This window comes from Nocardia cyriacigeorgica (assembly GCF_010858045.1).
GTDB lineage: Bacteria > Actinomycetota > Actinomycetes > Mycobacteriales > Mycobacteriaceae > Nocardia > Nocardia cyriacigeorgica_E.
In genome coordinates this window covers 55,281-112,951 of sequence record NZ_JAAGVC010000009.1, presented here as the reverse complement: position 1 = coordinate 112,951, position 57,671 = coordinate 55,281, and the positions used below count along the sequence as shown (strand labels likewise).

General features: G+C 68.2%; 52 protein-coding genes (2 of these 52 cut by a window edge). 21 read left to right on the top strand and 31 right to left on the bottom strand.

What is annotated here, in order from left to right; genetic code table 11:
* From GV790_RS11715 to GV790_RS11675, 9 genes are all read right to left on the bottom strand, one after another.
* Positions 1 to 600: the 5' portion of a hypothetical protein gene (locus GV790_RS11715; RefSeq protein ID WP_163813382.1), read on the bottom strand. Its footprint begins 318 nt before the window's first position; 600 of the gene's 918 nt are visible here — the first part of the coding sequence; the start codon lies at positions 598 to 600; its stop codon lies off the left edge, out of view.
* Positions 601 to 733: 133 nt separating this feature from the next.
* On the bottom strand, positions 734 to 1,894 hold the full coding sequence (locus GV790_RS11710) for an MlaD family protein (RefSeq protein WP_163813381.1): 1,161 nt from the start codon (positions 1,892 to 1,894) through the stop codon (positions 734 to 736).
* Positions 1,891 to 2,994, bottom strand: coding sequence for an MCE family protein (locus GV790_RS11705; RefSeq protein WP_256673222.1), 1,104 nt, complete (start codon positions 2,992 to 2,994; stop codon positions 1,891 to 1,893). The genes GV790_RS11710 and GV790_RS11705 overlap by 4 nt, the downstream gene beginning before the upstream one ends.
* A complete protein-coding gene (locus GV790_RS11700) occupies positions 2,991 to 4,070 on the bottom strand; it encodes an MCE family protein (protein WP_163813380.1) in 1,080 nt (359 codons plus the stop codon). The genes GV790_RS11705 and GV790_RS11700 overlap by 4 nt, the downstream gene beginning before the upstream one ends.
* On the bottom strand, positions 4,070 to 5,062 hold the full coding sequence (locus GV790_RS11695) for an MCE family protein (protein WP_163813379.1): 993 nt from the start codon (positions 5,060 to 5,062) through the stop codon (positions 4,070 to 4,072). Before GV790_RS11695 ends, GV790_RS11700 begins: the two co-directional genes overlap by 1 nt.
* Entirely contained in the window at positions 5,059 to 6,087 is a 1,029-nt protein-coding gene (locus GV790_RS11690) for an MCE family protein (protein WP_163813378.1), read from the bottom strand. The genes GV790_RS11695 and GV790_RS11690 overlap by 4 nt, the downstream gene beginning before the upstream one ends.
* Positions 6,084 to 7,631, bottom strand: a complete 1,548-nt coding sequence (locus tag GV790_RS11685) for an MlaD family protein (RefSeq protein ID WP_163813377.1) — start codon at positions 7,629 to 7,631, stop codon at positions 6,084 to 6,086. The genes GV790_RS11690 and GV790_RS11685 overlap by 4 nt, the downstream gene beginning before the upstream one ends.
* Before the next feature lie 3 nt (positions 7,632 to 7,634).
* Positions 7,635 to 8,498 carry an MlaE family ABC transporter permease gene (locus tag GV790_RS11680; RefSeq protein WP_249357801.1) on the bottom strand — a complete coding sequence of 288 codons (864 nt, stop codon included), beginning with the start codon at positions 8,496 to 8,498 and terminating at the stop codon, positions 7,635 to 7,637.
* Positions 8,499 to 8,501: 3 nt separating this feature from the next.
* On the bottom strand, positions 8,502 to 9,320 hold the full coding sequence (locus tag GV790_RS11675; protein ID WP_178127797.1) for an MlaE family ABC transporter permease: 819 nt from the start codon (positions 9,318 to 9,320) through the stop codon (positions 8,502 to 8,504).
* A gap of 550 nt (positions 9,321 to 9,870) precedes the next feature.
* On the opposite strand from GV790_RS11675, the gene GV790_RS11670 reads away from it, so the two are divergent.
* Complete coding sequence (locus GV790_RS11670; protein ID WP_163813375.1) at positions 9,871 to 10,545, top strand: S1 family peptidase; 675 nt, start codon at positions 9,871 to 9,873, stop codon at positions 10,543 to 10,545.
* Positions 10,546 to 10,593: 48 nt separating this feature from the next.
* On the opposite strand, the gene GV790_RS11665 is transcribed toward GV790_RS11670, so the two are convergent.
* Both GV790_RS11665 and lppU read right to left on the bottom strand, forming a co-directional pair.
* On the bottom strand, positions 10,594 to 12,075 hold the full coding sequence (locus GV790_RS11665; RefSeq protein ID WP_163813374.1) for an MFS transporter: 1,482 nt from the start codon (positions 12,073 to 12,075) through the stop codon (positions 10,594 to 10,596).
* Positions 12,076 to 12,096: 21 nt separating this feature from the next.
* Complete coding sequence (lppU, locus tag GV790_RS11660; protein ID WP_163813373.1) at positions 12,097 to 12,729, bottom strand: LppU family putative lipoprotein; 633 nt, start codon at positions 12,727 to 12,729, stop codon at positions 12,097 to 12,099.
* Between the two features lie 210 nt (positions 12,730 to 12,939).
* On the opposite strand from lppU, the gene GV790_RS11655 reads away from it, so the two are divergent.
* From GV790_RS11655 to GV790_RS11640, 4 genes are all read left to right on the top strand, one after another.
* Complete coding sequence (locus tag GV790_RS11655) at positions 12,940 to 13,458, top strand: DUF6764 family protein (RefSeq protein ID WP_163813372.1); 519 nt, start codon at positions 12,940 to 12,942, stop codon at positions 13,456 to 13,458.
* A 41-nt stretch (positions 13,459 to 13,499) separates the two neighbouring features.
* Complete coding sequence (locus GV790_RS11650; RefSeq protein ID WP_163813450.1) at positions 13,500 to 14,714, top strand: serine hydrolase domain-containing protein; 1,215 nt, start codon at positions 13,500 to 13,502, stop codon at positions 14,712 to 14,714.
* Between the two features lie 32 nt (positions 14,715 to 14,746).
* On the top strand, positions 14,747 to 16,159 hold the full coding sequence (locus GV790_RS11645) for a cytochrome P450 (RefSeq protein ID WP_163813371.1): 1,413 nt from the start codon (positions 14,747 to 14,749) through the stop codon (positions 16,157 to 16,159).
* 477 nt (positions 16,160 to 16,636) lie between these two features.
* The gene (locus GV790_RS11640; protein ID WP_375139384.1) at positions 16,637 to 17,524 is read left to right on the top strand and encodes a L,D-transpeptidase; all 888 of its coding nucleotides are present in this window, start codon (positions 16,637 to 16,639) and stop codon (positions 17,522 to 17,524) included.
* Between the two features lie 61 nt (positions 17,525 to 17,585).
* Here GV790_RS11640 and GV790_RS11635 read toward each other — a convergent pair whose 3' ends face one another.
* On the bottom strand, positions 17,586 to 19,598 hold the full coding sequence (locus GV790_RS11635; RefSeq protein WP_375139383.1) for a M13 family metallopeptidase: 2,013 nt from the start codon (positions 19,596 to 19,598) through the stop codon (positions 17,586 to 17,588).
* A gap of 106 nt (positions 19,599 to 19,704) precedes the next feature.
* Here GV790_RS11635 and GV790_RS11630 point away from each other — a divergent pair, with 106 nt between their 5' ends.
* A complete protein-coding gene (locus GV790_RS11630) occupies positions 19,705 to 20,289 on the top strand; it encodes a dihydrofolate reductase family protein (RefSeq protein WP_163813370.1) in 585 nt (194 codons plus the stop codon).
* A gap of 43 nt (positions 20,290 to 20,332) precedes the next feature.
* Here GV790_RS11630 and GV790_RS11625 read toward each other — a convergent pair whose 3' ends face one another.
* From GV790_RS11625 to GV790_RS11615, 3 genes are all read right to left on the bottom strand, one after another.
* Positions 20,333 to 21,334: an RNA polymerase subunit sigma-70 gene (locus tag GV790_RS11625; RefSeq protein WP_163813369.1), complete on the bottom strand. Its 1,002-nt coding sequence runs from the start codon at positions 21,332 to 21,334 to the stop codon at positions 20,333 to 20,335.
* Positions 21,335 to 21,472: 138 nt separating this feature from the next.
* On the bottom strand, positions 21,473 to 21,853 hold the full coding sequence (locus GV790_RS11620; protein ID WP_163813368.1) for a DUF397 domain-containing protein: 381 nt from the start codon (positions 21,851 to 21,853) through the stop codon (positions 21,473 to 21,475).
* A 10-nt stretch (positions 21,854 to 21,863) separates the two neighbouring features.
* On the bottom strand, positions 21,864 to 22,715 hold the full coding sequence (locus GV790_RS11615) for a helix-turn-helix domain-containing protein (protein ID WP_163813367.1): 852 nt from the start codon (positions 22,713 to 22,715) through the stop codon (positions 21,864 to 21,866).
* Between the two features lie 132 nt (positions 22,716 to 22,847).
* Here GV790_RS11615 and GV790_RS11610 point away from each other — a divergent pair, with 132 nt between their 5' ends.
* Positions 22,848 to 23,372: a hypothetical protein gene (locus GV790_RS11610; RefSeq protein ID WP_163813366.1), complete on the top strand. Its 525-nt coding sequence runs from the start codon at positions 22,848 to 22,850 to the stop codon at positions 23,370 to 23,372.
* Here GV790_RS11610 and GV790_RS11605 read toward each other — a convergent pair.
* Together GV790_RS11605 and GV790_RS11600 are read right to left on the bottom strand one after the other, a co-directional pair.
* A complete protein-coding gene (locus GV790_RS11605) occupies positions 23,350 to 23,820 on the bottom strand; it encodes a DUF4190 domain-containing protein (RefSeq protein WP_163813365.1) in 471 nt (156 codons plus the stop codon). The two genes, GV790_RS11610 and GV790_RS11605, sit on opposite strands and share 23 nt — an antisense overlap.
* 117 nt (positions 23,821 to 23,937) lie before the next feature.
* Positions 23,938 to 24,729, bottom strand: a complete 792-nt coding sequence (locus GV790_RS11600; protein WP_163813364.1) for a pirin family protein — start codon at positions 24,727 to 24,729, stop codon at positions 23,938 to 23,940.
* 224 nt (positions 24,730 to 24,953) lie between these two features.
* On the opposite strand from GV790_RS11600, the gene GV790_RS11595 reads away from it, so the two are divergent.
* Both GV790_RS11595 and GV790_RS11590 read left to right on the top strand, forming a co-directional pair.
* Positions 24,954 to 25,421 (top strand): NUDIX hydrolase, encoded by a 468-nt coding sequence (locus GV790_RS11595; protein ID WP_163813363.1) that lies wholly within the window; start codon positions 24,954 to 24,956, stop codon positions 25,419 to 25,421.
* Positions 25,422 to 25,571: 150 nt separating this feature from the next.
* Entirely contained in the window at positions 25,572 to 26,906 is a 1,335-nt protein-coding gene (locus GV790_RS11590) for an MFS transporter (protein ID WP_163813447.1), read from the top strand.
* A 143-nt stretch (positions 26,907 to 27,049) separates the two neighbouring features.
* Here GV790_RS11590 and GV790_RS31640 read toward each other — a convergent pair whose 3' ends face one another.
* A complete protein-coding gene (locus GV790_RS31640) occupies positions 27,050 to 27,748 on the bottom strand; it encodes a hypothetical protein (protein WP_163813362.1) in 699 nt (232 codons plus the stop codon).
* 200 nt (positions 27,749 to 27,948) lie between these two features.
* Here GV790_RS31640 and GV790_RS11580 point away from each other — a divergent pair, with 200 nt between their 5' ends.
* Entirely contained in the window at positions 27,949 to 29,574 is a 1,626-nt protein-coding gene (locus GV790_RS11580; RefSeq protein ID WP_163813361.1) for a DUF4185 domain-containing protein, read from the top strand.
* Here GV790_RS11580 and GV790_RS11575 read toward each other — a convergent pair whose 3' ends face one another.
* The 3 genes from GV790_RS11575 to GV790_RS11565 form a co-directional block, all read right to left on the bottom strand.
* Complete coding sequence (locus GV790_RS11575; protein WP_163813360.1) at positions 29,575 to 30,441, bottom strand: 5-oxoprolinase subunit C family protein; 867 nt, start codon at positions 30,439 to 30,441, stop codon at positions 29,575 to 29,577.
* 96 nt (positions 30,442 to 30,537) lie between these two features.
* Positions 30,538 to 31,242: a 5-oxoprolinase subunit B family protein gene (locus tag GV790_RS11570; protein ID WP_163813359.1), complete on the bottom strand. Its 705-nt coding sequence runs from the start codon at positions 31,240 to 31,242 to the stop codon at positions 30,538 to 30,540.
* 89 nt (positions 31,243 to 31,331) lie between these two features.
* Positions 31,332 to 32,087: a LamB/YcsF family protein gene (locus GV790_RS11565; RefSeq protein WP_163813358.1), complete on the bottom strand. Its 756-nt coding sequence runs from the start codon at positions 32,085 to 32,087 to the stop codon at positions 31,332 to 31,334.
* Positions 32,088 to 32,237: 150 nt separating this feature from the next.
* On the opposite strand from GV790_RS11565, the gene GV790_RS11560 reads away from it, so the two are divergent.
* Positions 32,238 to 33,053 (top strand): hypothetical protein, encoded by an 816-nt coding sequence (locus GV790_RS11560; RefSeq protein ID WP_163813357.1) that lies wholly within the window; start codon positions 32,238 to 32,240, stop codon positions 33,051 to 33,053.
* Positions 33,054 to 33,094: 41 nt separating this feature from the next.
* On the opposite strand, the gene GV790_RS11555 is transcribed toward GV790_RS11560, so the two are convergent.
* Positions 33,095 to 34,591 carry a CCA tRNA nucleotidyltransferase gene (locus GV790_RS11555; protein WP_280212495.1) on the bottom strand — a complete coding sequence of 499 codons (1,497 nt, stop codon included), beginning with the start codon at positions 34,589 to 34,591 and terminating at the stop codon, positions 33,095 to 33,097.
* 122 nt (positions 34,592 to 34,713) lie between these two features.
* Here GV790_RS11555 and GV790_RS11550 point away from each other — a divergent pair, with 122 nt between their 5' ends.
* The 8 genes from GV790_RS11550 to GV790_RS11515 all read left to right on the top strand — a co-directional run bounded on the left by GV790_RS11550 (position 34,714) and on the right by GV790_RS11515 (position 46,901).
* Positions 34,714 to 35,250 carry an NUDIX hydrolase gene (locus tag GV790_RS11550; protein WP_081597542.1) on the top strand — a complete coding sequence of 179 codons (537 nt, stop codon included), beginning with the start codon at positions 34,714 to 34,716 and terminating at the stop codon, positions 35,248 to 35,250.
* Positions 35,247 to 37,808 (top strand): DUF6049 family protein, encoded by a 2,562-nt coding sequence (locus tag GV790_RS11545; protein WP_163813356.1) that lies wholly within the window; start codon positions 35,247 to 35,249, stop codon positions 37,806 to 37,808. The genes GV790_RS11550 and GV790_RS11545 overlap by 4 nt, the downstream gene beginning before the upstream one ends.
* 799 nt (positions 37,809 to 38,607) lie before the next feature.
* Positions 38,608 to 42,336, top strand: coding sequence for a murein biosynthesis integral membrane protein MurJ (locus GV790_RS11540; protein WP_178127805.1), 3,729 nt, complete (start codon positions 38,608 to 38,610; stop codon positions 42,334 to 42,336).
* Between the two features lie 213 nt (positions 42,337 to 42,549).
* Positions 42,550 to 43,203 carry an RNA polymerase sigma factor SigM gene (gene sigM / locus GV790_RS11535; protein ID WP_228815196.1) on the top strand — a complete coding sequence of 218 codons (654 nt, stop codon included), beginning with the start codon at positions 42,550 to 42,552 and terminating at the stop codon, positions 43,201 to 43,203.
* A gap of 104 nt (positions 43,204 to 43,307) precedes the next feature.
* Positions 43,308 to 44,096: a hypothetical protein gene (locus tag GV790_RS11530; RefSeq protein WP_163813354.1), complete on the top strand. Its 789-nt coding sequence runs from the start codon at positions 43,308 to 43,310 to the stop codon at positions 44,094 to 44,096.
* A gap of 77 nt (positions 44,097 to 44,173) precedes the next feature.
* Complete coding sequence (gene trxB, locus GV790_RS11525) at positions 44,174 to 45,160, top strand: thioredoxin-disulfide reductase (protein ID WP_163813353.1); 987 nt, start codon at positions 44,174 to 44,176, stop codon at positions 45,158 to 45,160.
* Between the two features lie 41 nt (positions 45,161 to 45,201).
* Positions 45,202 to 45,528, top strand: coding sequence for a thioredoxin (gene trxA, locus GV790_RS11520; RefSeq protein WP_014353750.1), 327 nt, complete (start codon positions 45,202 to 45,204; stop codon positions 45,526 to 45,528).
* A 182-nt stretch (positions 45,529 to 45,710) separates the two neighbouring features.
* Positions 45,711 to 46,901, top strand: a complete 1,191-nt coding sequence (locus GV790_RS11515) for an N-acetylmuramoyl-L-alanine amidase (protein WP_163813352.1) — start codon at positions 45,711 to 45,713, stop codon at positions 46,899 to 46,901.
* Positions 46,902 to 46,975: 74 nt separating this feature from the next.
* Here GV790_RS11515 and GV790_RS11510 read toward each other — a convergent pair whose 3' ends face one another.
* The 9 genes from GV790_RS11510 to rpmH all read right to left on the bottom strand — a co-directional run bounded on the left by GV790_RS11510 (position 46,976) and on the right by rpmH (position 53,970).
* On the bottom strand, positions 46,976 to 47,713 hold the full coding sequence (locus GV790_RS11510; RefSeq protein WP_163813444.1) for a GNAT family N-acetyltransferase: 738 nt from the start codon (positions 47,711 to 47,713) through the stop codon (positions 46,976 to 46,978).
* A 207-nt stretch (positions 47,714 to 47,920) separates the two neighbouring features.
* Positions 47,921 to 48,937 carry a ParB/RepB/Spo0J family partition protein gene (locus GV790_RS11505; RefSeq protein ID WP_163813351.1) on the bottom strand — a complete coding sequence of 339 codons (1,017 nt, stop codon included), beginning with the start codon at positions 48,935 to 48,937 and terminating at the stop codon, positions 47,921 to 47,923.
* A gap of 49 nt (positions 48,938 to 48,986) precedes the next feature.
* Positions 48,987 to 49,943, bottom strand: a complete 957-nt coding sequence (locus GV790_RS11500) for a ParA family protein (RefSeq protein WP_228806198.1) — start codon at positions 49,941 to 49,943, stop codon at positions 48,987 to 48,989.
* A gap of 367 nt (positions 49,944 to 50,310) precedes the next feature.
* Positions 50,311 to 51,063, bottom strand: a complete 753-nt coding sequence (gene rsmG / locus GV790_RS11495) for a 16S rRNA (guanine(527)-N(7))-methyltransferase RsmG (protein WP_163813349.1) — start codon at positions 51,061 to 51,063, stop codon at positions 50,311 to 50,313.
* Positions 51,064 to 51,196: 133 nt separating this feature from the next.
* Positions 51,197 to 51,700, bottom strand: a complete 504-nt coding sequence (locus GV790_RS11490; protein WP_085996137.1) for a Jag family protein — start codon at positions 51,698 to 51,700, stop codon at positions 51,197 to 51,199.
* Between the two features lie 157 nt (positions 51,701 to 51,857).
* Positions 51,858 to 52,934 carry a membrane protein insertase YidC gene (gene yidC / locus GV790_RS11485; RefSeq protein WP_163813348.1) on the bottom strand — a complete coding sequence of 359 codons (1,077 nt, stop codon included), beginning with the start codon at positions 52,932 to 52,934 and terminating at the stop codon, positions 51,858 to 51,860.
* A 4-nt stretch (positions 52,935 to 52,938) separates the two neighbouring features.
* Complete coding sequence (yidD, locus tag GV790_RS11480) at positions 52,939 to 53,325, bottom strand: membrane protein insertion efficiency factor YidD (RefSeq protein WP_163813347.1); 387 nt, start codon at positions 53,323 to 53,325, stop codon at positions 52,939 to 52,941.
* Positions 53,322 to 53,738, bottom strand: coding sequence for a ribonuclease P protein component (gene rnpA, locus GV790_RS11475; protein ID WP_163813346.1), 417 nt, complete (start codon positions 53,736 to 53,738; stop codon positions 53,322 to 53,324). Before rnpA ends, yidD begins: the two co-directional genes overlap by 4 nt.
* 88 nt (positions 53,739 to 53,826) lie before the next feature.
* Positions 53,827 to 53,970, bottom strand: a complete 144-nt coding sequence (gene rpmH, locus GV790_RS11470) for a 50S ribosomal protein L34 (protein WP_006550910.1) — start codon at positions 53,968 to 53,970, stop codon at positions 53,827 to 53,829.
* Positions 53,971 to 54,502: 532 nt separating this feature from the next.
* Between rpmH and dnaA the strand changes: the two genes are divergently transcribed.
* Complete coding sequence (gene dnaA, locus GV790_RS11465) at positions 54,503 to 56,674, top strand: chromosomal replication initiator protein DnaA (RefSeq protein WP_163813345.1); 2,172 nt, start codon at positions 54,503 to 54,505, stop codon at positions 56,672 to 56,674.
* Positions 56,675 to 57,541: 867 nt separating this feature from the next.
* A protein-coding gene (dnaN, locus tag GV790_RS11460; RefSeq protein WP_163813344.1) for a DNA polymerase III subunit beta crosses the window boundary here: on the top strand, positions 57,542 to 57,671 show its beginning. 1,046 nt of this gene lie beyond the right edge of the window; the window shows 130 of its 1,176 coding nt (coding positions 1-130); its start codon is at positions 57,542 to 57,544; its stop codon lies beyond the right edge, outside the window.

Genomic DNA, 57,671 nt, shown 5'->3' with positions numbered 1-57,671 from the left:
GTCGCCGCTGTAGGTGGCGAACTGGTTGCCGAAATCGCAGGCCGCCTTGGTGGCGGCGGCGCGGGTGTCCAGCTCGTCCTGGCGGTTGCCGGACTGGAGGAAGAACACCACGCCCGCGATCGCGGCGGCGATCGCGAGGACCACGGCTGCGGCGGCTGCGATGAACAAGGGATTGCGGCGCTCGGCCCGCGCGGCTTCGGCGGCGGCCGGTGTGCGCACCTTGACGGTCTTGTCGTCGTCGGACTTGGTGGCCTTACCGGGCCTGCCGGCTTCAACGGCCTTGTCGACCTTGACGGTCTTGTCCGCGTCAGCGGCGGCCGTGGCCTTGACGGTCTCGTCGGGATCCGCGGCGGCATCGGCCGCATCGGAACCGGCCTTGTCCACCTCGGCGGCGTCGGTCGATCCGGCGGCCGCGCTCTCGGCCTTCACGGTCTTGTCCGCGTCCGCCGTGCTCGCCTTGCCGGCAGCGGCCTCGTCCGGCTCGGCCGCACCGGCGCCGACCTTACCGGTGTCGCGGTCGGCAGCGTCCGTGGACTCGGCGTCGCCGTCCGGGGCCGGTGTGGTCGCCTCGGCGTCGGAAGCGGCGTCATCTGTGGACATGAGTACTGTTCACACCTTCCCGGCACACATCGGGGTGTGCCGTGTATTTCGTCCGGCCACGCGCGCGCCGGGCCGCAGGCATTCATCTGCGAGTATGCCCCGGCGCACGCGCGACGCGTTCAGCCGGTCGGGGTTACCGCACCGGCGGCATGGTCCGTTCGTTCGGATCCACACCCGGCGGCATGTGCGAGCCGTTGTTCGGGATGTTCGGCCGCGGCGCGTTCACCGCACCTCGAATCTGCTGTCCCGGCGGCGGATTCTCGCAGTAGTTCCACTTCGGCATGGTCCCGTCGGAGACGACCTGCGGGCTGGCCGGGGTGGACTGGTACTGACAGAAAGGCCGCAACCAGATGTCGAGGATGGTGTGGAATTCGTTGTCGTGGGCGGGTACGCCCAGCGCCGCACCACCGAGTTCGAGCGCGGGGAACAGCGCCCGCATGGCCGGGGTGCGCAGCTGCGCCGCCTTGGTGATGGCGACGAAGTTGTTGACCAGGCCGGTGATCGGATCGGTGGTGGTGTCGAGCACCGCGCCGAGGCTGGCGAACTGGCCCGGGGCCTGCGACAGCACCGACTGCAATTCGGCGTTGGCGTTGTTGAACTGCTCGAACAGCACGCCCGAGTTGCGGGTCAGCGTCCCGAGGTCGGGCTGGGCCATGGACGTCGTCGACGCGATGGTGCGCAGGTTGGTGATCAGATTCGCGGTCTGCGGCAGCAGCGAATCCAGGCCGGCGGCCACCAGGCTGACGCCGTCGATGAGCGAACGCAGCTGATCCGGGCCACCGCTGAGCGCGATATCGAGCTCGTTGAGGATGACATCGAAATGCTTCGGATCGATCTGGGCGATCAACGCGCTGGTGTCGTCGAGCACCGCCCACACCGGGGTGGGCGTGCGCACGGTCTCCGGGTTGTATTCGATTACCGAGCCATCGGTCAGGAACGGGCCCTGATCGGTATCGGGCCGGAAGTCGATGTACTGCTCACCCGCGGCCGACAGGGCCTGCACCGCGACCACGGTGTCCACCGAGATGTCGTAGTCGTCATCGATCGAGGCCTTGGCCGCGATGGCGGCGCCGCCGTTGATGAGCTCGATCGAATCCACCTTGCCGACGCGGAAACCACGCAGCGTGACGTCGTTGCCCGGTTGCAGACCGCCGGAGCGGTCCAGCGTCACTGTGACGGTGTAGGTACCGCGCAGCGGATTGATCCGCATGACGTTCACCAGCAGATATGCCGCACCGATGATCAGCACCAGCACCAGGCCGATGGTGGAGTAGAGGATCTTGTGGCTTTTCACCGGTGGCCTCCCGTCACCCGGCCGTAGACGACCTGGAGCACCTGGATCAAGCTTCCCGCGAAGTCGTTCAGGTCGTTGACATCGAAGAACTTGCTGGTCCCGGGGGCGGTGAGCAGGGCGATATCGAGGTTGGTGACGTTGACCTGCGCGGCGAGGCTGTTACCGCGGAAGGTCGCGTTGACGCCAGGGCGGATCTCGCGGAGCGCGTCGAGCACCGCACCGAAGTTGTCGCCGGTGGCGGCCAGGGCGCCCATCAGCTGATCGAGGCTGTCGAGCAGCCCGGCCAGTTCACCGCCGGAGGTGTTGGCGTAATCGCCGAGCGCGACGCTGGCGGTGCCGATCTTGGCGAGCAGATCACCGATGGCCTTGTTGTTCTCCGCGACCGCGCCGATCATGTTCGGCAGGGTGTCGGCGACCTGGCCCAGATCGGAGCGCCTGGCCTCCAGCGTGGTGGCCAGCGCGCCGAATTCGGCGAGCACGCTGTCGATCCGGGCGGAATTGTCGTTCATGCTGGTGACGACGCCGGTCATCTCGTTGACCAGATGCACCACCTGATCGCTGCGACCGCCGACGATGGAGTCGAGTTCGGCGCCGAGCCTGGCCAGATGGGCGATGCCGCCGCCGTTGAACATCATCGAAACCGACAGCAACAGTTCCTCGACGGTGGCGCCCGCCGAGGTCTGCTCGAGCGGCAGGGTGTCGCCGTCCTCCATCATCTGGGTGCCGGGTTCGGCCGGCGGCATGGACAGCGCGACGAACACATCGCCCAGCGGGGTGGCCTGGCGCAGTTCGGCGGTGCTGCCGACCGGCAGCTGGATATCGGTACTGATATCCATGTCGACGATGGCCTGGAAGTTCGAGGTGGTGATATCGGTGACCACCCCGACGTCGGAGCCGCCGACCTTCACCTTCGCCTGATCGGGCAGGTTGAGCGCATTGTCGAACACCGCCTTCAGCGAATAGGTGTCGCCGGTGGCGCCCGGCTTGGGCAGCGGCAGCTTCTCCACGGTCAGACCGCAGCCGGAGGTCACCGACATCGCCCCGACGGCCGCGACCGCGACCATGCTGCGGCGGGCTCGTCTGCTGATTCGATTCATCATTTCGTCAGTCCAAGCAGTGCGGCGGTGAGTCCGAAGTCGGGACCGAAGTCCTCCATGCGACCGGTGCGGCAACCGTCGGCGCGCATCTGGATCCGTTCGCAGAACAGGCTGATCTGCTCACCGGCGAGGGTGGTGCCGACGATGCCGTGCAGCCGGATGTAGCCGAGTTCCTTGTTCATCGACTTGTCGATGCTCTCCAGCAGCATCGGCGCGACGTCGATGACCTCGGTGAGCCCGCGCGCGTTCTGGCGCAGCTGATCGGTGACCGCCGTCATCCTGGTCAGGGTGTCGCTGATCTGCGCCTGGTGATCGGCGAAGATCGAGCTGGTGTTGGTGAGGAAGCTGTTGAGCTGATCCAGCGTGGCCTGCAGACCGGGCGCCTGCTCGGCGAGCAGCGTGGTCATCTGGGTGGCCTGGTTGCTGAAATCGCGCACCGACTGGTCGTTTTCGGCCAGCATCGTGGTGAGCTCGTTGAGCTTGATGATGATGGTCGAGATCGCGTCCTTGTTGTCCAGGCCCACCTTGAGCGCGCTCGACAGCGCGTTGAGGGTGTCGCGGATCTTCTCACCGTTGCCGTCGAGCATCGGGTAGAGCACCCGGCCCGACAGCGGGCCGAGCCCTTCCTGACCCTCTTCCGGCTTGAGCGCCGCGGCGAACTGATCGATGGTCTTGATCATGGTGTCGAGTTCGACCGGGACATCGGTGCGTTCCAACGGCAGATGATCGCCGTCGGACAGCGTCTCGCCTTCGGTGAACGGCGGAGTGATCTCGATGTGCCGGTCGGTGACGATCGACGGCGAGATCACCACGGCCATGGCGTCCTTGGGGAACTTCACATCGCCGTCGAGGGTCATGTGCACCTCGACGAAGGTGCCGCGCGGCACGATCTTGTCGACCTTGCCGACGTCGATGCCGAGCACCTGGATGCTGTTGCCCTCGTACATACCCGCGATGTTCTCGAAGTCCGCGGTGATCTTGATGTCGTTGTTCAACGGGCCGGGCAGCAGCGAGCAGCTACCGACCAGCAGCGCGGTGGCTCCGACGAACAGCGATTGGGCGATCGTTTTGAGTCTCATCACGCGCACCCCTCGGCGACTTGGGCGAAGCACAACCAGTTGTCGGGGAACAGCCACGGGATGCCGACCTCGGCGTAGTTGCCGTTACCCCAGGCATTGGCCAGGTAACGCACCGCGGGCGGCATGATCGACAGCAGCCGGTCCAGGTTGTCCTTGTTCTTCTGCAGGCCCGAGGCCATGATGTTGAGCTGGTCGAGGGTGCCGGAGAACTGGTTGTCGTTCTGCGCGCCGATCTGCTGCAACTGCGCGGTCAGGGTGGCGACATTGTCGAGCAGCTGACGCAGCAGGTTCTGCCGTTCCATCACCCGGCTGGCGATCGCCTCACCCTGGGTCACCACCAGCAGCACGCTGTTGCGGTTGTCGGCCAGGATGGTCGTGACCCGGTCCAGATCCTTGAGCAGGGTGTCGACCTGGGTCTTGCGCGAGTCGATGGTCTTGGCCAGCGCACCGACGCTGTCGAGCGCCTGCGCGATCAGCTCCGGCGAACCACCGAGCTGCTGATTGAACAGGTTCAGCGATTCGGCCAGCTTGGCGGTGTCGAGTTCCTCGAACTTCGGGGTACCGCGCTGCACGACATCGGCCAGGTTGTAGGGAACCGTGGTGTTGGACTTGGGGATCCGCTTGTCCGGCAGGCCCGAGCCGTCACCGGGCTCGAGGTCGATGTAGCGGGCGCCCAGCAGCGTCGCCATCTTGATCGAGGCGTGCGCGTCGGGGCCGAGCTTCACATCGTCGTTGACCTGCAGGGTGATCACCACGTGATCGCCCTCGAGTTCGGCGCTGGAGACCCGGCCGACCGGGACGCCGGCGACGTCGACCTTGTCGCCGACCTTGATGCCCGCGGCCTGAACGAACTCGGCCTCGATCGACTGCTCGCCGATGCCGAGGCTCTGGAAGCCGGAGGAGGCGATCACCAGCAGCGCCACCAGCGCGGCGCCGATGATGCCGAGACCGAAGTAGCGGTTGGCGTTGAACCAGGTTTTGATCTTGGTCATGGGCGGCACACCGCCGACTGTCCGTTGCCACCGATCTGCGAGAAGATCCCGCGCGGGAACAGGATCCCGTAGAGCGAGACGTCGAGGCGGCAGATGTAGGCGTTGGCGTAGGTGCCCTCGGAGGTGAACCGGCCCACGTCGGCGAGCACCGACGGCAGGTCGATCGCGGCCTGGTCGAGCTTGGCGCCGTTGGCCAGCAGCAGCGTCAGCGCATCGCGGGTCGAGTTCTGCGCTGCGTCCAGCTTGGGCTGGATATTGCCGACCATGTCGACCAGTGCGGTGGTGGCGTCGGCGATCTGCACGGTGGACTGCTGCAAGGACTGGCCCTGTTCATAGAGCCCGCCGATCAGCGCCCTGGTCTGGGTTACCAGCGTCTCCAATTCGTCCCCTCGTTTTGCCAACCCCGACATGATGCCGCTGAGGTTGGTGATCACATCGCTGAGAATCGCGTCCCTGCGCTCGAAATCGGTGGCCAGCGTGGCGGCCTGGGTGATGAACGAGCTCAGCGAGATCCGGTCGCCCTGCAATGCCAGCACGAACGTCTCCGACAGGCGATTGACCTGCTCGGGCTCGAGCGCCTGGAACAGCGGCTGGAAACCGTTGAGCAGCGCCGAGATGTCGAACGACGGCTCGGTGCGCTCGAGCGGGATGGTCGCGTTGTTCTCCAGCGGGGTGGCATCCCCGCCGGTGCCCGGCGCCAGCGCGATATAGCGCTGGCCGATCAGGTTCTGATAGCGCACCAGCGCCTTGGTGTTGCCGTAGAGGGTCTGCTCGTCCTGGACGATGAACGACACGTGGGCGTCGTTGTTGTCGTCGAGTTCGATCTTCTCGACCTTGCCGACGCGCACGCCCGCCATGCGGACATCGTCACCTTCGCGCAGACCCAGCACGTCGGTGAAGGTGGCCGAGTAGGTCTTGGTGTCGCCGTCGACGGTGCGGGCCAGCGTGTTCCAGATGACCACGGTGACCAGGATCGATACGACTGCGAAGAGGCTGAAGCCGATCAGCGGTTTGCGGATGCTCATCGGCCGGCCCCCTCTGCGGTGACCTGCACAGTGCCGCCTTCCAGAGCCGTGCTCAACATCATGTACTCGAGGGTGGAGGCCCGCCGGCCCAGCAGCGCCGTCAGCGCCGGATCATCGGTGTAGGCGATGGGCCGGGCAGCAGGCTTCACGCCGGGGCGCTCGGTGTTCGCCGCGGGCGCGGCCGCACCCGACTCGGACCGATCGGTGCCAGGCTGGGTGGCCGGCGCCGGGGTCCCCGGCTGCGGCGCGGCCGGAGCGGGAGCACCGGGCACCAGATTCGGGAACAGGCCCTCGAGCGGGGTACCGGCGAACGGGTTGGGCAACGCCGCGGTGGGTGCCGGCGCCGCGGGCGCGGTGACCTGGGTGGTCACGCCCGGGATGGCGGGCATACCCGGCATCGGCGGCAGCACCGGCAGGCCCTCGGCCGACTTCAACCGGCCCGGCCGCATGGATTCCGGCAGCACACCGGGATCGGCGACCGCTGGGGCGGTGGCACAGCTGGGACCGGCAAGGTCGCCGTAGCGCGGGCAGTCCTTGACGGTGTTCGGCTGCCACGGGGTGAACGTGACGCCCGCGTTCCAGACCATCTGCCGCTGTGGCCCCCAGGTGAAGACGGTGTTCAGCTTGCGGGTGGAGCTGTTCAGGTTGGCGATCGCGTTGGTGATGGCGCTCGGGTCGGAGGCGAGCGCGCCGATGGTGGCGTTCAGGCCGGCGGTGACCTCTTTACCGGAGTTCGGGTTGATCGCGAACAGGTGGTTGATCTTGTCCGCGGTGACGCTCGCACCGCTGATCAGGGCGGCCAGCTCCGAGCGGCGGTCGGCGATGGTGCGCGCGGTGGTGACCGAGCTGGCCAGCACGTCCATCAGTTCCGGCGCGGATTCGTTCAGCGCGTGCGCCGAGGCGGAGAAATCGCCGAGCAGCACACCGAGATCCGGAATCGACTGGTCGACCGTGGTGAGCCAGCGGTCGAGGCGCTCGATGGTGGAACCGGGCACCCGGCCGCTGCCGTCGAGAGCGTAGGACAGGGTGCCGAGCACCCGCCCGAACTGCATCGGGTCGATCTGATCGAGGATGTTCTGCACCGTGGTGAGAGTGTCCTGCAAGGCGACGGTGCCCTTGCTGGTGTCCTCCTGGATGATCGAGCCCTCTTCCAGGTGCCCGTCGGACTGGCCGTTGTAGACCAGCTCGACCGAGGTCACGGCGAACAGGTTGCTCGGCACCACGCGCGCGGTGACGTTGTCCGGGATGCCGTCGACATACTCCGGCTTCAGCTCGATATGGACCTGCTGCAGTTCACCTTTCGCCGCCACCGACACGCTGTCGACGGCGCCGACCAGCACACCACGGAACTTCACGTCGGCGTCCTGCGGCAGGCCGTCACCGGTGGTGGTGAGGTTCGCGGTGACGTTCACCTTGGGCACGAAGTAGCCCTGATAGCGCGCCATCAGGAAACCGAGAATGACTGCGAAGACGACGAGCCCGCACACACCAGCGATGAGCAGCTGCCGCATGGTGGGCCCGCGCCCACTCGGATCGATGATCATTACCTACCCCGAGATCCGGATGCCGGGGTTGACACCCCAGATTGCCAAGGTCATGAACAGGTCGGCGAAGACGACGACGATGATGCACATCTTGATCGCGCGGCCCGCTGCCACACCGACACCCTCGGGTCCACCCGAGGCGAAAAAGCCGTAGTAGCACTGGATGAACGTGGTGATCGCGACGAACACGATCGCTTTGAGCAGCGAATACAGCACGTCGGTCGGTATCAGGAATTGGTAGAAGTAATGCATGTAGGTACCGCTGTCGGTGCCGCCGATCAGCTGCACGGTGACCGCACAGGAGATGTAGGCCATGGCAAGGCCGAGGCAGTACAGCGGGACGATGGTGATCATCGCGGCGATCATCCGGGTGCTGACCAGGTAGGGCAGCGGGCGGATGGCGACCGATTCGAGCGCGTCGATCTCCTCGGAGATGCGCATGGCGCCCAGTTGAGCGGTGAACCGGCAGCCGGCCTGCGCCGCGAACGCCAGCGCCGCCAGCAGCGGGCCGAGCTCACGGGTGGTCGCGAAGGCCGAGATGGCGCCGGTGATCGGGCTGAGGCCGAGCAGGTTCAGTGAGGTGTGGCCCTGGATGCCGACGGTCATACCGCCGAAGGCGGACAGGATCAGGATGACGCCGATGGTGCCGCCACCGACGACGAGATTGCCGTTGCCCCAGGTGACGTCGGACAGCAGCCGCCAGACTTCCTTCGGGTACTGCTTGAACGCCAGCGGCATCGAGCCGATGGAGCGCAGGAAGAAGAACACCTGGTGGCCGAGGCGGGCCAGCATGTCCTTGGGCGCGGTGGCCGCGCTGCGGAGCTTCTGGAAGGGCCGCAGCAGGGGCGGCACATAGGTCGCTGACACCGGCTACACCACCGTCGGGGGGAAGAGGGTGTTGTAGACCTGCGTGAAGATGACGTTCACGCCGAACAACATCACCGCGGACATCACGACGGCGGTGTTGACCGAGTTGGCCACACCACCGGGGCCGCCGCGGGTGTTGAGCCCGGTGTCGCAGGCGATGATCGCCGCGAGCAGGCCGAACAGCAGCGACTTGACCAGGGCTACCAGCAGATCCAAGGTCACCGCGAACGAGGAGAAGGTGGCGATGTAGGAGCCAGGGGTGCCGCCCTGGGCGAAGATGTTGAAGATGTAGCCGGTCAGGAAGCCGACGAAGACGACGAATCCGCACAGCAGCACGCTGACGATCATCGCCGCGCCGAGCCGGGGGGCGACCAGCCGCCGCATCGGGTCGACGCCCATCACCTTCATGGCGTCGATTTCCTCGCGGATGGTCCGGGAGCCGAGGTCGGCGCAGATGGCCGAACCGACGGCGCCCGCGATCATCAGCACGGTGACCAGTGGTGCGCCCTGCTGGATGATGCCGAGGCCGTTGGCCGCACCGATGAACGAGGTGGCGCCGACCTGACCGGCGACCGCACCGACCTGAATCGAGACGATGACGCCGATGGGGATGGCGACCAGCAGGGTGGGCGCGGCGGCGACGCTGGCCATGAAGGCGCACTGGCGGATGAACTCGTCGAACGGGAACCGCCGCCGGAAGATCGAGACGACGAGTTCGGTGACGGCCTGTGCGCCCATCGTCATCTGACGGCCGAGGGTTTCCAGCGACTTTTTGGGATGGTCGCGCCAGTAGTCCTTGGTCCACTCGACCGCATCGCTCAATCTCGAACCCGCTGGTGGACTCTTGGTCGACTGCACTGACTAACCCCTCTCGACGTCGGTTTACCTGCCCCGACGACTTGTTTGCTTGACGCACCTTACTACGGAGTAGCGCAGAACACACCATAGACATGTGATTGCGGTCATAGACCGTTGTCACTATGCACTGTGACCACTGAGTTATCGCCGCGGAGTTGGTATTGATCCCAATCTTTCGCGGAATAGAACTAGAACAAGTTACAGATCCCCAGCACGGAGGCGGGACCGGTCGGCGAGTCGGTTCCCAATAAATAGGGAAACCATTCATCGAAAATTGCGCGGATTCAATTCTGGACAGCCGACCATGACAAGACTCGCTTTGTAAACTTCGCCGACAATAATAGAGTCGGTGATAGCAAGGGGCTATTTCGCAGGAAAGAGACAGCACCGGCTAGATGTATGGAAACCGGCGTCGTGGCGGGCTCGCCCCGGCCGATGACGCGCCCGAGCACAAATACTGACACGATGGGTCTCGCAGATTGATATCGTGCGGGCTTCCGACGTCTGGAGGGACATGTTCAGCAAACTCGCCAAGGCGGCCAACGCCGTCCTCGCCGTCGCCATCGGAGCGGCGCTGCTCGGGACCGGCGCTGGCGCCGCCGGCGCCGCACCAGGCGCGCCGGTCATCGGCGGCGGATCCGGAATCGTCATCGACAATCAGTTCGAGTGCACGGTCACCACGGTCGGCCACGATGCGGCGGGACGACTGGTCGGACTCACCGCCGGACACTGCGGCGACGCGGGTGCGCAGGTGTACGCCGAGGTGAACCGCGGCTACGGACCGATCGGCAAGTTCGTCTTCTCCAACCACGAACTCGATTACGCCGTCATCCAGTTCGATCCGAACCGGATCACCCCGGTGAACCGGATCGGCAACGTCACCATCACCGGGATCGGCGCCGCGCCGCAGTTCCCGACCATCGTCTGTAAGGAAGGCCGGACCACCGGCAACACCTGCGGCGTCACGTGGGGCGATGTCTTCCAGACCAACTACGAGACCTGGGCCCAGATGTGCGTGGTCGAAGGCGACTCCGGCGCACCGGTGGTCGTCGGGTCCACCCTGGTCGGCATGGTGAATGCCTACCTGGCCATCGCCTGCTTCGGCCCCGAGGTCGGCACCAACCTGACCGCGATCATGGACGACGTCAACGCGCGCGGCGGGACGGGCTCGGGTTTCCGGCCCATCTGATCACCCCGGAACGCGAACGATACGAATGAGCGGGCGGATATCGCCCGCTCATTCGGCGTTTCCGGGGCGTTCCGGCCGGCTGTCGGCGCGTGCCGGAGCGAGCGCGGGCGCGGAGATGCCGCACTGCGGCATGCAGTCGACATCGTCCAGTGTGGGCGCGAGCCTGCGCGGTGCGCGCAACAGCACCGCCGCGAGCACCGCGCCGGTGAGCAGCAATCCGACGCAGATCCACATGGCGACCCCGAAGCCGGAGTCGAACGCCGCGGGATCGCCGAGCGCACCGGAGATTCCGGCCAGACCGGGCAGCGCGGCCACCGCCAGCAGCTGGGCCGTCCTGGCGACGGCGTTGTTGACCCCGGAGGCGATGCCCGCCTCACTCGGGTCGACGGCGCCGAGCACGGCGCCGGTGAGCGGGGCGACCAGGACCGCGAGCCCGAGGCCGAACAACAGCACCCCCGGCAGCACATCCACCGGGTAGGCGGCGCCGGGGCCGACGCCGAGCAGCAGCATGAGGCCGAACGCGGCCAGCACCGGCCCGGCCGTCATCGGCAGCCGCGGCCCGTGCCGCTGCGCCCACCGTCCGGCCGGGGCCGACAGCAGCAGCATCAGCACGGTGACCGGCACCGTCGCCATACCCGCCTGCAACGGCGAGTACCCCGCCACCACTTGCAGTTCGAGTACCAGCAGGAAGAACACCCCGCCCAGCGCCGCGTAGACGGCGAGCGTCACCAGGTTGGCGGCGGTGAACACCCGGGAGGCGAACAGCGACGGCGGCACCAGCGGATGGTCACTGCGCAATTCGATCACCACGAACACCCCGAGCAGCAGCACACCCGCGAGCACCAGCCACGGCATCGCGTCGATCAAGCCGAGGGTGAGCGCGGCGAGCGCCACCGCGACCACGAACGCACCGGGAACATCGAGGCGGGTATCGGCGTCCGGATCGCGGCTTTCCGGCACGTGCCGCATCGCCACCAGCACCACGATCAGCGTCAACGGGACGTTGAGGAAGAAGATCGACCGCCAACCGGCCAGCTCGATCAGCCAGCCGCCGAGCAGCGGGCCGATGGCGCCCGCCACCCCGCCGAAACCGGACCACAGCCCGATCGCCGCGCCCTGATCACGGGCGTCGATCGAGGACGAGATCAACGCCAGACTGCCGGGGGTGAGCAGCGCACCGGCCATGCCTTGCAGGATCCGCGCGACGATCAGCATCTCGATGTTGACCGCCGCACCGCACAGCACCGAGGCGAGCGCGAATCCGATCACGCCCCAGACGAATACCGTGCGCCTGCCGAGCCGGTCGCCCAGCGATCCACCGAGCAGGATGAACGAGGCCAGCGTCAGGGTGTAGCCGTTGAGCGTCCACTGCAGGCCTGCGACATCGGTGTCGAGTGCGGCGCCGATCTCCGGCAGCGCGATATTGACGACGGTCGCGTCGAGCGAGGCCACCGACGACCCGAGCACGGTGGCCAGCAGAATCCAGCGGCCGGTTCCCGAGCCTAGGCGCGGCAGCTGCGTGGTGCTCACCGCTCCCAAGATACGGCGGAGTTACAGCTCCTCGACGCACACGACGAAACGGCGCTCCGGATACACGTACCCGCTGCCGCCCGAGCCGCACGCGTCGGCGGAGTCGGCGTCCTGCTCGATCGAGAGCACCTTCACGCCGTCGACGGCCGGTTCGGTGCAGTCCACCCGCTTGGGATCCTCACCGCCGACATCCATACAGCCGCCGACCACCCAGTCGATATCCAGGCACAGCGCGCCCTGCTCGACTCCGTTGACGGTTTCGGCGTAGTAGCTGTCGGCGTCGCTGACGCATTCGGACCGCTTGGCCACCTTGCCGATGACCTTGTAGTTGGCCGCGCGGCTGCCACAGGAGGCCTGATCGATCTCGGCGTCGGTGGTGGTGCCGCCGAGGGTCACGCAGTCGCCGATCTCGGCGTCGAAGGAGGTGTTACCGCCGGTCGGCGCGGTGCTCGTGGTGGTGCGCGGTGCACGGGTGCTGGTCGGCTCGGAGCCCGAGGTCGATTCGGCACTGCTGGTGGGGGATATCGCGTTGTCGAGCGCGGGCTGCGCGGTACCGGTGACGGTGGTGCTGCACCCCGCCGCGAACGGCACGAGCGCCGCGGCGACGGCACAGGCCGCCAGCGCCCGATGGGCGAAGGTCGAACGACCAGACACGAAAAGTCCTCCCGAACTTACAACGCCGAACTCACACCCCCATACGAATCCGAAGTCCACAACAGTGCTTGGAATACCTCGAAATGAATACACCACCGCTTCGGTGCGGTCGAGTCGAGCGCCGCGCCGCGCGTCGCGCATGCGCCGGGAACCGCCCCCGCAGCAACGATCTCGCCTATGGTGGGGAGGCCGGTGCGAGAGGAGTCGGACATGAAGCTGATCAGCGCGATCGCCTGCGCCACCGCGACAGCCGGGGCCTGTTTCGCGGCACCGGCGGTGGCCTCGGCAAATACTGTGCAATGCGCCGCGGACAACGGAGCCGACGTGATGATCCTCGATGGCGACCACGGCTGCCGCGCGCGCTCGGGCCCGACCGGTAAGGCGCGCTCGGCCGGGGTGGACGGCATGGGTTACGCCATAGCATCGTCGGGCGCCACCGCGGTCGGGATCGGCGCGGCGGGCGGACTCGGCGCGAGCGAAGGCGTCGGTGGCGTGCCGATCGCCGTCGGGCTCGGACCCGATGCCGTGGCGTTGACCTCGCTGCTGCCGGTGGGCGGCGCACCGAGTTCCACCGCGGTGGCGGTATCGCTGGCGCTGGACGGCTCACGCGCCCAGGTGCTCTCCGGCGAAGACGCCGTGGTGTGCTTGGGCGTGGCGGCGTTCGCCTGGAATGCCGGTACCGGCGAGGCCTGCCTGGCGACACCGGTGGGCCGCTGGCAGCGGTCGTGAGCACGGCCGAGCCCGCGCGCCGGCTCTCGGCCCCGCGCGAGATGCTGGTCGACCCGCGGTTCATCCGGCTGGCCGACCATTTCTTCGGGATGTTCAGCCAGCCCAGCCGGGGTGGCGGCGCGCTGGCGATCTATCTGGACGGCGAACCGGTCGTCGACATCTGGGCCGGCTGGGCGGCCAAGGACAAGCGCTGGAACGGCGAGAACGTCGCGCTCACCTTCTCCACCGGCAAGGGCGTCGCCTCCACGGTGCTGCATCGGGTGGCCGAACGCGGGCTCATCGATTACGACACGCCCGTCGCCGAGTACTGGCCGGAGTTCGCCGCGCACGGCAAACAGGACATCACCGTGCGCGATGTGCTCTCCCACCGCGCGGGCCTGCATCGGGTGCGCGGGCTGGTGCCGGGCCGCGAGGGCATCCTCGACTACGACTCGGTGGTGCGGGCGCTGGCCGACAGCCCGCCCGACCCGCGGCGCATCCGCACCTCCGGCTACCACGCCATCACCTTCGGCTGGCTGGTCGCCGAGCTGGTCCAGCGGGTGACCGGCGACCCCTTCACCGACGTGCTGCGACGCGAGATCGCGATCCCGCTCGGCACCGACGAATTCTGGTTCCGGGTGCCCGAATCCGAGCGCTACCGGATCGCCAAGACGTTCCCGCATCTGGCTCCGCCCGGCATCCGGTGGAACACCGCGTCGTCGGTGCTGTCGTGGGTGCGGCCGATCCGCGGGCTGGCCGAGGCCGGAATGCCGGAGAGTTTCGACGAGCTGGTGCGCGATCCACGCGTGCACGATGCGGTGATGCCGGGCTGGAACGGCGTGTTCTCGGCGCGGGCGCTGGCCAGGATGTACGGGGCACTCGCCAATCACGGACAGGTCGCCGGCCTCGGCGCCGATCGCGGGCGCACGATCCGGTTCTTGAAGCCCGAGACCATCGAGAAGATCAATCAGGTACAGCCGACCGAGAGCCGCGACTATGTGCTCGGGTTCCCGCTGCGGTTCACCCTCGGCTATCACCGTCCGGTGCTGATGACCAAACAGCAGCCGCGAAAAGCGTTCGGGCACTACGGCGTCGGCGGGTCCGGCGCGTATGCCGATCCCTTGCTCGGCATGTCGGTCGCGTTCGTCACCAACCGCCTCGGCAATGCGGTCACCGCACTCGGTGATGCCCGGCTGGCCCGGTTGGCGGCACTTGCGCGCAATACCGTCCGCAAAGAACGTCCCGTCGACGATCTCGACCCCGTCCACGAGCACTGAACCGCCGCATACCGCCTGCCGTATCCAGCGGTATGGAACCGAGCACCCGCGCCGGGCAGGTGGTGCTGCGCCGGCCGCGCGCGGCGCTCGTGCATGCCGCCGCGGCGGGTGTGGACTTCCAGTGGTACTTCCGCAGGCGCCGCGCGCGCGACGGCGATCCGTTCCTCGTGCCGTTTCCGGGACTGGGCGAAGCGGTGTTCACCGGCACCCCCGAGGGCGCGCGCGAGGTGTTCCGCGCGCCGCTCGACGCCCTGGTGCCGCCGCGGCCGAATCCGATCGAACCGCTCGTCGGCACGGCCTCGCTCATCCTGACCGGCGGCGAACGGCATCGCCGCGACCGCGCGCTGCTGGCGCCGGCCCTGCACGGGTCGCGGGTGCGCGGCTACGGCGAACTCATCGCGGAATCGGTGCGGGCCGAGGTGGATCGGTGGCGTCCCGGCAGCGTCATCGATGCGGGTTCGGCGGCTACCGCGATCACGCTGCGGGTGATCCTGGAGGCGGTGTTCGGCGTCGGCGCCGAACACCGGCCCGCCTACATCGCCGCGATCGGCGCGTTCCTCGGCAGCTTCTCCGGCCCCCTGATGCTGGCGCCGGTACTGCGCCGCGGCCTGTTCGGACTGACACCGTGGGACCGGTTCGTCGCCGCGCGCGAGCGGCTGGACCACCTGTTGCTCGCCGATATCGCCGAGCGGCGCGACGGGTCGGCGCGCGTACGCCGCGACGGTTCGGCACGCCGACGACATAGCGGCGCAGCGGACGAACGGCGCGATGGCGCACCGGGCGAGGACATCGCATCGACCCTGCTCGGCACCCGCTACGACGACGGCAGCACGATCTCCGATCGCGACCTGTGCGATCAGCTGCGGACCCTGCTCGTCGCAGGTCATGAGACCACCGCCAACACGCTGGTCTGGGCACTGCTTCGAGTGCATCGCGAACCCGCCGTACTGCACCGGTTGCGCGAGGAACTGCGGGACGCGGGCCCGGATGCGGCACCGGAGGAACTGCTCCGGCTGCCCTACCTCGATGCCGTCTGCCAGGAAACCCTGCGCTTGCATCCGGCCGTGCCGATCGTGCTGCGCAGGCTGAGCACACCGTTCACCCTGCGTGGTGTACCGCTTGCCCCCGACGCCATCATGGGCGTCGCGGTTCCGCTGCTGCATTCGGATCCGGCGGCGTGGTCCGAGCCGGATCGGTTCCGCCCCGAACGGTTCCTGGACCGCCGCTACACCCCGTTCGAGTTCGCGCCCTTCGGCGGCGGTCATCGCCGCTGCGTGGGGGCCGCGCTCGCCGATGCCGAACTACGCATCGCCCTCGCGACGATCGTCGGTCGCACCCGGCTGCGGCTCGCGCCGCCGCTGGATCACGGCCGCTTGCCCCGCGCGCTGCCGCGCGGGATCGCCACCGGACCGAGCAGGCGGATCCGATTCACGGTGCGCGAGTGATTTAGCTCACCAACAGGTTTGAGTCCGTCCGATACCGGCCGGCCGGGTCGATCACCGCACCGCCTGCGACTCACCGGTGTGAGCGGCGCGTTTCGCCGCACCACCGGCCGCCGTCGCGGGCCATGCGCAAACGAACAACCGGTGGCGGTTGCCTATCACCGCCGCACCCGGCTGGAAACGTCGGCTCATCAACGGTAGGAATGGTCGGCGGAGCGGTAGGTGTAGCCGCCAGGGTCGCCGCCGCCATGGCAGCGGATCCGCGGATACCCGGTCGGGGCCGCTCCGGGCTCCACGACCCGTCGGTGCGCCGAGAACGATACGCACGCCGCGGGGGCCGCGCATGTTCGATGCCGAAGCCGTGGGGTGCTCCGCAGGTCCGGTGAGCAGTCACCGGGCCGCTCCGCAGGTCGCGCGCGAACGCGCCGTGCAATCCACGGCGAGCGGGTGCGGCCGAGAGATGGAATGGACGAAGAACATATGTATGCCGCCAAGACCACCGAGTCGATGACCACGCGCCGTCGCGGCGCGCACCGGCTCCGCCAGGGCGTCCTGTTGACCGCGGCGGTCGCCACCGCGGGCGCTTTGCTCGTCGCTCCTGCCCAGGCCGCGCCCCAGCTACCGTCGGGTTCGGCGGAAATGGCCACCGAACCGGTGCCGCCGCAGGCCAACTTCGCACCGCCGAGCCTCAACCCCGGCGAGGGCGAGGTGGTCGGCGTCGCGCAGCCGATCATCATCAACTTCAAGGAGCCGGTGGGCGACCGTGCCGCCGCCGAACGCGCCATCAAGATCACCTCGTCGAACCCGGCGGAGGGTCACTTCTACTGGTTCAGCGACAAGCAGGTGCGCTGGCGGCCCAACGAGTTCTGGCCGGCCGAAACCGACGTCGTGGTGGAGGCGGGCGGCAGCCGCAGCGCCTTCCGGGTCGGCGAGGCGCTGATCGCCACCGCCGACGACAACACCAAGACCATCACCGTCACCCGCAACGGTGAGGTGGTCAAGACCATGCCGACCTCGATGGGCAAGCCCGACCACGAGACCCCCAACGGCACCTACATCGTGGGCGAGAAGCGCCGCGAGATGGTGATGGATTCCTCCACCTACGGTGTGCCGATCGACGATCCGGAGGGCTACAAGCTCGACGTCGAGTACGCCACCCGCATCTCCAACAGCGGCATCTTCGTGCATGCCGCGCCGTGGTCGGTGGGCCAGCAGGGTGTGTCGAATGTCAGCCACGGCTGCCTCAATGTCAGCACCGAGGACGCCAAGTGGTTCTTCGAGAACGTCAAGAAGGGCGACGCGGTGGTCGTGCAGAACACCGCGGGCGGCACCCTCAACCAGCGTGACGGGCTGGGCGACTGGAACTGATCCACTGATACCGCAACGGCGGCGCGTCCCTTCCGGGCGCGCCGCCGTTGTCGTTCGCGGCCTACCAGATCTTGACGCGCTCTTCCGGCTCCAGGTACAGGGCGTCGCCGGGCTGGATGTCGAAGGCCTCGTGGAAGGCATCGATATTGCGCACCACGGCATTGCAGCGGAATTCCGGCGGCGAATGCGGGTCGGTGGCCAGCCTGCGGATGGCCTCTTCCGGCCGGATCTTGCTGCGCCACACCTGCGCCCAGCCGTAGAAGACCCGCTGCAATCCCGTCAGCCCGTCGATGACGGGCGGCTCGGCCCCGTTCAGTGAAATCCGGTACGCCTCCAGCGCGATCGACAGCCCGCCGAGATCGCCGATGTTCTCGCCGATGGTGAATTCACCGTTGACGGTGTGCTCATCGGGCAGGTCCGTGGGCGACAGCACGCCGTATTGATCGATCAATGCCTTTGTGCGCTTGGCGAATTCGCTGCGGTCGGCATCGGTCCACCAGTCGACCATATTGCCGTCGCCGTCGTACTTGGCGCCCTGATCGTCGAAACCGTGCCCGATCTCGTGCCCGATCACCGCCCCGATTCCGCCGTAGTTGGCGGCGTCGTCGGCGTTCATATCGAAGAACGGCGGCTGCAGAATCGCTGCGGGGAAAACGATTTCGTTCATGCCCGGGTTGTAATAGGCGTTGACGGTCTGCGGCGTCATATGCCATTCGTCGCGGTCCACCGGGCCGCCCAGCTTGTTCAGATCCCGGTCCACTTCGAAGGCGTAGCCGCGACGGTAATTGCCGACCAGATCGTCGGCGGCGATCTCCAGCGTCGAATAGTCGCGCCAGCGGTCGGGGTAACCGATCTTCGGAGTGAACTTCTCCAGCTTGGCCAGTGCAGCCTTCCTGGTATCGGGCCCCATCCATTCCAGCTCGGAGATATTGCGGCGGTAGGCCTCTCGCAGGTTCTCCACCAGCTCGACCATGCGTTCCTTGGCCGCCGGCGGAAAGTGCCGCTCCACATACAGTTTGCCGACGGCCTCGCCGAGCAGGTCCTGCACCAGCGACACCGCGCGCTTCCAGCGTTCGCGGTTCTCCTGGGCGCCGGTGAGCGTGCGGCCGTAGAAGTCGAAGTTCTCGTCGACCAGTTCCTCGGTCAGATAGGGTGCGCGAGCCCGGAGTACCCGCCACATCGTCCACGCCTGCCAATCCGACAGCGACTCCTGCGCCCAGGTGCGGGCGAAGACACCGAGATACTCGGGCTGGCGCACGACGAGTTCGGCGAACAGCTCGCCCGCCTCCTTGGACACGTTCTCCGACAGCGCCGAACCCCAGGCCTGCCAATCGAATTCGGGATGATCGGCGACCAGTTCGGCGAAAGTGCGCAGGTTGTAGCTCAACTCGGCTTCGCGGCGGCGCACCACATCCCAGTGCCCGGCGGCCAGCTTGCGTTCGAGTTCGAACACCCGGTCGCCCACCGGCTCCGCGGGCAGCAGCCCTGCCACCGCGTCGTCGGCGGCGGCCAGCGCGAACATCCGGTCGATATGGGCGATGTAGGCGGTGCGGATCGCCTCGAATTCGTCCTGGCGGTAGTAGGACTCATCGGGCAGGCCGATGCCGGACTGGGTGAGGTTCACCAGGTAACGCTGGGAATTCTTGTCGTCGGTGTCGACGTAGACCGCGAGCGCACCGCCGACGCCGGTGCGTTGCAGGCGGCCGAGCAGGGCAGCGAACGCGGCGCGGTCGCTCACCTCGGCGATGGCCGACAGCTCATCGGCGATCGGCGTGAGCCCGGCGGCGGCCACCCGCTCGGTGTCCATGAAGCTGGCATACAGGTCGGCGACCTTGCGGCCTTCGGTGCCCGGCGCACCGCCTGCCTGCTGGATGATGGCCTTGACGTCGAGTTCGGCCTGGTCGTAGAGCGTGCGGAAGGCGCCGTCGACGGCCCGGTCGGCGGGAATCTCATAGGACTGCAGCCAGGCGCCGTTGACATGCGCGAACAGGTCGTCCTGCACCCGAACGGCCGGGTCGAGGTAGGAAAGGTCGATACCGGAGGGACTGGTCAGTTCGGAGGTCACGACCACCAGTATGCCGGTGGCCGTGATGTCGGTGGGGTGCGGCGAAAGGTCACCGATCAGGTTTTGCCGCCCCGACCGTCAGTACTTGTGCCATCGACTCACAGGAGGCCGACGCATGCGGAAACTGACTTTTGCCATGAATGTGACCCTGGACGGCTACATCGCCGCCCGCGGCGACGACCTCGGCTGGAGCGGGGGTGAAGGCCCGGACTCGTCGCCTGGTCACGAGCTGTTCGAGTGGTGGTCCGACCGGGTGGCGGAGACCGGTCTGGCGCTGTACGGGCGCAAGCTGTGGGAGGCGATGAGTTCACACTGGCCGACCGCCGACCAGCAGGCGGGCGCCACGCCGGCGGAGATCGAGTTCTCCCGCCGCTGGCGGGACATGCCGAAGGTGGTGTTCTCGTCGACGATCGGCACGGCCGACTGGAATACCCGCGTCGTCACCGGCGACCCGGTGGCCGAGATCACCCGGCTGAAAGCCGAGGACGGCGGCCCGATCGACATCGGCGGCGCGAGGCTCGCCGGCGCGGCCATGCGGGCCGGGCTGATCGACGAATATCTGCTGGTCACCCACCCGGTCCTGGTGGGTGACGGTACACCGTTCTTCACCGCACTGGACAGCTGGGTGCGGGTGAACCTCGTGGAGACCCGGACCTTTCCCGGCGGCATCCTGCTGACCCGATACGAGACGAGGCGGTGAGCACGGGACGGGCGCTGGGCTCGTGAGTGAAGGGCGTTCCCGATCACAGCGTCGGGGGTAGATCCAGCCATGACTTGCCGGTGACGTCGAATCCGGTGAGCTCGGCGATCTTCCCGTCGACGATGTGCAGGACCGCGAGGGCGAATGGCCGGTACTCCTTGTCGCCCGGCTGACGCAGATACAGCGCGGCGGCAGGCATGCGGTTGACCGTCGTGACGAAACCGCGCCAGTCGTCGCGGCCGCGCTGGAACAGCCCGCCGGAGACCCAGCCGTCGACCGCGTCCTCGGCCGTCGTGACGACGGTGCCCATTTCGGGCAGCATCGCGAACCGCAGGTGGTCGCGTAACAGGGCGGTCAGCCCGTCGAGGTCGTTGTGCTCGTGAGCCGCGATGTAGGAGTTCACCACGGCTCGCTCGGCATTCGACAGCGCGTGGGTGGCGGGACCGCGCCAGTCGAGGCGGCGGCCGGGCAGCTGCTCGCGCACCGTCACCCGCGCCCGCTGCAGTGCGCTGGTCACCGATGCGACGGTCAACTCGAGCGCGTCGGCCGCCGTCGGCGCGGGCCAGCCGAGGACGTCCCGCAGGATGAACACCGCCCGCTGCCGCGGCGGCAGGTACTGCACGGCGACGATGAACGCCAGCTCGATCGTCTCGCGCGCCACCACCGAGTCCTGCGGGTCCTCGGGAAGCATCCGGTCCGGGTACGGCTGGAGATACAGCAGGTCGGCCTCCGACAGCTCGGACGGTAGCGGGGTGCGGTTGTTGCGCTTATCCAGAAAGTCGAGGCAGACGTTCGTCGCGATCCGGTACAGCCAGGTCCGCAACCCTGCCTCGCCCCTGAACGACTCGCGCTTGTTCCACGCACGCAGGAACGTCTCCTGCGTCATGTCCATGGCGTCTTCGTAATTCGCGAGCATCCGGTAGCAATGCACTTGCAGCTCACGCCGATGGCGCTCGGTGATGAGCGCGAACCGCGCCGCATCGCCCGAGCGAATCACCGCGATGAACGTGGCCTCGTCGGCGCCCGGCGATCCAGCGTCGGTCATGGTCGTCGATCCTGCCACCGGGGCGGTGGTCATCGGATCGGAACCGACGACACCGCACGGACCGGCACGCCTATCCTCGCCGACTCGAAACCTCCTGCCGCGGAAGCCGATCGGCGGGCGCGATTACTCGAGTGACGTTCAGGCCGGCAGGATGATGCGGTCGAACTCGCCGGCGATGGCGCCGTCGAGGAAGGCCTGCCACTCCTCAGGGGTGTAGGTGAGGGTGGTGGCGCGGTGGCCGAGACTGGTGTAGCCGTCCTCGGCGGTGTGCACGGTCAAGACGCTGGTGGCGGGCCCGCGCCCGGTGACGGTGGCGATGAATGCGGTCCATTCGCATGCGGTGACGGTGATGATGGGCTCTTCGTCGGGGCGGTTGGCCGGGTTGCGGCGGTATTTGCTGTCACGGATGAGCACCGCATCACCATCGAACCGAACCTCGACACATTGATTGCCATTGTTGGATCTGCTCGATGTGAACCAGCCGCGGGCATGCGGCCGATACTTCGCGGTGGTGGCCATGGGCCGCATTTTACCCGACCACGTACCGTCTGAGCAGGGATAATGAGTCATCTCGCGACAATGATTGTTCCAGTGCGCGCACGAAGGCGAAGCTCAGATCGCGCACCTGCTCCGGGTCGTCGACGGCACCGCCGAAGACCGCGCTCTCGGCCCAGCCGAAGGTGGGTAGCCGCTCGCTGGTGAAGTCGATCAGGTGGAAACTCGACCCGCCGAGCACCGCACCGGCCGACGCGGTGAACGGGATGACGCGCACCTCGACATTGCCGAGTTCGGTCATCAGGTCCACCAGGTGACGCAATTGCGCGGCCAGCACATCCGGCCCGCCGGTCTGCTGACGCAGCGTGCCCTCGCCGACCACCGCGGTCAACTCCACCGGATCTTGCCCGCGCAACCGCCGCTGGCGCTGCATCCGGATCGCCACCAGCTGCTCCACCTGCACCGGCCGGATCATGACATCGGCGCTGATCAACGCCCTGGCGTAGGCCTCGGTCTGCAGTAGGCCAGGCACCACGGAGCTGTCGTAGCTGCGGATGCTCTGTGCGCCGTACTCCATTCCGTAGAGCCGCTGCAGTTCCGAGCCGATCAGCGCCGACGATTTCGCCCACCAGCCGCGCTGTTTACTGGCCCGCAGCAGCTCGAGCAGTTCGGCGCGTTCTTCCGGTTCCACCTCGAGCTGATCGAGCACGGGGCCGATGGTGTTGGTGGTCAGCACCCGCCTGCCCTTTTCCACATGCGACCAGTTGGCCGGTGTGAAGCCGACCAGCTTGGCGAACCCGGCCGAGTCGTAGCCGCGCTGTTCGCGCAGCTCACGCAGCCGCAGCACCAATTCCCAGCGGGCAACTGTCGGTGAAACGGGTGCCATGGCAGCCGATGCTACGCCCGCCGAAGTCATCGGCGTGTGACTATTGTCAGCGCTGGTGGCCGGGTCTACTGTCGAGGTCAGCGGTCGATCCCACCTGTACGAGATCCACCAGCGCCGAGGGCGAGGTTCGTCATGAGTACGTCCCGCACCGATTCCGAGCCGGGCAGTTATCCCGCGTCCGATCCGCCTCACCACACCCGCGCAGACTCCGAAGCGATGGCCCGCTGTCACCGCTACCGCACCGAGCACGGCCTGTTCGCCGACGTCGATCGGACATTGGGCCGCATCGTGCTCGAGATCGGGGCGGTCGGCGCGGTGGCGATGCCTGCGGTGCTCGGCCGGCAGGTGCACGACCGGCTCGACAGCCGGGGGATGCGCAACGGCCCGATCATCGCGCATCCACGCTCCTCGCGCTGGACCTTCCTCACCGAACCGGTGGACGACTCCTACCTCGATACCGATCTGTTCGCGGATCTGTTCCGCGAATGCGCGTCGGTGGCGCTGCCCGGTAGCCAGATCGTGCTGCCCTCACCGGCCGACGAACGCAACGGCTACCGGATCTGGATCAACCCGCCGCAAGGCGATTACCGGCCCGAGTTCGGCCATGTGGTGGCCGCGACCAGAGCGGTCGCGGTCAGGGCGCGGGAGTCGGGGTGATGCCGACCTTGTCTTCGATGCGCTGGTTCCATTCCCGTTCGCACTGGTCGATCTTGGCCTGATCGCCGCCGGCGTTGCTCACGCAGTCGTAGAAGTCGGTGAAGCCGGTCTCCTCGGCGAACCCCCAGTAGACGATGCCGGCGATGACGGCACCGACGATCGCGAGCGCACCGAGGATCAGCCCGATCCACGCCATGACGGCACCACCGGCACGGCCCCGCGTCGCCTTGATCACCGCGATCACGCCGAAGATCACCGCGAACAGGCCGAACAGGACGCCGCCGACGACCGTCCAGAAGCTCAGTGCGGCCAGGATGCCGAGCACCAGCGCGGTGATCGCGAGACCCTTGCGCTGGGGCGATTCCTGCCAGTATTCGGGCTGACCCGGGTACCGGCCGGGCGGCGGGGATGGATAGTCGCCGGGAGGAGGAGGCGGATACTGCGACATGGTGTCCTCTCGGTCGGGCCGCCGGCTTGGGCATCGATGGATCGCGCCCGCCGGCCTTCGATGGTAATGGCGGACCGCGTGTGGACCGGTGCGTCGGCGTCCGTTCCGGCGTGCCGCCTATGGACCGCCGAGGCGCGCGTGCATCTCCCAGACCAGGACTTCCGAGGGCATCCGCGCGGTGATGCGCTGCCCACCCGAGCGCGTCATCCGCACCGCGTCGCCCTCGTAGAGCGGGCCGACGCCCTCCATATCGACCTCGCCGCGCGCGATGAACACGTGCAGATACAGCGCGTCGGGCAACTCGATGACCGAATCGGGACCGCCCGGCTCGGTGGCCGCGAGCCGGGCCACGTGCAACGCCGAATGGCTGCTGTTGATGGCGATGGCGGTGCGGTCGCGATAGCGGGGGAGCCCGGAGGCGACGGTGACCAGGCCGCCGCCGGCCAGCTGATCGTCGATCTCGAGCTGCTGGTAGCCGGGCTCGACGCCGGGCTCATCCGGCAGCACCCACATCTGCACGAAATGGACCGGCTCGTCGTGTTCGGGTCGATTCCCGTCCAGCCGCCAGGAATCGTTCTTCTCCGAATGCATAATTCCGGTGCCCGCGCTCATCCGCTGGGCCAGGCCCGGATAGATGATTCCGCTGTGGCCGAGGGAATCCTGATGGACAAGGCTGCCGCTGAGCACCCAGGTGACGATCTCCATATCCCGATGCGGATGGGTATCGAAGCCCTGACCTGGCAGAACTATATCCTCGTTATTCACGAGCAACAGCCCGTGATGGGTGTTATCGGGGTCGTAGTGCTGGCCGAACGAGAACGAGTGTTTCGAATCGAGCCACGAGATACGCGTTTTCATGCGGTCGCCGCCGCGATGGACATCAATATGCGGAGTCGTGAGTGTGGACATCGCGGTCCTCCTCTCGGGCCCTGGCACCATCGCCTTTCCGGTCGAAGTACCGCAGGCGCGACCGCGGGCGCGCGATACTCCCCATTCCTTGTAAATTGTCTGCACTCGGCATTTTACGCGAGCGACCAGCGGATGAACGGTAGGTGAGCAGTACCGGCCGATCTGCCGAATCGGTGCGGTGGCGTAACAGAATGTGCCCCAAGGGAACCGGAGGGATGGGCCGGATGCGACCGGAAACACTCGCCCGCGTCGAGCGGCAGCTCCGCACCGAGGCGCACCGCGACGGGATCACCGACTTCGTGGTCGGCGTCGCAGTATTCCGCGACCGGAAACTGCTGGTCGTGCGGCGGGTACCGGACGATTATCACGGCGGCATGTACGAACTGCCCGGCGGCGGTGTCGAAACGGGGGAAAGCTTCGCCGAGAGCGTGGCCAGGGAACTGCACGAGGAAACCGGTCTGCGGTTACGCGCGATCACCGATTTTCTGGGCAGCTTCGACTACGCCACCAGAACGAAGGCACGAGTCCGTAAATTCGCCTTCGTGGTAGAGGCCGAACCAGGTGAGGTCGAACTGGCACCCGGCGAACACGACGCCTACGCCTGGATCGATGCCGAGGGGCTGGCCGAGTTGCCGATGGCGCCGGATATGCGGCAAACAGTCATCGCACTGGTCAGCACCGGAATTCGCTGACCACTCCCGCACCGCGGCGACCACGGCCGGGCATGCTGGGAAATATGGACAGAACCTGCTCCGGGTAGCCTCACGGCCGTGTCCAGTGCTCGCCCCGACAACCGCCATGGGGCGGACGAGTCCGGCGAGCCTGCCGCCCCCGCACCGCCGATGAACGCGCTCGGCAAGGCCAGGGCTTTTCGCACCGCCCTGCGGGAGAGCCCCGGTGTGGCGCGGCTTGCGCTGGTCCGGTTCACCGGACAGTTCGGTGACGGCATGTTCCAGGCGGCGCTCTCGGGTGCCATCCTGTTCAATCCCGAACGCGAGACCGATCCACTGGCCATCGCGGCCGGGTTCGCGGTGCTGTTGCTCCCGTATTCCTTCATCGGACCGTACGCGGGCGCGCTGCTGGACCGATGGGATCGGCGCACGGTGCTGCTGGTGGCGAATGTGCTGCGGGCAGTGCTGATCGGTGTCGTGAGCCTCGGCCTGCTCGGCGGGATCGGCGAGACGCCGCTGCTGTTGCTCGCGCTCGCGGTGGTGGGGATCAGCAGGTTCGTGATGGCGGGGGTCTCGGCCGCGCTGCCACGGGTGCTGGCGCAGCGCTGGCTGGTGCCGACGAATTCGGTGCTCGCCACGGTGGCCTCCGGCTGTGCCGGGGTGGGGGCCGCGGCGTCGGTCGCGGTGATCGGGCTGATCGGCGCGGGGGATACCGGATCGGCGGTCGCGGTGGGCGCGAGCGCGACCGGTTCGGTGGCGGGTGCGCTGCTGGCGGCCGGATTCGCGGCTCGCGCGCTCGGCCCGGAAGCCGGGTCGGCCGCACGAACCGGCACGGTGCGCGCGGTCGCGACCGGACTGCGCACCGGCGCCCGCGCGGTCTGGGATTCGGTGCAGGTCACCACCGCGATGATCGGTATCGGCACGCACCGCATCGTGTTCGGGATGAACACGCTGATCATGGTGCTGGTGCTGCGGCAGGCGCCCTCGGACGGCTCGGGCGTGGACAGCGGCCTGATCGGCTTCGGTGTCGCGATCGCCGCGACGGCGAGCGGCATGCTGGTGGCCGCGGTGGTCGCGCCGGTGCTGATCCCACGGTTGGGCAGGCCGCGCACCGTGCTGGCGGGCTTGGTGACCGCGACGGCAGTGCAGCTGCTGCTGGTGACGCCGATCGCGGTGGCCGACACGGGTGACGCCGCGCATCGGGCCCACCAACTGCTGCTTGCCGGGGCCTTCCTGTTCGGTTTGGCCGGCCAGACCATCAAACTCACCGGTGACGCGGCCATGCAGATCGATGTCGACGACACCCGGCGCGGCCAGGTGTTCGCCCTCCAGGACACCGTGTTCAATGTGGCGTTCGTGCTGGCCATCGCGCTCACCGCGCTGGTCGTCCCCACCGACGGCCGGTCACTGCCGGTGGTGGCGGCCGGTGCGGCCATCTATTGCGCGGGCGTAGCCGCCATCGCCCTGAACTCCCGGCGTGCACGGGCGGCGAGGAGCACGCGCTGAGCCGGTAGCGTCAACGCGCTGTTCACGTCGAGTAGCCGATAAGCCCCGGGTGTCCAGGCGGATCGGCCAACCCCGCACATCGACCCCTCGAACGTCGGCGGAGTTCGTCGATCCTGCCCGGACCGGCTGGACGAGGAGGACGCTCAGCCCCGCTCGTCGGCTGTGGACCCGGCCACCGCCGGATCCACAGACAGTTCTTGCTGCCCGGGCAACGCATGCACCTGCATCTCCAGGTCGAACTGCACCACCAGGCCCGCTGGATTGCCCGGCTGCATATCCGGCCGCCCGAACGGATCCACCGGCGGAATCGGCTGCGGCGGCGCGGGCATCGGGCCGGGCCGACTCGCGAGAGGCGGCTGGTCGCCGTGCCCGCCGGAAGGACCCATCGACGGCGCCGGATGGGGCGGGGCGTGCTGCCCGGAAACCGACTCGGGCGCGGCCTGCCCCGCGCGCGGATCCTCCGCGGGGCCGGGGTGTGTGGCCGCGTACCCGGCGGGGGAGTCGTGACCGGCGGGGGCCGGCGGGGCATCGCCTCGGACGATCCAGTCCAGGGGCTCACTGGCCGCGTCGGCGCTGGTTCCGGTGATCTGGTGGTCCCAGACGCCCGTGCCGGACGGGTCGGTGAAGAAGGCATCGAGTACGCCGTCGTCGTTCAGGTCGAGGGCGGCGACGTCGGCGACGCCATCGCCCTGGGTGTCCCACATGGCGTCGTCGATCAGCCCGTCGCCGTCGAAGTCCAGCTGCACGGCGTCCGGCGATCCGGCCAGTTCCAGATTCGCCTGCGTCGACCAGACGTCGACGGCGCCGTCGCCGGTTCCGAAGGCGTACTCGATCTCGTTCATATCTGCTTGGACGCGGCGCGCGCCGATCCGGTTCCACCGCGAGCAACATTCGTCGATCGGGGGCTCCCATCCCTCGATTCGTGCTTCCCGCACGGTAAGTTGATCTTCGCTTGATCCGGCCGGGCCCCGGAGCCGGCTGCACCGGTGGGGCCACGGGATCAGGTACGCCCGTTCCGATCCGACCCGGGAGCCGCCGCGCCATGGGACTTCTGCCGAACCACCTCGGTATCCACTCCCGCGCCGCCGCCCCGCTCCGTCCCGCCCTGTTCGGCGTGCTGCTCACGGGTGTGCTCGCGGTGCCTGCGCCGGTGCAGGCGGCACCGTTTCCGTGGGCGCCGCCGCCGGTGAACAGTTGCGGCGAGGTGGGTTTCGATCCGCTCGCCCGTGAGCCGGACCCCGCTCAGCCGCCCGCGCCACCGCTGCCGCCGCAGATCGATATCCCGGTTCCGGTCCCGCAGCTCACCCCCGTGCCGGTGCCGGACCCGCCGCAGGACAACACCCGGATCGTGCCGGAGCCGCTGCCGAGCGATCCCTGCCGCAACCCGTGCCCCGATATCCGCGACAACGCGAAGCCGGAAGAATCGGCTCCCGCCCCGCAGTCGCCACCGGCGCCGCCGGGTTCGGGTTCGAGTAGTGGCTCGGGCCCTGGTTCCGGTTCCGGCAGCTCCTCCGGTTCCGCCGAGCCGATCAAACTGCCCAAGATCCAGATCAAACCCGAGATCGAACCCATCCCGGTCCCGGTACCCGGCGAGCCGGGCGACCCACCGCAACCCGCACCGCCCCACGTGGTGCACCCCGCCGAACCCGGACCGCTGAGCGCCGCGGTCGCGCCGGCCCGGGTGGAGTCGGTGCGGTTGGTCGAGCAGGTCACCGGCCCCGGCTCGGCGAACCGGACCGATGTGCGCTGGCAGGTCGACGGCACCGATCTCGGCCTGATGTGGGAGAACCGGCCCGGTGAGGTGGCCGTGGTGTTCGGCGACACCTTCGGCAAGGGCTGGAGTCCGGGCGGCGCGGGCGGCGCGGACGAGGACTGGCGCAGCAACGTCCTCGGTTACAGCACCGACCGCGACCTCGCCGACGGGCTGCGGATCGACACCATGGTGCAGGACAGCCGCTGCCACGCCGCCGAACTCCTCGGCAGCCGCAAGGTGAAGAACTGGGAGACCACCACCATCCCCACCTCCGGCTTCGCCCTCGGCGACCGCCAGTACCTGAGCTATATGTCGGTGAACCGCTGGAGCCGCATCCCCGGCCTGTGGTGGACCAATTACGGCGGGATCGCCTACTCCGACGACAACGGCAGCACCTGGGTCAAGGATCAGCATGCCAAGTGGGAGAACCTGTTCGGGCTCGGCCGGTTCCAGGTGGCGGCGATGGTCCCGCAGGGCGATTACGTCTACATGTTCGGCACACCCAACGGGCGCATCGGCGTGATCGGCCTGGCCAGGGTGCCAAAGGACGAGGTGCTCAACAAGTCGGCCTATCAGTACTGGGTGGGCGGCACCTGGGCGCCCGCGGCCGAAAACCTCGCGACCCCATTGGTTCCCGGGATCGCTTCGGAACTGTCGGTTCGCTACGACGCGGAATCGGACCGCTGGCAGATGGTGTATCTGGATTCGGCGCGCGGCGCGATCGTCCTGCGGACCGCGGCGTCACCGCAGGGTGCGTGGACCGAGGCGGTGCCGCTGGTGTCGACCACCGACTACCCCAAGTCCTACGGCGGCTTCATCCATCCGTGGTCGACGGCGAAGGATCTGTATTTCACCATCTCGGCCTGGGACAGTTACAACGTCTATCTCATGCACGCCCGCCTCGATCAGCCCTGATCAGCAGCGCCGGAACCGCACCGTCTGCCCGGGCCTGGCCTGCGCCATGAGGTCGATGTCGGCATCGGCCACCACCGCGATCACCGGATAGCCACCGGTGATCGGGTGATCGGCGAGAAACACCACCGGTTGCCCGGCCGGCGGCACCTGAATGGCGCCGAGCGCGACCCCCTCGGTCGGAAGTTCCTGTGTGCGAGATCGTTCCAGCGGCGGCCCGGATTCCCGGCGCAGCCGCGCACCGACCCGGTCGACGTCGGCGCTGACCGACCAGCTGCCTGCGAACAAGGCCGCCGGATCGGTGAACCAGTCGTCCCGTGGGCCGGGCATGGCTCGAATCTCCAGCACCACCGGCAGATTCGGCAGCGGCGCGAGGTCGAGGATCGGAAAGGTCCGTGGCGCAGGGCCGATGGGCACCTCATCACCCGCGCGCAGCGGTCGCGGCCCGATCCCGGACATGGTGTCGCGGCTGCGCGAGCCGAGTACCGGCGCGACGTCGACGCCGCCGCGCACGCCGATATAACTGCGCAACCCCGTCGACGCGAGGCCGAGCGAAACGACTTGGTCCGCTTCGAGTTCCAGCACGCTGGCATGCCCGACCGGACGGCCGTCGACCGTCACCGGCGCGGGCGCTCCCGTGATGGCGAGCGTGGTGTGGCGCATGGTCCGCACTCGCACACCGCCGAGCAACACCTCGATCCCGGCATGACCCTCCGGATTCCCGACCAGCCGATTGGCCAATCGGAGCGCCGCGCGATCGGCCGCTCCGGATACACCGACGCCCGAATCGAACCAACCGGCGCGGCCGAGATCCTGGATGGTCGCCAGCGGACCCACCCGTTCGACCAGGAGTTTCGCATCGTCGGTCATTCCTGCCTCCCCGGCGCTGCCACAGACCCGTCCGCTCTCATCGTCCCGTCGGCGCGGGCGCGCTGAGCTCATCCGCGCGTGCGCCGTAGCCCGGTCTCATCGGCTTGCCCGAGCATCGACGAAACGCACCGCGGTGCCCGCTCGGATCAGCGCGGGCGGATCGCGATCGACGTCCCACATGGTCAGCTCGGTACGTCCGATCAACTGCCACCCGCCCGGCGACTTACGCGGATAAACCGCCGAATATCCGCCCGCCAACGCGACGCTCCCGGCCGGGATCGCCGTCCGCGACTCGGCGCGGCGCGGCACGGTGAGGCGGTCGTCGGGGGAGCGCAGGTAGCCGAAGCCGGGCGCGAAACCGACGAAGGCGCAATGCCATACGGTTCCGGTGTGCGCGGCGATCACGCCCTCGACGCCGAGGCCGAGCGTCCGGGCGACCTCGTCCAGATCGGCGCCGTCGTAGTGCACGGGGATCACCACCGGCTCGCCCACGGGCGATGTTCCACGGGAAACGTCGCCGGAATCGGCGCGCTCGGACAGCTCCTCGAGGACGGTGCGCAACGCCCGCCGGACCGGCTCGGCGTCGCGGGTGGATCGCAGCGTGACCAGCACGGTTTCGGCGGCGGGTAGCACATCCTGCACCCCGTCGAGCCGCCGATCGCGCAGTGTCGCAGCCAATTCCGCTACCGCGTCCGCCGGATGCGGAGTGAGCAGAAAGGCGCGATCACCGGCCGGGCGAATGGCCTGCGCGGCGGCATCGGTACGCGCCCGGTGGGGCACCGAACCGGTCGATGTTGTCATCAGCGCCTCCCTCCAGGCCACCGATGGTACGGCCCCCGCGCGCGCACTATCGGCGATCGCGCGCACCCGGCCGGGGCGGGTCACCCCGTTCAGCTGAAGGGCGCGACCACCACGCCGACCTCATCCAGCGTCTCCCGGATCAGCCGGGCCATGTCCACCGCCTCGGGGGTATCGCCGTGCACGCAGATGCTCGTCGCGCGCACGGTGACCTCACCGGACCCGCCGACGGTGCGCGCGGTGCCGGACATGGCGATCGAGACCGCCTGGGCGACCGCCTCATTGGTATGCAGAATCGCCCCGGAGGTACCGCGCTCGGCGAGTCCACCGGACGGGGTGTAGCCGCGATCGGCGAACCCCTCGCCGATGAACCGCACCCCGATATGGCCGGCGGCGTGTTCGAGTTCGGTACCGGCCGGGCCGAGCAGCGCGAGCTCGGGATCATATTCGGCGACCGCGGCCAGCACCGCGTCGGCGATCTTCCGATCCCGTGCGGCCGCGTGATAGAGCGCGCCGTGCGGCTTCACATACCGCACCCGGTCGCCCTCGGCGCGGGCGAAACCATCCAGGCCGCCGATCTGGTACAGCACCTCGTCGCGCAGTTCGGCGGGCGCCACCGCGATCGCGCGCCGGCCGAATCCGGCCAGATCGCGGTAGCCGACGTGGGCACCGATCCGGACGCCCTTCTCCACCGCCGACGCGCAGGTGCGGCGCATGATCGTCGGATCACCGGCGTGCCCGCCGCAGGCGATGTTGGCGCTGGTGACGATGTCGAGCATCGCCGCGTCATCGCCCATCGTCCACGGCCCGAAGCCTTCGCCGAGATCACTGTTCAGATCCAGCGCCATGCGCGTCCTTCCCGTCGTCACCATTGTCCCCGGGGTGTGATTCCGCAGACAAGGATCGCAGTCCTGGCCCGGTCGCGGGGTATCGGCCGCCGTCGAGGGCAGATTCGGCGATGGTCGTCGCCGGGCCGGGCCAGTACGCTCGGAGCAATCATGGCCACGTATTTCGACCCGAAGTCCTGGTCACCGCTGTGGGCAGTGGACTTCGGCAAGCGGCTGTTCGAGCAGTCCTCGCTGGAGCAGTGGATTTCCTACACCACGGCCTGGGTGGATCCGGTGGCCGATCTGGGTGCGGGCACGGTGACCGCGCTCATGCCCGATGTGCTGCTCACCGTGCTCAGTGAGGGCATCCTGAGCCGATTCGGCGGCCAGGAAGTCACCGCGACCCTGCTCGGCCATGATCTGACCGCGACCCTCGAGGTATTGAAGGTGCGCCGCCGCGGCGCGCACTTCCAGACCAAGACGGTGCTCACCGACCTGCAGTGGGATCGGCACCCGATCCGCGAGATGACGGTGATCGCGCACGGCGTGCGGCTCATCCCCGGTGTGCCCACCAAAGTGCGCACCGCACAACTCGATGTCGAGGGCACCGTGACCACCGCCGCCCTGGTCGACTGGCTCAACGAGCAACAGCTGGATTGGAAACTCTCCCTCGCGCCGGACGGCCTGGTCCGCGCCGTACACCGGCAGCGCCGGATCACCGCGGTCGCCGACGCCTGGGTGCGCGACAACCTGCTCACCCTCGACGTGCGCCGGGCCGGCTGGTTCGGTGTGCCGATACCGCGACGGATGCGTACCGTTCGCCCGATCCGCCTGCCCGAACTGCCCAACGACGCGCGCGTCGTGCACGCCGCCCGCGAGGGGGAACTTGTGCGGTTCCGGATCGAGTTGCCGGAGGTCAGCGGTTCGATCGACCTGGCGCAGATGCGCGCGGCGATCGTCGCGGGGACGACGCTGATCGTGTTCTAGACCGGCCGCGCCGGTCCGGCCGGATCAGCCGAGCAGCCGCCTCACTGCTGGCTCTTCCACCACTCCAGGAGTGCCGCCTCGGCCTCGTCCCTGGTCAGCGGGCCACGATCGAGCCGGAGTTCCTTCAGGTACTTCCAGGCCTTGCCGACCTCGGGCCCCGGTTTCAGGCCGAGGAGTTCCATGATCGCGTTGCCGTCGAGGTCCGGCCGCACCCGATCGAGGTCCTCCTGCTCCTGCAGCCGCGCGATCCGGTGCTCCAGATCGTCATAGGTGGCGCGCAGGGCCGCGGCACGGCGCTTATTGCGGGTGGTGCAGTCGGCGCGCACCAGTTTGTGCAGCCGGGGCAGCAGATCACCCGCATCGGTGACGTAGCGGCGCACCGCGGAATCGGTCCACTGGCCCTTGCCGTAGCCATGGAACCGCAGGTGCAGGAACACCAGCCTGGCCACGTCCTCGGTGAACTGCTTCGGGTATTTCAGCGCCCGCATCCGCTTGCGCACCATCTTCGCGCCCACCACCTCGTGATGGTGGAAGCTCACCCCGCCGCCGGGCTCATTGCGTTTGGTGTCCGGCTTGCCGATGTCGTGCAGCAGCGCCGCCCAGCGCAGCACCAGGTCGGGATCACCCTCTTCCTGGTCGATGGCCTGTTCGAGCACGGTCAGCGAATGCCAGTACACGTCCTTGTGCTGGTGGTGCTCGTCGATCTCCAGCTTCATCGCGGGCACCTCGGGCAGCACGATCTGAGCCAACCCGGTCTCGCACATGATGTTGATGCCGTCGATGGGATGCGCGCCCGCGATGAGCTTGTCCAGTTCGGTGCGCACCCGCTCGGCGGTGATGCGTTCGATCTCACCGGCCATCTCGGTGATCGCCTCCTGCACCCGCGGATGCAGCGTGAAACCGAGCTGGGAGACGAAGCGGGCGGCGCGCAGCATCCGCAACGGATCGTCGCCGAAGGATTCCTGCGGCGGCGACGGGGTGTCGAGCATGCCCGCGAGCAGGGCGTCCATGCCGCCGAGCGGATCGACGAACTCCAATGCACCGTCCGCGCCGATCTTCACCGCCATCGCGTTGACGGTGAAATCGCGCCGCACCAGATCACCCTCGAGGCTGTCGCCGAAGGTGACCTCCGGATTGCGGGAGACCCGGTCGTAGGCGTCGCTGCGGAAGGTGGTGATCTCGAGCTGCTGATCGTCCTTGGCCGCGCTGACGGTGCCGAAGGCCAGGCCGCCGGTATCCCACAGATGGTCGGCCCAGCCGCGCAGCAGCTGCTGCACCTGCTCGGGCCTGGCATCGGTGGTGAAATCGAGATCGGTGCCGAGGCGCCCGAGCACCGCGTCGCGGACACTGCCGCCGACCAGATACAGCTGGAATCCGCGCGCGGCGAAGAGTTCGCCGAGCGGGGTGAGCACATCGCCGAGGCTGCCGAGGGTCACCGCCGCTGCGGCGAGCAGCCTGGTGCGGCGCTCATCGGGCGCGAGCTGCGCGTGATCGGTCTGCGCTGGCAGCTGGGCGGGGTCGGGGCCGGTCGAAACCACGAACGTGAACCTTACCCAGGCGCAGGTTGTCCCGGACACCACCATCTCCGCGGGCCGGGAACGGCGCCGCCATACGCCGGACTATGGACGGCCGGGGCGTCGCCGTCGATTAGGATTGCTTGGTGTCCCCGGCCGATCGCGCGAACAGTCGACGCCGCCAGCCCCGGCGCCGAGGTTCGGCCGGAAACGCGGCGAGACCACGCATGCGCACGGTCAAGGAGACTTCCGCGGGTGGCCTCGTCGTCGACGGTCTCGATGGGCCACGTGAACAGCGCAGCGCCGCCCTGATCGGGCGCACCGACCGGCGCGGGCGGCTGCTGTGGTCGCTACCAAAGGGCCATATCGAAGAAGGCGAGACCTCCGAGCAGACCGCCATCCGTGAGGTCGCCGAGGAAACCGGCATCCAGGGTGTGGTGGTCGCCGAACTCGGCAGCATCGATTACTGGTTCGTCACCGACGGCCGCCGGGTACACAAAACGGTGCACCATTTCCTTTTACGCTCGGTCGGTGGTGAACTGTCCGACGCGGACATCGAAGTCACCCAGGTGGCGTGGGTTCCGTTGAGTGAACTCGACTCCCGGCTCGCCTATGCCGACGAACGGCGCCTGGCCGAGGTGGCGAACCGGCTGATCGACCGGATGGAGACCGGCAAGCAATGACGCGTGGACTGCGGATCATCGTGGCGGTCCTGACGATTCTCGGCGCGGTGGCGACGCTGCCGGTGCTGAGCGAACCGCCCGCGGGCGCGCAGCCGAGCGAGTCAGGTGAGGCGTCGTCGCCGAAGTTCCTCAAGCTCTCGCTGGATTCGGTGACCCCGACCACGGTGACCACCACCAGCGATCCGCTGCTGACCGTGTCGGGCACCGTCACCAATATCGGCGATCGGGTGGTCGACGACGTCAGCGTCCGGGTGCAGCGCGCCCGCGCGATCGCCGAACCCAGCGGGCTACGCACCGCACTGCGGCTGGACCAGGCCAACTACGAGGTGGCGGGCCCGTTCGAGGACGTCGCCGAACGGCTCAGCCCCGGCCAGCGCCGCCAGTTCACGCTGAGCATCGCGTTGCGCGCCGACGACACCGGCGCCTCGCTCGACATCACCGCGCCCGGGGTATATCCGCTGCTGCTCAACGTCAACGGGGAACCGGCCTACGGCAGCCAGGCCCGCCTCGACGACGCCCGCTTCCTGCTGCCGGTGCTCGGCCTGCCGCCCGCGTCGGCCGGCGATACCGAGGCGGTGCCGCCCGCCCCGGCGCCCCCGGTGGCCACCACGCTGGTGTGGCCGCTGGCGGATCGGCCACGGCTGGTGGCCGGGCGCGCGGGCACGGTGGACGAGCTGCCCGAACTGACCGATGACGAGCTGGCGTCGTCGCTGGCCAAGGGCGGCCGGCTGGAACAGCTGCTGGACGCGTTGGAGACCGTGCTCGGCAGTGATGCGGGCCGGGACAAGCGGCTCGCGTCCTCGGTGTGCGTGGCCGTCGACCCGGATCTGCTGCTCACCGTGGAGGCGATGACCGGCGACTACCGCGTGCTGGCCAGCCCGTCGGACCCGGGCGGTGCGACCAGGGCGGGCACCGGCTCCGAGCATGCCAAGGCCTGGCTGGACCGGTTGCGCACGCTGGCCTCATCGATGTGCACGGTGGCGCTGCCGTTCGCGCAGGTGGATCTGTCGGCGCTGGCCGCGGTGGACGATCCGCAACTCACCGCACGCGCGGTGAAGGCGCCCGCCGACGTGGTCGATTCGATCCTGGCCACCCGGTCGGTACGCGGCGTGAGCCTGCCCGATTCCGGCAGTATCGACACCAGCGCGGGAGTACTGCTGCGCAGCAACGGCTTCAAGACCGCGATTCTGGCCGATAATGCCGTCGCGCCGGCCGGCGATGCGGCGATCGCCTCGGCCCGCACCGGCGTCACCGGACGCACGGCCGCCACGCGCACCGCGCGCACCGAGCCGGAACCGGGCACGCCCGATATGGTCCGGCTGCCCGGCATCACCCCGCCCGCACCCGAAACGCCGGTCCCACCCGCAGCGACGCCGCCACCCGCCGCGGGGGCTCCGACGCCCCGCGTCCCCGAACCCGCCGACGATCCGGCCCTGCGCGCGGCCACCTTCGATATCTGGTCGGCGACGGCGCTGGCCGCGATGGGCTCCAACCCGCCGACGCCCTCGTTCACCCCCGACCGGGTCCGCTACGAGGTCACCAAGGACTCCAGGACCGCCCGCTTGCAGGACGCGCTCGGCGCACTGTCGTGGAGCGCGCTCAACCCGCGCCCGGACCGGCCGCGCTCGGCCCTGCTGGTGCCGCCGCAGCAGTGGGGCGCCAACCGCGATGAGGCCATCGCGGTCCTGCGGCAGGTCGATCTGCTGCTCCAGAACAATCTGGCCACCCCGCGCACCTTCGCCCAACTGCTCGACCAGCCCGCGGACATCGCGCCCTATCAGGTCGATTATCTCGCGCAGGCGAGTCAGGACGCGGCGCCCGGCCGGTTCGTCGCGCCGATCCGCGAACAGGGCCATCGGATCAGCGAACTGATGCGCGCGCTGGTCGAGGTGCCGCAGTCGGAGCCGACGCCGCAGGAGTTCCTCACCCCGCTGCGCGATGACCTGGTGCGCGCGCTGAGCCTGTCGGACCGCCGCGGTGAAACCGCGATGGCCGATACCTTCGCCCAGCGCCGGGTGGAGCAGACCACCACGGCACTGGACCGTATGTTCGGCTCGGTCACCGTGCTGCCGCCGGGCGGGGTGTACACCCTCGCCTCCGAGCAGAGCCCCTTGCTCTTGGTCGCCCGCAATGATCTGCCGGTCGCGGTGCGGATCCGGTTCCGGATCGACGCTCCGGCCGAGACGAAGATCACCGATATCGGTGAACAGCAGCTACCGCCGCGCGGCACCCGCTCGTTCCAGATCCCCACCGAGGTCAGCGACTCCCGTAACCTGGTCATTCCGATTTCGCTTACCACGCCGGAGGGGGTGCCGCTCGGCAACGCCACGTCGGTGTCGGTGCGTTCGAACGCGTACGGTCAAACGCTGGCGATAATTACCGCATGTGCCGGGATACTGCTGTTCCTGTTGGCCGGACGCCGCCTGTGGCGCCGGTTCCACGGAGAGCCGGATCCCGCCGACAAGGGCGTCGATCCGGGCATCCGGCGGCGGGTGAACAGGTACCGGCGGGCGCGTAAGCGCGCACTTCGGCAGCAAGGACAGCAACAGGAGGTGTAGATGAGCCAGGCCCGCCCGGCGCGCTTCGGCGCGGCGCAGCTCATCGTCACCGTCCGGTTCCGCTGCCCGGCGATGCACAGGAGGCATGATGGGCGACGATGATCAATTCGCTCATCAGCGACCCGAGGACCGCCCCGACGGACCACCGGCCCGGCGGGCCCCCGCGGCGCCCTGGGAACGAGGACCGCACCCGGAGCCGACGATGAGCGGCGACGGCGCAGGCCCTGGAGTGCCCCGCATCAGCCGCCCCGGCGAACCGCCCGCCCCGGGCCGTCGGATGCCGCCGCCGCAGCGTCCGGCGCCGCCGGTGCATCCCGGTCAGCAGAGTTATCCGGCCGAACCCCGGCCACCACGGCCCGGCCCACCCCCGCCAGGGCACCCGGGACGTCCGGGGCCGCTACCGCCACCGCAGCGCATCCCGCCGCGCGGCATGCCGCCACAGGGCGGAGGCAATCCACGCAGCGGTGAGCTACCGCGGCAACGCCCGGTACGTCCGGGACCGCCGCAGCAGGGCAGGCCGCAGCGGCCGCTTCCGCCGCAGGATCAGGGTCGTCCGGTTCCTGGGCAACCGGGGCATCCACAGCGTCCCGGCGGCCCGGCGCAGCACGGCCGCCCGCCCGGCCGGCCACCGCATGGCCAACCGGCGCCGGGACAGCGTCCGCCGCAAGGCAGGCCCGCCCCGCGCGAGGAACAACCGCCGCACCGTCCGCCCACGCAGCCGCAGCCGCAGGTGCGACGGCCCGCGCCGCCCGAACGGGTGGCGCCCCGCACCGAGTCCGGCAGACCGAGCACCAAGGGCATGCCGGTCGTGGTGGCCGAGAAACCCGGCCCACGCGAATCGAAGGAAAGCGCCAACGCCCGGCTGCTGCGCGACTCCGGTTCCATCGCCTTCGCCACCCTGATCAGCCGCATCACCGGCTTCGGTAAGCAGCTGTTGCTGCTCACCGTGCTCGGCCCGGCCATCGCCAGTGCCTTCACCTCGGCCAGCCTGATCCCGAACATGATCGCGGAACTGGTGCTCGGCGCCGTGCTGACCGCGATCGTGGTACCGACGCTGGTGCGCGCCGAACAAGAGGACGCCGACGGTGGCGCCGCATTCGTGCGCAGGCTCGTCACCGCCGCCTTCGTGGTGTTGGCGACGGCGGCATTGCTGGCCACCGCGTCCGCGCCGATCCTCGCCACCCATCTGTTCGTCGCCGCCGACGGCGAGGTGAACACCGACCTCACCACCGCGCTGACGTTCCTGCTGGTTCCGGCGATCCTGTTCTACGGCATGTCGGCGCTGTTCACCGCCATCCTGAACACCAGGCAGAACTTCAAACCCGGCGCCTGGGCTCCGGTGTTCAACAACATCGTCGTGCTGGTGACGCTCGGCCTGTACGCGGTGACCCCCGGCGAGATCTCGCTGGACCCGGTGCGGATGGGCGATTCGAAGCTGCTGATCCTCGGCGTCGGCGTCACGCTCGGCGTCGTCACCCAGGCGATGGTGCTGATCCCCGCCATCCGCCGCGAGGGCATCGACCTGCGCCCGCTGTGGGGAGTCGACGAGCGGCTCAAGCAGTTCGGCACCATGGGTGCCGCGATCATCCTCTACGTGCTGATCAGCCAGATCGGCACGATCTTCGCCAACCACATCTCCTCGCAGGCCGACGCGGCCGGTCCGGCGATCTACAACAACGCCTGGGCGCTGCTCCAGCTGCCCTACGGCGTGCTCGGCGTCACCCTGCTCACCGCGATCATGCCGCGGTTGAGCCGCAACGCCGCCAATGACGACACCCCGGCGGTGGTCGACGACCTCTCGGCCGCGACCAGGCTGACGATGATCGCGCTGATCCCCATCGTCGTGTTCCTGACGCTGGCGGGCCCGCAGGTCGGTGACGCGCTGTTCGGCTATGCCCGGTTCGCCGAGGACGCCGAACGCCTCGGCCAGGCGGTCAGCTGGTCGGCCTTCACGCTGATCCCGTACGCGCTGGTGTTGATCCATCTGCGGGTGTTCTACGCCAGGGAGCAGGCCTGGACACCGACCTGGATCATTCTCGGCATCGTCACCGTCAAGATCATCGGCTCCGCACTGGCCCCGGTGCTGGCCAGCAACGGCGATCAGGTGGTGATGGTGCTCGGCGCGGCCACCGGTGTCGGCTTCACCGCGGGCGCCTTCATCGGCGGGTATCTGCTGCACCGCAGCCTCGGCGATCTGCGCATGGCCAACGTCGGGCACACCATCACCAGGGTCGTGCTGTCGTCGGCCGCGGGCGGCGCGGTGATGCTGATCGTGGACAAGGTGCTCGGCCTGCACCGGCTCTCGGACGCGCTGCACGGTCCCGGCTCGTTCATCCGGGTCGCCATCACCTCGCTGGTGATGTTCGGGGTGGCCTTCGGGCTCATGCGCCTGGCGGGCATCCCGGAGATCGTCGCCATCACCGTGGCGATCTCGCGCAAACTCGGCATCACCCCGCCCGCACCCGATCTGGGCCTGGACGAACCGGTCGAGGACGAATACGCCACCCAGATCCTGCGCAGGCCGGATCCGTACCTGGCCTACTCCCACTACGACCCCATGGACGCACAGACCATGGTGCTGCCCGTTATCCGCTCGAATGCTGTTGACATCACCGGGGTCGGCGAGTTCCCGTACCCTGTTCGGCAGAGAAGCACAAGTGGCGAATTCGCCGGGGTTGCGAAACATCAGGGCGAAGGAGGACCGAGGGTGAGCGACGACGCGGTGGGCGGCGTCCCAGCCGCCGAATCAGCTGCGAACACGGCGGGCGGGCTCTCCACCGACGTTCCGCTCGCCGCGGGGGAGCAGCCCGATTCCGCATCGGCGCACCAGCCGGAGCAGGCCGATCCGCACGAGGTGGATCCGTCCGCCGACGCCGAGCACGCAGACGACCGCACCGAGCGCCATGCGCCGCCACGCGATCCGATGTACGACACCGGCATGCTGCCGGTCATGCCGCCGGTCGGCGGCGGTGACGGCGGCGGCCCGCGGCGTACCCCGCGCGGGCCGAAGCTGATGCCCGGCGCCTCCGTCGCCGGCGGTCGTTACCGGCTGCTGGCCAGCCACGGCGGTGCGCGCGGCCTGAAGTTCTGGCAGGCGCTCGATATCAAGCTCGATCGTGAGGTCGCGCTGACCTTCGTCGACGCCGATCAGAAGGCCGCCGACAACTCCGGACACGATGGCCCGCAGGCGATCCTGTCGCGCACACTGCGCCTGGGCCGGATCAATTCGCCGGGCCTGGCACGCGTGCTCGATGTGGTGCGCGGCAGCTCCGGCGGCATCGTGGTGGCCGAATGGACTCCTGGCCGTTCGCTGCGCGAAATGGCCGATACGGTGCCCTCGCCGATCGGCGCGGCCCGGGCGATCCGGGCGCTGGCCTCGGCCGCCGAAATGGCCCACCGCGGTGGCGGTTCGCTGTCGATCGATCATCCGGATCGGGTGCGCATCAGCGCCTCCGGTGACGCGGTGCTCGCCTTCCCCGGCACGCTCGCCGATTCCGACGCCCAGTCCGATGTGCGTGGTCTCGGAGCCATGCTCTACGCACTGATCACCGCTCGGTGGCCGCTGCGGGCCGGTGGCGTCACCGGTAGTGCGGCCACCGTTGGTGGGCTGCGGCTGGCCGATTTCGGCCCCGATGGCACCCCGGTCGAACCGCGCCAGATCCGCCCGGAGGTGCCGTTCGAGATTTCCGCCGTCGCGGTCCGTTCGCTGGAGCCGAACAAGGGCGTGCGCACCGCCGCGACGGTGCAGCACGTGCTGGAGCAGGCCTCGGTGGTCGATCAGAAGACCGATTTCATTCCGGTGCTGCGGCTCGGCCAGCGTGCCACCGCGCCCGCCGACGAATCCCTCGCCGATCCGGAACTGCTTGCGGCCGAACGGGAGAAGTCGCAGCGGATGATGTGGATCATGGTGGGGCTCGGCATCCTCACCGCGCTCGTGGTCGGCATCATCATCTGGTGGATGGTGAGCATCTTCGCGCCGGGCGCCTCCGATGAGCCGCTCAACGAACAGCGCAATATCGGACTCACGACGGCCAATTCCGCTCCCGCCGAACCCGCCGCGACGCCCGGCGCGCCCGCACCGAAGGCCGGCGTGCCGGTCCCGGTGACGGGTGTGTCGGTGTTCTCGCCGGAGGGCACCCCCGACAACGTCAACGGCGTCAGCTCGGTGCTGGACAACAACGCCTCCTCGATGTGGCGCACCGACCAGTACTTCCAGCAGTTCCCGGCGCTGAAGAAGGGCGTGGGCCTGCTGGCGACCCTGCCGAGCCCGGCCAAGCTCACCAATGTCGCGATCAACTCGCCGAGCCCTGGCACCCGGGTGGAGATCCGTACCTCACCGACGACCTCGCCCACGCTGGATCAGACGCAGTTGATCGGCAGCGCGACCTTGGTCGACGGCGTCACCCAGATCCCGGTGCAGGCCGATCAAGCCGCCCGTTATGTGCTGGTCTGGATCACCGGCCTGGGTAACGCCGACGGCCAGTTCCAGACCTCCATCGCCGACATCCGCTTCGACGCCGCCCGCTGACGCGCGCCCGGAAACTGCTCTCACCAGGCAAAACGCCGCAACATCACGGGCTGGTCGCGGTGCGGGGCAGATCACGGTTCGGTTGCTACCGAATCGTTACCCACGTTATGATTCTGCTCGCGCTCTCAGCAGGGGAGCCTCTCGGGATCAGGCGTTTCGATCCCTGCATGCTGCGATTTCTTCGGTGCCCGGCCAGGCCGGCCGGTCACTCTGATGAGCGCGTCCAAGGGGTTGGCATTGTCGTCGGAATCGAACGCGGGCTTCCGCAGGGGGAGGCCACGAGCCTTCGCGCGGACCGGCTCGCTCATTCTGGGCGAAGCCACCGACGCAGAACTGCTCCGCGCGCACGCCGGCGGCGCACCGCACGCCTTCGCCGAACTGCTGCGCAGGCATAACGACCACCTCTGGCAGACCGCGCTGCGCACCTCCTACACCCGTGAGGACGCCGCCGACTCGCTGCAGGACGCGCTGCTGTCGGCGCACCGCACCGCGGGCTCGTTCCGCGCCGAATCCGAAGTACGCAGCTGGTTGCACGCCATCGTCGTCAACGCCTGCCTGGACCGGATCCGGCGCAACAAGACCAGGCGAGCGTTCTCGCTGACGCCGGAGAACATGCCCGAGCCCATCGAGGAACGCGACGATATCGCGCGGCTGGAAATGTCGATGGTGGTCGACCGTGCCCTGTTCTCGCTGCCGCCGGACCAGCGCACCGCGATCGTGGCCGTCGATCTGGAGGGGTATAGCGTGGCGGATGCGGCGGCGCTGCTCGGCGTTCCGGAAGGCACGATCAAGAGCCGCTGCGCCCGGGCCAGACAACGGCTCGGCGAACGCCTGGAATTTCTGCGGGATCCAGGGAACCGGATGTGACCCTGCTGCGTCAGTAATAGTGACGAACCACGAGACGATGTAACCGCCGCCTGGCATTCGCCCGGCTGCGTGCAAGGTCAAATGTAAGAACACTTGGAGGTGCGATGGCGACCCGATCCGTTCCGCAGCCTCCGTATTCGGCGGAGCTGCTCGCCGACCTGCACGCCGACAACCTCTCGCGCGAGCTGAGCGAACAGTTGTGGCCCGCGGTCCACGGCGATCCGGAGGCCCAGCGTTATCTACGGTCACTCGACGAGGTGAGCGCCCAGCTGCGCGCCCTCGGCCGCGACGACCACATCATCCATCCGATGCCCGACGACGTGTCCGCACGCTTGCGGCAGTGGGCCGAGGAACTGGGCCAGGCCGAAACGGACCAGGAACCGACCGCACGGATATCCGAACCGCCGACCGCCGCCCCGCGCGACGAATACGAATCTACCGGCGCGCCAACGACTTCGGTGGTCTCGCTGCATGAGCGCCGCCGACGGCGGATGCGCGTGCTCACCGCAGCCGCGGCAGCCGTCGCGGTGCTCGCCTGTGCGGCGATCGCGATCACCGCCGTGCGCCAGGACAGCACGGTGAGCCCCACCGCGGCACCGACCACCGCCGACGTGGCACCGGGTGAGGATCTCGATTCCACCGTCGCCCTCGGCGCGCTCGGCCGCCACGACGTACGCGGCCCGCTCGCCGACTCCACCGAACTCGCCGGATGCGTCGCGGCCGCCGGATACGACCGCAAGGTTCTCGGCTCCTCCGATATCACCTACCGCGGCACGGACGCGGTGCTGATCCTGCTCGCGGGCACCACGCCGGGCCGGATCACCGCCCTCGTCGTCGAGCCCGGCTGCACCGCGAACGAGCCGAGAGTGTTCACCGTCACCGACATCGGATAGCCCGCTCACCCGGGGAACAAGTGCGTTTACCCTGTTGTTGACCGACACGTCCCCTTGATGTCTTTCGGAAGGGCCCCATGAGCACGCCAGTTCGCGACCTGATCATCGTCGGCTCCGGCCCCGCCGGCTACACCGCCGCCGTCTACGCGGCCCGCGCGGAACTACAGCCGCTGCTGTTCGAGGGAACGCAATTCGGCGGCGCCCTGATGACCACCACCGAGGTCGAGAACTTCCCCGGGTTCCGCGACGGCATCATGGGCCCGGATCTGATGGAGCAGATGCGCGATCAGGCCAAGCGTTTCGGCGCCGACATCCGCACCGAAGACGTCGACGCCATCGACCTGAGCGGACCTGTGAAGAAGGTCACCGTCGGCGATGAGACCTTCGAGGCCTACGCCGTCATCCTCGCGATGGGCTCGGCCGCCCGCTACCTCGGCGTCCCCGGTGAGCAGGAACTGCTCGGCCGCGGCGTGAGCGCGTGCGCCACCTGCGACGGCTTCTTCTTCAAGGGCCAGGACATCGTCGTGGTCGGCGGCGGCGATTCGGCCATGGAGGAAGCGACCTTCCTCACCAAGTTCGCCTCCAGCGTCACCGTCGTACATCGGCGCGATGAGTTCCGGGCCTCGCGCATCATGCTCGAGCGCGCCAAGGCCAACGAGAAGATTCGCTTCGTCACCAATGCCGAGGTCGTGAAGGTCAACGGCGACACCAGCGTGACCAGCCTCACCCTGCGCGACACCCGCACCGGCGAAACCTCCGAGCTCGCCGCCACCGGCATGTTCGTCGCGATCGGTCACGACCCGCGCAGCGAACTGGTGCGTGGCCAGGTCGAACTCGACGACGAGGGCTATGTGAAGGTGGCCGATCCGTCCACCGCCACCGCGGTGCCCGGCGTCTTCGCCGCGGGCGACCTGGTCGACCACACCTACCGGCAGGCGATCACCGCCGCGGGCACCGGCTGCCGCGCCGCGATCGACGCCGAACGCTGGCTCGCCGAACAGGGCGATATCACCGCCAACACTCTCGACCACGCCGGACGCCCGGTCGCGGTCTCCGCCAACTGATCCGGCGCACCGCGCATTTCACCTGCTAGAGGAGAACACCCATGTCCGAATCCACCATCACCGTCACCGACGCCACCTTCGCCGATGACGTCCTGCTCAGCGAGAAGCCGGTTCTGGTCGACTTCTGGGCGGACTGGTGCGGCCCGTGCAAGATGGTCGCGCCGGTGCTGGAGGAGATCGCGGGCACCCATGCCGATAAACTGACCGTCGCCAAGCTGGACGTGGACGCCAACCCGGTCACCGCCAAGGATTATCAGATCCTGTCGCTGCCCACTATGATGCTGTTCGCCGGTGGCAAGCCGGTCAAGCAGATCGTCGGGGCCAAGGGCAAAGCCGCCCTGCTGCGCGAACTCGACGGCGTCATCTGAGATCGCGGCGAACTCCGCCGTAAGGCAACGCACACCGGCGACGCGCCGTAGTATGCCCAGACCCGGAATTGCCGAAATCCGGTCCGGGTCTGAGACAATCGACCGATGCTCCGGTTGTGCGAGGGTGTAACCCATCGCATGAGTGGGTACCCGGGCTGACGGAAGGGAAAGGGCTCTCACGCATGCACCGACTTCGTCACGGCGATACCGGTCCAGCCGTCGCAGAGGTTCGGAGCACCCTGGCAAGTCTGGGCTTCCTGCACGAGCACAACGCCGATGGCGATGGTACGCCCGAGTACTGGAAAGACACCGATGCCACCTTCGATCACCAGCTCGACTCCGCGGTGCGCGCCTTCCAGCAGCATCGCGGACTGCTGGTGGACGGGGTGGTCGGTCCGGCGACGTACCGGGCGCTGAAAGAGGCCTCCTACCGGCTCGGCGCGCGCACGCTGATCTACCAGCTGTCGGCGCCGCTCTACGGCGACGATGTGGCGACGCTGCAGCGCAGGCTGCAAGACCTCGGCTTCTACGTGCACCGGGTGGACGGCTATTTCGGCCCGCACACCCATGACGGTCTGACCGCGTTCCAGCGCGAGATCGGCCTGTCGGCCGACGGCATCTGCGGCCCGGACACGCTGCGTTCGCTGGATCTGCTCGGCGCCAGGGTCACCGGTGGCAATCCGCACCGCATCGCCGAAGAAGAGGTGGTGCACCGCGCGGGCCCGCAGCTGACGGGCAAGCGGATCGTCATCGATCCTGGCCTCGGCGGACCGGACAAGGGCCAGGCCGTGCCGACCGAATTCGGCGACGTCTACGAGTCGGAGATCCTCTGGGATCTGGCCAGCCGGCTGGAGGGCCGGATGGCCGCCACCGGCATGGAGACCTTCCTGTCGCGTCCGTGGGGTGCCAACCCCTCCGACGCGGAACGGGCCGAGACCTCCAACGCCTTCGATGCCGACCTGATGATCTCGCTGCGTTGCGCGAACAACCCGAGCTCCTCGGCCAACGGTGTCGCGGGCTTCTATTTCGGCAATTCGCACGGCTCGGTCTCGATGATCGGGCAGGTGCTGGCCGGCTTCATCCAGCGTGAGGTGGTGGCGCGGACCTCGCTGCAGGACTGCCGTACCCATCAGCGCACCTGGGATCTGCTGCGGCTCACCAAAATGCCGACCGTTCAGGTCGATATCGGGTACCTGACAAACGAATACGACGCCTCGGTGCTCACCAATCCGCGCATGCGCGACGTCATCGCCGAGGCCATCCTGGTGTCGGTGAAGCGGCTCTACCTGCTCGGCCAGGACGACCAGCCGACCGGTACCTACACCTTCGCCGAACTACTCGCCGAAGAGCTCGCCGCGGCCGACCGCGGATAGTCTGCCCAGCTACGAATCTGCCCCGCCGGACCTGTTGCCGGCGGGGCAGATTCGTTATGGCGCTACGGCTCGTGTCAGAGGCTGAGGATGCGCGTCGGCACCGTCATCGACGCGGCCGCGAGCAGCTGATCCAGCGCCCGCTCCACGTCTTCCTTCCAGCCGTGATCGGAGTCGAGTTCCAACCGAAGCCGGGGAAACCGATGATGCGGAGCGACGACCTCGAAGCCGGCCTCCTCCAGGAAGTCGGCGTCGATCATGCAGGTTTCCGGTGCGCAGCGCGCGGTGGCGCGGCCGGAGGGGCGCAGCCGATCGCGCACCGGGGTCGCGATGCGTTCCATCAGGGTCATCGACCCCATGGTCCGATCCGAGAGCGCGGTGCTGGGCGGATCACCCCTGATACCGAAGACCTCGAGCGCACGGACACCACGACGCATCAGATCGGTCACCACGGCCTGAATCAGGCGGTAGCCGATATCGGAGTCCTGATGCGGCGGCTCGGCCCGCAGCGTCGTCAGCAGGATGGCATCCGGGCTCACGGGGGAGGTGGGGAACAGGGCCGCGCGCGGTACGGCGCTCGGTGGAGCGTAGAGCGCGCAACCGGCGGCGTTCCCGTCGACGGTGGCGATCTGGCCGCACGAGCCCCATTCCAGCATGACCGTCGACAGCCAGGCTTCCTTCTCGAAGACCGGATCACTGAATTCCTGGGAGTCGGCGGCCACGGCCGGATCGATCTCCCAGAACACACAGCGCCGAGCATGCGCGGGCAGTTGGTCCAGCCCGTCCAGGGTTAGTGCTGTGACGCTGGTCGACACCGCTCTGCTCAGCCTCCAGCTGTCCGATTCATCCACGCTCACGCCGCATCACTGTCTTCTCGCCAGCAAGAATATGCGATCAAGCGAACCCGCCTCATTCCACGTCACTGTGCTGCTCGGTCCGGGGCTCTGTGCGATTTTCCGGCACCGTCACAGTGACGTTTCGGTGCCAGGTCGAGGGTTACGGGTGCACAGGCTCTATTTTTCTTATGTTGCGATGTTGTTCTGCTGCATCAGGCCGACGATGCGCTCGAGATCGTCGACCGAGCCGAACTCGACGACGATCTTCCCCTTGCGCTTGCCCAGACTCACCGTCACCCGGGTGTCGAACGACTCCGAGAGCCGCTCGGCCACATCCTGTAAACCCGGCGCGTGCATCGGCTTGCGGCGCGGGGCGGGGGGCGCGGCGTTCTCCGGTTCCCGGTTCGCCAGCGTTACCGCTTCCTCGGTCGCACGCACCGACATGCCCTCGGCGACGATCCGGGCCGCGAGCACCTCTTGCGCGTCGGCGCCGCCTTCCAAACCGAGCAGCGCCCGAGCGTGACCCGCGGACAACACACCGGCGGCCACCCGCCGCTGCACCGGCACCGGCAGCTTGAGCAGCCGGATCATATTCGTCACCGCGGAACGGGAGCGGCCGATGCGGTCGGCAAGTTCCTCGTGCGTGACGTCGAACTCCTCGAGCAGCTGCTGATAGGCGGCCGCCTCTTCGAGGGGATTGAGCTGCACGCGATGGATGTTCTCCAGCAGTGCGTCACGCAGCATCGAGCCGTCATCGGTCTCGCGGACAATGGCCGGAATGGCGGTCAGGCCGGCTTCCTGGCAGGCGCGCCAGCGGCGCTCACCCATGACGAGCTGATAGCGCTCGGGGTCGGATTCCAGGCGGCGCACCACGATCGGCTGCATGAGCCCGAACTCGCGAATCGAATGCACGAGCTCGGCCAGCGCGTCTTCCTGGAAGACCTGACGCGGCTGCTTCGGGTTCGGCTCGATGGCGTCCGGCGGGATCTCCCGATAGACGGCGTCACCGGGGGAGTCGAGTTCCGAGGCGGCCGCGGGGGAGTCGGGCACCCGATGCAGGTAGGCGGTGGCGGGCTGGAGCGGGCCGGGATCGACCCCGATGACCACACTCGCGGCCGCATCGCCGAGACCGGTCGACGCCGGTCCGGTCGGGATCAACGCGGCGAGACCGCGCCCCAGACCACCCTTCTTAGCCTGACTCATCGGGCCTACCCCTTTCTCGTTCCACCGCCACAGGTCCGCTCGGCCTGCGTCACTGGGCACCTTCGGTGACCGCCGCGCGTTTCGCCGCCGCGCGTGCCGCCATTTCCCGACCGGCATCAAGGTAGCTCATCGCCCCTCGCGAACCGGGATCGTAATCCAGCACCGTCATGCCGTAGCCGGGCGCCTCCGAGACCTTCACGCTGCGCGGGATGACCGACCGCAGCACCACATCGCCGAAGTGGCCGCGAACCTCCTCGGCGACCTGGTCGGCGAGTTTGGTGCGACCGTCGTACATCGTGAGGATCACGGTAGAGACGTGCAGTTCGGGATTGAGGTGCGACTGGACGAGCCCGATATTGCGGATCAGCTGACCGACACCCTCGAGTGCGTAGTACTCGCACTGGATGGGGATCAACACTTCCTTGGCCGCGACCATCGCGTTGACCGTCAGCAGACCCAGCGACGGCGGGCAGTCGATCATCACGTAGTCGATGTCGTAGCCGGAGATATTGGCTTCCTGGATGGCGGCCTTCAGCCTGCCCTCGCGCGCAACCATGGACACCAATTCGATCTCGGCGCCGGCGAGGTCGATGGTGGCCGGAATGCAGAGCAGCCGTTCACTGTGCGGGCTCTGCTGAATCGCGTCTTTGACCGAGATCTCGCCGATGAGCAGTTCGTAGCTCGACGGCACACCCGAGTGGTGTTCGACCCCGAGCGCAGTGCTGGCATTGCCCTGCGGGTCGAGATCGATCACGAGCACCTTCATCCCCTGATGCGCCAGGGCGGCCGCCAGATTGACCGCGGTGGTCGTCTTGCCGACGCCGCCCTTCTGGTTAGCGATCGTGATGATCCGTTGCTCATGCGGTTTCGGCACTGTCACCTTTCCTGGATGCAGTATCTGACTCGCGCGGTGCGCCTCCGCCGCGATCGGGGTCTCACTGGGGGAGATGTGCCCGAACGGTGTGCTTCCGAAAGTTTCCGGACCGGCATTGCTGGAATCCAGCATGCCCGGAACTCGCGATGTTTCCCGTGAAACATTCGCTGAACCGCTCGACATAGACAGCTCCTAACGCGAGAACTCCAGATCACGTGCCCCGAGAAAACGTCGGCGCCGTGTCTTCAAACAAGCCGTGTCGGATCGAACTTGATGCTCAACCGGGACCGCGGCGCCCGATCGACCGAGCGGAGCTTCTGCCGCTGTGACATCCACATCCCTCCGTGGCACCAACGCTCACGCCCGACGCCCATTAGCTTGCCAGCACCGAGCGGGATAAGAAAGCTGAATCGCGGTGACGCGCGCACGACACGCGGATCCGTGACCATTCGCGTGCGCGGGACCATGTTTCCCGTGAAACATCGACGTCCGGAAACGGTCAGTTGGCCTTCCGGGCGGCCCGCGCCGCCCGACGCGCAGACTTCTCCGGACGCGACTTCGCCGGTCGCTCGGAACGGGGGAGGCGCTCGGCACTGATGACGAGTGTCGGCGTTTCGACGATGCCCACGCCGCACTCCAGCACCTCTGCCTTACCCGCGCCGGCCCGAGCGAGCGCGTCGGCATCGCGGGCGAGTTCCTCGGCCGCGCTGACACCTTTGAGCGCGAGCATGCGCCCGTGCTCGTGCACGAGGGGGAGGGACCATTGCGCCAGTTTCGCCAGCGGGGCCACCGCACGCGAAGTGACCACGTCCGCTCCGCCGGCCTCGTGGATCACACCGGACTGTTCTGCGCGGCCGCGGACGACGGCCACCTCCAGGCCCGCCTCCTCGATGAACTCACTCAGAAAGATCGTGCGGCGCAACAGCGGTTCCACCAAGGTGATGCGCAGATCAGGTCGGGCGATCGCCAGCGGAATGCCCGGCAGCCCGGCGCCGCTACCGATATCGACGACCGACGCGCCCTCAGCGATCAACTCTCCGATCACAGCGCAATTCAGAATGTGGCGGTCCCAGAGCCGGGGAACTTCACGCGGACCGATCAAGCCGCGCTCGACGCCGGCGGTCGCCAGGGCGGCACAGTAGCGGCGGGCGAGTTCGAGACGGTCACCGAAGACCGTGGCGGCCACCGCCGGCGGCTCCAGCTCGGCCGGCAACTCGGTCGCTCCGCCGAGATCTCGTTCCACGTGAAACATCCTTCCGAGCGTCATCGAAAATCGGTGCCGGGCACCGTCGGCCAGATATGGCGAAGGGCCCCGGTCCGAAGACCCGAGGCCCTATCCAACCATTGCCCGCCCCGTCAGCGCACGGGGCGGGCCGGTCTATCCGTCAAGCCGGAACGACAACCACGTGCCGGTTGGGTTCCACGCCTTCACTCTCGCTCGCCACACCATCGATGGCGGCGACGGCATCGTGCACGATCTTGCGCTCGAACGGCGTCATCGGAGCCAGCGACTCGGGGGCGCCGGTCTCCTGCACCCGCTTGGCGGCAGCGGTACCGAGCGCGCTCAGCTCCTCCCGACGCTTGGCCCGCCAACCCGCGACATCCAGCATGAGCCGGCTACGCACGCCGGTCGCCTGCTGCACGGCGAGGCGGGTCAGCTCCTGCAACGCGTCGAGCACCTCACCGTTGCGGCCGACGAGCTTCGACAGGTCGCGGCCGCCGTCGATACTCACGACCGCGCGGTCGCCCTCGACGTCCAGATCGATGTCGCCGTCGAAGTCGAGCACATCGAGCAACTGCTCCAGGTAGTCGCCCGCGATCTCACCCTCTTCGATGAGCGCTTCCTCGGCATCGGTCACGTCGGCCGCATCGGTGTCGGCATCAACCATCGTCGTTGCCACAGTGGCGTCCCCTCCGTCGCTCTCAACTGTCATCTGATTTCCTTCATCTGCTCGTCGCGGCCACCGGTGCCCGGATGCGCCGCGATCAAGGGGTTGCTCGGCGATCGTGGTCTCCCACGGATCGAATGGGCTCGGCTGAGCGGACTCAGCGGCGGCGTTTCTGGTTGGCCCGGCCGCGGTTGCCCGACTTCTTCTGCCCGCCCGGACGTTTCTGCCCGGGGGCCGGCTTGCTCGACGCCTTTGCCGCCGGCGCCGCCCCGTTGGTGGTGGCGGTGTCGTCGTCGGTCGTCGTCGCGGCCGGCTGCTTCTTCCGGGTATCGACCGGCTTGGCGCCGGGCTTCGGGGCATTCTGCGCGCGCTGCTCGAGCTTGGCCTGCTTCTTGGCTTCTTCTTCCTTGGCCATGCGCCCGAAGACCAGGTGCTGCTGCCCGTAGGTCCAGATGTTGTTGGAGACCCAGTACAGCAGGATGGCGATCGGCAGGAACGGACCACCGACGAGCACGCCGAGCGGGAACACCCACAGCGCCAGCTTGTTCATCAGCGCGGCCTGCGGGTTGGCCGCCGCCTCCGGGGTCTGACGCGCGACCGAAGCGCGGGCATTGAAGTGGGTGGCGACCGAGGCGATCACCATCAACGGGATCGCGACGGCAGCGATGGAGACCCGGCTCGGAATCCCACCCCAGTCCTCGAAGGCCAGCAGCTCATTGGCCGGGGTGGTGATGAACGCGGAGATCGGGGCACCGAAGATGCGGGCACTCAGGAACGACTGGACGTCGGCCGCGTTGAACACGTAGTTCGGCGTGTTCGCGTTGGTGACCGGATCCATGCCGAGCTGACCGAATCCGTGGCCGGTTCGGTTGAACGAGCGCAGCACGTGGAACAGACCGAGGAACACCGGCACCTGAGCCAGGATCGGCAGGCAGCCCATGAGGGGGTTGAAGCCGTTTTCCTTCTGGAGCTTCTGCATCTCCAGCGCCATCTTCTGGCGGTCGTTCTTGTACTTCTTCTGCAACTCCTTGATCTGGGGCTGCAGCTCCTGCATCTGCTTGGTGGTGCGCACCTGCTTCACGAATGGCTTGTAGAGCACCAACCGCAGCGTGAACACCAGGAACACCACGGCCAGCGCCCAGGTGAGTCCGTTGTCCGCGCCGAAGGCGAACCCGAAGACCCGGTGCCAGAACCAAAGGATCCAGGACACCGGGTAATAAATGAAGTCGAGCACGGCTCTATGCACTCCCGTCGTTCGTATCGCCGACCACCGCGGGCGGTGGTCCTGTACAAGCCTTGGCCTCCGGCTCCGAGTCGGCCGGCGGGGTCGATTCCCGTGACGATTCGGCGGTTGCCTCGTTCCCGTGCTCGGCGCGGCGTTTGCGCTCCGGAACGGGGTCCCACCCACCAGGGTGCCAGGGTGCGCATTTGGCCAGACGCACGACCGTCAGTCCGAGGCCGATGAACAGCCCTCGGGTGCGCAACGCGGTGACCGCGTACTCGCTACAGGTCGGGGTGAAGCGGCAGACCGGCATCCGGGTGGGGGACACATACGTCCGGTAGAGCTCGATCAGGAAGATCAGAATATTGGCCGGCAACCGGACCAGGACCGCGGGCGATCTCATGCCGGTGCACCCGGGTGGACGTCTGAGCGGACGGCCGGGCCGAGGCCGAGTTTGCGGGCCGCGCCGCGCAGCTGGCGCAGCAGCTCCGCCGAATCGGCGGTGGCGGCGCCGGGCAGAGCGCGGATGACGATGTCGGCCTCGACGGGAATCTCGGTGCGCATCTCGGCGCAGATATGACGCAGGCGGCGGGCCACCCGGTGACGAATCACCGCGTTGCCCACCGCCTTGCTGACGATCAATCCGAAGCGCGGACCGCCGACGCGAATCAGCACATCCTCGGCCGGTTCGGCGGCAGGATCCACGGCGTGCACGAACGCGTGCACCACCAGATCCCGCCTCCCGGTTCGCTGGCCGCGACGCACCGTCCTGGAGAAGTCGGCACGACGATGCAGCCGATTCGGCTCAGGCAGCACCCGAGAGTCCGGGGGCGAGTGAGCGATCAGGGACGAGGAGCGCAGCGTTCGGCGAAACGGGCATCCGACACCGAATCCGGGAGGTGGATCAGGCCGTCAGGCTGGCGCGGCCCTTACGGCGACGCGCGGAAACGATGGCGCGGCCCGCACGGGTCCGCATCCGGAGGCGGAAGCCGTGAACCCGCGCCCGACGACGGTTGTTCGGCTGGAACGTCCGCTTGCCCTTGGCCACGGTCAACACTCCTCGAGTTGGTGGGCGCCTGTCGCGCCCGAAGCTTTTCGGTGATTCGTTCGTCCTCGACGTGCGGCGATCCTGGCGAACAGTCAGCACAGGACAGCCACCGCACCGAGGGGTGACTGTACGAGGGTACTCAGCGGCTACGAGCGGGTCAAACTCGCCCATATCAGGGGTGTGCGGGCGTGAGCTCGTCCACACCCCTGATCGGCCCGCCCCGGTGACCACCGGGGGTGTAGCCGGACGATTGCCGGCTGCACCGCAGGTCGGGGCGTCGCGGCCGGTCAACGCTGCCGTACTCCCCAATCCCCAGGAGTTCTCCACATCTGTGGATAATTGTGTGGAAAGACCCCGTGAGTGGCATATTCGTTAAGCCGACGGTGCCGCGCCGCCATCCGGAATCCGCGAACGCGGGATGCGTGGCGAACCGGTCACGGATCTGCGCGGGATCGGATCGAACCACCACGGTAGACGTCTTGCGTACCCCGGCCGTCTGCTCCCATCGACCAATTTCCGGGGAGGACACTGCATGGACGACGAGCAGAACGTGTTGGCCACCGTCTGGCCGGAGGTGGTGGCCGAACTCACCACCGGCTCTCCCGATGGTGCCATCCCGTCGGTCTCGCGCGCACAGCAGGCGTGGTTGAAGCTCGTCAAGCCGCTGACCGTCGCGCAGGGATTCGCGCTGCTCTCGGTGCCGTCGTCGCTCGCCCAGGAGGCGATCGAGCGTGATCTGCGCGAGCCGATCCTGCGTTCGCTCGCCCGCAGGCTCGGTCCGCAGGTGGAGGGTCTCGGAGTGCGTATCGCCGCGCCGACCACACCGGGAGCCGAACGTCCGAGCGCCCCGCCCCGGCACGCCAGGATGACCAGCAGGCCGGAACGCCCGCGTGAGCCGGTCCGCAGGCCCGAGTACCCGGGCGCGGAGTCCGCGGGCCGCGGCGAGTTCAGTCCGCCGCGCTACGCCGCGGGCAACGAGTACGCCCCCGACTATCCGAGCGCCGACTACGCGGGCGGACGCAGCTACCCGCCGGGCCAGGATTATCCACAGGGTCAGGATTTCGACCGCTCCGATAGCTACGCCCGTGCCGACGGATTCGCCGAGGGCGGCGGCTACGGCGCCGACGATAGCTACGAGCAGCGTGACAACTTCGACCAGCGCGATGGTCGCGACAGCTACGGCAGGCCCGAGTTCGCCCGCGGACCGGAATTCGCCGAGTCCAGCGAACGCCGGTCCGAGCAGGATTACCGTCCCGCGCCCGACTATCGCGAGGGCGAGTACAACCCGCGCGGCGACTACCCGGCATCCGAGGCCGAACGCGAGGCCGAGGGCCGCGCCGACAATGCTCCGGCGCCGCGCCGCGACCCGGCCACACCGCGCCGCGAGTCGGTGCCGCCGGGACAAGAGTCCCTGTTCACGCCCGAGCCCGCGCCCCGGGCCCCGATCCAGGCCCGCGAGCCCGGCCCCACCGAGGAAACCGCGCCCGCCGCCGCGCGTGAGACGATCCGCGAGGCCGGACCCGATTCCGCTCGGGAGCCGCTGCGCGATTCGGTGCGCGAGCCCGCCGGTGACGGGACGCGCCCCGATCACGACGACGAACCCGTGGTCAATGTGCGCGATTCCTGGCCCACCTACTTCGCCAAATCGCAGGAGTCGCAGGCGCCGCAGTCCTCCTCGGCGAGCCTGAACGCCAAGTACACCTTCGAGACCTTCGTCATCGGCGCGTCCAACCGTTTCGCGCACGCCGCGGCGGTCGCCATCGCCGAGGCGCCGGCGCGCGCCTACAACCCGCTGTTCGTCTGGGGTGCCTCCGGCCTCGGCAAGACCCATCTGCTGCACGCGGCCGGGCACTACGCCCAGCGGCTGTTCCCCGGGATGCGGGTCAAGTACGTCTCCACCGAGGAATTCACCAACGACTTCATCAACAGCCTGCGCGACGACCGCAAGGTGGCGTTCAAGCGCCGCTACCGCGAGACCGACATCCTGTTGGTCGACGACATCCAGTTCATCGAGGGCAAGGAAGGTATCCAGGAGGAGTTCTTCCACACCTTCAACACCCTGCACAACGCCAACAAGCAGATCGTGGTGTCCTCGGATCGCCCGCCCAAGCAGCTCGCCACGCTGGAAGAACGGCTGCGGACCCGGTTCGAGTGGGGCCTGATCACCGATGTGCAGCCGCCGGAGCTGGAGACCCGGATCGCGATCCTGCGCAAGAAGGCCAGGATGGACCGGCTCGATGTGCCGCATGACGTGCTCGAACTCATCGCCAGCCGGGTCGAGCGCAATATCCGTGAGCTCGAGGGCGCGCTGATCCGGGTGACGGCCTTCGCCTCGCTCAACGGTCAACCGCTGGATCTGCCACTGGCCGAGGTGGTGCTGCGGGATCTGATGCCCGACACCGCCGCGCTGGAGATCACCGCGGCCACGATCATGGCCGTCACCGCGGAGTACTTCAACACCACGCTCGAGGAGCTGACCGGCCCCGGTAAGGCCCGCCCGCTCGCGCAGGCGCGCCAGATCGCGATGTATCTGTGCCGTGAGCTCACCGACCTGTCGTTGCCGAAGATCGGGCAGGCGTTCGGCCGCGATCACACCACGGTCATGTACGCGGAGAAGAAGGTCCGCAAGGAGATGACTGAACGGCGCCGGGTCTACGACCAGGTCCAAGAACTCACAGCCCGCATCAAACAGCGTTCGCGCTGATCGCCGTACACACCCTGTGAAAGTCCCTGACCTGGGTTGACGCATGCCCGAGGGCTGTGGATTCCTCGAGGAATTCCTGTGGAGTCCTCGAGGAATCCACCGTTTGTGCACCGTTTTACCCACAGGCAGCCGGGACGGGCGTCGCGGATCTACGCACAGGCAGTTGTCCACAGCGTCCACAGGGTGGTGCGTGCACAGGCGCTGAGCGGGCGATGTCCGAAGTTGTGCCTGTGGAATCCTCGAGGAAACCGTGTGGAGTCCTCGAGGATTCCACCGGTTGTCCACGCTGTGGTGCACATGTGTGAACAACCGGGTGAATCCGGTGGAACAACTCGAGGATCAGCGGTGGATGAACGTGGGACAGATTCCGTGCCTCCACAGATGCCCCACGTTCATCCTCGAGACACTCCACGCTCATCCCCATGCCACCACGCCCTGTGACCTGCGCAGACGGGCGATTTCCCCAGAATCCACAGGGCCTATTACTACTTCGGTTCTTCTTCAAATAGATCTCTCTTGAAAACAGGCTGTGTGGAAAGTCGGTTGGGCAGGCTCGGCTCGGCGATGGGGTCCCGGACAACAGGCAAGGAAGAGACGGGCGCACCGCGCGAACGGGATCGCGGAGGAACCGAGCCCGATCACCGATAGCCGAGCCGGAGCCGCGAGCGAGCGGGACGGGACCGGAGGGTCGGACCCGGGTGCCGGGTCGCACGCGGTACCGTTTGGTTGTCGGTCGTCTGTGCCACACTTTCGAAGGCGGCCGCGACAGCACGTCTTTCGAGAACCAACGCTGACCAGCCGTCAGGGGTCGGACGACACCGTTCGATCACTGCTAGACCACGGAACCGGGAGAGGACAGATCGGGCGATGGAGCTTTCGAGCATGAAGTTTCGGGTCGCCCGTGAGGATTTCGCGGAATCGGTCGCCTGGGTGGCACGCAGCCTTCCGTCCCGGCCCCCGGTGCCGGTGCTCGGTGGTGTGCTGCTGGTAGCCGACG

Coding starts and splice junctions, on each gene's coding strand:
- sigM (WP_228815196.1), top strand. CDS start 42,550: ATGAGCGCGTCCAAGGGGTTGGCATTGTCGTCGGAATCGAACGCGGGC.
- GV790_RS11630 (WP_163813370.1), top strand. CDS start 19,705: ATGCGGAAACTGACTTTTGCCATGAATGTGACCCTGGACGGCTACATC.
- GV790_RS11685 (WP_163813377.1), bottom strand. CDS start 7,631: ATGATCATCGATCCGAGTGGGCGCGGGCCCACCATGCGGCAGCTGCTC.
- GV790_RS11645 (WP_163813371.1), top strand. CDS start 14,747: ATGGAACCGAGCACCCGCGCCGGGCAGGTGGTGCTGCGCCGGCCGCGC.
- GV790_RS11700 (WP_163813380.1), bottom strand. CDS start 4,070: ATGAGACTCAAAACGATCGCCCAATCGCTGTTCGTCGGAGCCACCGCG.
- rsmG (WP_163813349.1), bottom strand. CDS start 51,063: ATGTTTCACGTGGAACGAGATCTCGGCGGAGCGACCGAGTTGCCGGCC.
- GV790_RS11625 (WP_163813369.1), bottom strand. CDS start 21,334: ATGACCGACGCTGGATCGCCGGGCGCCGACGAGGCCACGTTCATCGCG.
- dnaA (WP_163813345.1), top strand. CDS start 54,503: ATGGACGACGAGCAGAACGTGTTGGCCACCGTCTGGCCGGAGGTGGTG.
- GV790_RS11690 (WP_163813378.1), bottom strand. CDS start 6,087: ATGAGCATCCGCAAACCGCTGATCGGCTTCAGCCTCTTCGCAGTCGTA.
- GV790_RS11605 (WP_163813365.1), bottom strand. CDS start 23,820: ATGTCGCAGTATCCGCCTCCTCCTCCCGGCGACTATCCATCCCCGCCG.
- GV790_RS11490 (WP_085996137.1), bottom strand. CDS start 51,700: ATGGTTGATGCCGACACCGATGCGGCCGACGTGACCGATGCCGAGGAA.
- trxB (WP_163813353.1), top strand. CDS start 44,174: ATGAGCACGCCAGTTCGCGACCTGATCATCGTCGGCTCCGGCCCCGCC.
- GV790_RS11595 (WP_163813363.1), top strand. CDS start 24,954: ATGCGACCGGAAACACTCGCCCGCGTCGAGCGGCAGCTCCGCACCGAG.
- GV790_RS11655 (WP_163813372.1), top strand. CDS start 12,940: ATGAAGCTGATCAGCGCGATCGCCTGCGCCACCGCGACAGCCGGGGCC.
- GV790_RS11705 (WP_256673222.1), bottom strand. CDS start 2,994: ATGATGAATCGAATCAGCAGACGAGCCCGCCGCAGCATGGTCGCGGTC.
- GV790_RS11540 (WP_178127805.1), top strand. CDS start 38,608: ATGCCGGTCGTGGTGGCCGAGAAACCCGGCCCACGCGAATCGAAGGAA.
- GV790_RS11620 (WP_163813368.1), bottom strand. CDS start 21,853: ATGGCCACCACCGCGAAGTATCGGCCGCATGCCCGCGGCTGGTTCACA.
- GV790_RS11600 (WP_163813364.1), bottom strand. CDS start 24,729: ATGTCCACACTCACGACTCCGCATATTGATGTCCATCGCGGCGGCGAC.
- GV790_RS11650 (WP_163813450.1), top strand. CDS start 13,500: ATGCTGGTCGACCCGCGGTTCATCCGGCTGGCCGACCATTTCTTCGGG.
- yidD (WP_163813347.1), bottom strand. CDS start 53,325: ATGAGATCGCCCGCGGTCCTGGTCCGGTTGCCGGCCAATATTCTGATC.
- GV790_RS11610 (WP_163813366.1), top strand. CDS start 22,848: ATGAGTACGTCCCGCACCGATTCCGAGCCGGGCAGTTATCCCGCGTCC.
- GV790_RS11570 (WP_163813359.1), bottom strand. CDS start 31,242: ATGACAACATCGACCGGTTCGGTGCCCCACCGGGCGCGTACCGATGCC.
- GV790_RS11500 (WP_228806198.1), bottom strand. CDS start 49,943: ATGCTGGATTCCAGCAATGCCGGTCCGGAAACTTTCGGAAGCACACCG.
- GV790_RS11505 (WP_163813351.1), bottom strand. CDS start 48,937: ATGAGTCAGGCTAAGAAGGGTGGTCTGGGGCGCGGTCTCGCCGCGTTG.
- GV790_RS11695 (WP_163813379.1), bottom strand. CDS start 5,062: ATGACCAAGATCAAAACCTGGTTCAACGCCAACCGCTACTTCGGTCTC.
- GV790_RS11590 (WP_163813447.1), top strand. CDS start 25,572: ATGAACGCGCTCGGCAAGGCCAGGGCTTTTCGCACCGCCCTGCGGGAG.
- GV790_RS11575 (WP_163813360.1), bottom strand. CDS start 30,441: ATGACCGACGATGCGAAACTCCTGGTCGAACGGGTGGGTCCGCTGGCG.
- GV790_RS11615 (WP_163813367.1), bottom strand. CDS start 22,715: ATGGCACCCGTTTCACCGACAGTTGCCCGCTGGGAATTGGTGCTGCGG.
- GV790_RS11545 (WP_163813356.1), top strand. CDS start 35,247: ATGACGCGTGGACTGCGGATCATCGTGGCGGTCCTGACGATTCTCGGC.
- GV790_RS11560 (WP_163813357.1), top strand. CDS start 32,238: ATGGCCACGTATTTCGACCCGAAGTCCTGGTCACCGCTGTGGGCAGTG.
- GV790_RS11515 (WP_163813352.1), top strand. CDS start 45,711: ATGCACCGACTTCGTCACGGCGATACCGGTCCAGCCGTCGCAGAGGTT.
- GV790_RS31640 (WP_163813362.1), bottom strand. CDS start 27,748: ATGAACGAGATCGAGTACGCCTTCGGAACCGGCGACGGCGCCGTCGAC.
- GV790_RS11530 (WP_163813354.1), top strand. CDS start 43,308: ATGGCGACCCGATCCGTTCCGCAGCCTCCGTATTCGGCGGAGCTGCTC.
- GV790_RS11580 (WP_163813361.1), top strand. CDS start 27,949: ATGGGACTTCTGCCGAACCACCTCGGTATCCACTCCCGCGCCGCCGCC.
- GV790_RS11565 (WP_163813358.1), bottom strand. CDS start 32,087: ATGGCGCTGGATCTGAACAGTGATCTCGGCGAAGGCTTCGGGCCGTGG.
- GV790_RS11640 (WP_375139384.1), top strand. CDS start 16,637: ATGTATGCCGCCAAGACCACCGAGTCGATGACCACGCGCCGTCGCGGC.
- trxA (WP_014353750.1), top strand. CDS start 45,202: ATGTCCGAATCCACCATCACCGTCACCGACGCCACCTTCGCCGATGAC.
- GV790_RS11670 (WP_163813375.1), top strand. CDS start 9,871: ATGTTCAGCAAACTCGCCAAGGCGGCCAACGCCGTCCTCGCCGTCGCC.